This window comes from Halococcus sp. IIIV-5B, assembly GCF_003602035.1.
In the GTDB taxonomy this organism is placed as follows: Archaea; Halobacteriota; Halobacteria; order Halobacteriales; family Halococcaceae; genus Halococcus; species Halococcus salsus.
Window position 1 is genome coordinate 56,787 of record NZ_QZWE01000002.1, and the last position, 57,671, is coordinate 114,457.

The following is a 57,671-nucleotide window of genomic DNA, read 5'->3' on the forward strand; positions in this document are numbered from 1 at the left end:
CGCAGCATCGAAAGTCGGTTCTCATCTGTCCCGAGTGTGGGCGCGAAGCGCCTGCGACAGGTGGCTGGGTAAGGGAGCAAACAGACAGAGAGGATCGAATTACTCTCGTTTGCCCCACCTGTGGGACTCACCTCGCAGTTCGGGGGAGGTGCACCTCGGACACGAACTCCAGCCAAGATGTCTCCACTTCGGCGATGTCGGGAACTACGCTTCCGCAACTTGCAGTCTCTGCTGGTTTACAAGCGACGGCACTGCAACTCGATCTCTGGACTCGACTTTGGACTCGTCCAAATTCTAATCGCGACAGAGGTCGTTCTTAGGCGAAACTGTGTACTTCTCTGTCACTCAGATCTTGAAAAGCTGAAGGGAGCGTGAGGATAGTCTGTAGAGTTGGACGTGATTTCACGTACAGGGCGGTGTTGGGTAATGTCATTCATTCGAGGCGGTCACTTACACCCGTTGTCGGACCGCGATTTTCCTCTCTGTGCCTGCCCACCAGCAGCACCGACGCAGCACTTGACGCGCCACACGGTAGCGATCGGTTGCTTACAGTGTGGTGGGTACGTGGAACGAGTGGTTCATCTGGGATCCTCATTGTGACCTCTCTTGGAAGATAAGACCCCTTAGATACGCTCGCGGACATGGGATTGATCGAAGTCTCCGAAATCAACAAGCGTACCAACGCTTACTCGATCACCCAGCGAGATCATCGCGAGCTTGAGTCCCGTCGTGAGCGGGAACGCCCGCATGTCGATCTAGGCTCTATCTGAGAATTCTGCCTTGATTCTCTTGAGTGATTATCGATCTGCACCGACTACTGTAAGTTTGACCTGATGGACGCCTTTCAGCGGCCGTATCCGGGACAACAACTCTTCAATCCGCTTCCCTGTACCACCGACGGCGATCGACTCTAAGCAGAGGTGCTCATTGAGATGGACGTGATGCACTGCGATGATCGTCTCGGTGAAATCGTGTTGCAAATCGGTCATCTCATCACTCACACCGCTGTGGTCGTGTTCATAGAGGACGACCACCGTTCCGCTGAGGTTCCCGGAGAGGTCGGTTTGCTGATTGAACTCGGTAACGAACGCACGTATCGCGTCTCTCGTCGCCTCAGACCGACTATCGTATTCTCCCGCTTCTACGACAGTATCGAATTCGTCGAGGAGGTCTGGCGGGAGAGTAGCACTCATCCGTTCGATGTCTTGACTCATGGGCTTGCGTTCTTCCAGCAGCCGTTTAACCGTTGATAGCCGCGATACCAACTCGATCCCATAGGGCAGTATTACGATACAGACCAAAAGTATTATCGATGGTCTGAGAGTCAGTGCTGGCACGTATGCATATTCCAGACGGCTTTCTCGACCCCTGGGTGGCGGGCCTCTTCTGGCTCGGCTCTGGTACTGTGATCGGAATCGCACTCAAACGCGCCCGCGGCGATCTCGGTGACGAGCGAACGCCGCTGCTCGGCGTCGTTGCAGCAGGTATTTTCGCTGCACAGATGTTGAACTGGCCCATTCCTGGTGGGACGAGTGCTCACTTCGTTGGTGGAGCGTTTGCTGGCATCCTGCTGGGTCCATATCTAGGCGTCCTCGCGATGACCGCCGTCGTGACGATTCAGGCACTCGTGTTCGGCGATGGTGGCATTATCGCGCTCGGCGCGAATCTGTTCACGATGGCCGTTGTCGACGTCCTCGTCGGATATGTGCTCTTCCGGATGCTAAGGGGCATCCATGAGAACGGAGCGGCGTTCATCGCTGGGTGGCTGGCGATCACGATCTCGGCGCTTGTGGTGGGTGTCGGCATCGGTGTCTCCTCAGCTTTCGCGTATGAATTGAGTGTGACCATTCCAATCATGGTTGTTGGACACGCGTTGCTTGGCCTCATTGAGGGCACGATCACGGCAGCTGTCTACGGCTACGTCACGAGTGCCCGACCGGACCTCGTCCTCGGACGATTCGAAGGCGAGACACTCTCACCAGAGGTGGATCTATGAACTCAGTTTGGACGAACTCGTGGATTCGGCGAGCGTGCCTCGCTATCCTCCTTCTCGTCGTCTTGGCTCCCGTGTTTGGGTGGGCGTCCGGTGCCGTCGGCTATGCTGAACCAGTCGAAAACGCCGCTGAAGCGACAGGGGCCGCTGCTGCAGCCACCACGATTCATTCAGGCATCTTCCCGGATTACTCCGTTCCGGTTCTCAGTACGCCACTCGGCACGCTCACCTCGGCGCTCGTCGGAGCAGCACTCACACTGGCCGTTTCAGTTGGTATTGGCCGTCTCCTAGAGCGGTGACTGGGGTCATTGCGGAGTCAGCCGAAGCTATCTCGAAGGTACTTCGGACCTTCTTTACCGCTGAGGAGGTCGCCACCAGCAACGGTTTCTTACAAGGACGGGACCCTCGTGTGTCTCTCCTCTCGATCTCGGGATTCGCGTTAGCTGTAATGATTACACGAACGCTCGCAGTGACGCTGATATTTGCTGTCGTAACGGTCGTCCTTGCCTGGCTGTCTGCCGTCCCTCTACGCCGACTCCTCGCACGCTCTGTGGTCGTCCCGTTTGCGTCCGCGCTTGTTGTCCTTCCACAAGCCGTGCTGCTTCCAGGTGATGTGCTCGTTCAGGCGGTCGGACTGACCGCCACCGATGCCGGTGTCGAGTACGTCATCCTGTTCACGCTCCGTGTTGGAGTCGGGGTTGCACTCCTGTCGCTGATCGTGATGACGACGCCGTTTTCGAGGGTGGTCGCTGCGATGCGGGAGTTGCGGGTGCCGGTCGCGCTCGTGTGGATCGTCGCTATCACCTACCGCTACCTGTTCCTGTTTTTCGATGAGTTACAGCGCTTGATCCTTGCGCGAAACAGCCGAACCACTGGACGCGCGGGTTCCCATGGTGGCTGGCGTGATGCGAGTCGGATCGCAGGAACATTCCTGTTGCGGACGCTCAACCGTGGCGAACGTGTTGGTCGCGGAATGCGAGCTCGTGGAGGTGCTCAACCCCCATCACCATACGCTCACTCACGAAACCTCGACAGGTACGACTACACACTGGTCGCCACATCCGTCCTTGCTCTCATCTGTTCGGGGGTGGTTCGATGGGGCTTGTAATCGAAGCGCAGAACCTCACACACAACTACCCAGACGGGTCAACGGCGATTCGGGATGTGACGCTCTCCATAGAGGACGGGGAGCAAGTTGCGGTCATCGGCGCGAATGGGTCGGGTAAAAGCACACTGCAACTCGTGCTTGGCGGTCTTATCGCTCCATCGGCTGGTACAGTGAGGTACTTCGAGGAGACGGAAAATGCCGAGGCTGTCAGGGACCGAGTCGGCGTGCTTCTTCAAGACCCGAATGACTACCTGTTCAATACGACGATTCGTGAGGACATCGAATACGGACCAGCACAGCTCGGGATACCACAGCAAGCGGCGACTCAGCGAGTAGAGGAACTTGCAACCGATCTCTGCTTACACGACCTACTGGATCGGCCACCATTTCGACTTTCAGGGGGTGAAAAACAGCGGGCGGCGATCGCGAGCGTCCTTGCATTTGAGCCGGAGGTGCTTTTGCTTGACGAGCCGTTTGGGGCTGTTGACGCCCACTATCGCGAGCGTATCCGAAAGCTGGTGACCAATCATAAGGGAACTGTGGTACTGTTCACACCCTCGCTAGAACACATTCCCGAACTCGCTAAACGGGTAATACTTATTGGAAAAGACGGTTCCACAGTCGCTGATGGCACCGTTCGAGACATCCTGACGAACAAGTCGCTGTTGGCGGAAAACGGGCTCCGGCCACCAGCGATGGTGCAGTTGTTCGAAGGAATTCTCGATCAAGGCGAACTCCCCCTGACTATTGAAGACGCACGACAGTATCTCCTGAATGAGAGGGAGTAATCCACCATTCGGCTGAAGGCAAATGTTTCAACTGGGTCTATTGAATCCAGCGATGGCATCGGGGTAGGGGCCAAAATCGGCGAAATTTCTCTCTGTAATCACAGAGTAGCTGCGAAGATTCTGAGGCTGCCAGCAGAAACAGAGATGTCCCAGCTTGACCCGAAAGCGAGGACGTGGCTCGTCCTCGCTCTCACAATTACTGGCGAAATTGGTTGATAATCATTGCGCATTCCGGCGATTAGTCTGTTTACCATGATTCCTACGGCAATCACTCAATTACCAGCAATAATCGCGGTCTCCTGACTTCCCTCTGCGGATTCAATAGAGCCCTGCTGATCCCTATAACAAGTCGATCATCAAAACCAAAACCATGTAAAAACCTGTCAGTCAATAGCTTATATTCGACAGTCCAGCAAAAAGATTTTACGTATCATCCTCCATTCAAAGTGTGAATTACCTGATGATCTTTCTGCAGATGATCTCCGTTAGAGATCGCGGAGGCCGAAGGAAGTTGCTGACGCAGCGAACCATGATTAGACTCAGTCACAAAGCCAGACATGTTCAGCAGAGACTTAGCGATGCGTATGATACAATCGCGAAATTTATCTATGACCAATACTCTTACTGATAAAATTCGGTAAATTTCGTGACATAAATTGAATAAATCATATTTTTATATACGTACAAGCTAGCTCGTTTTAGACATTAGTGGTGGCTCAAGCAGTTTCTCGCCCAAGTTTCGCCCGAGGATTTTACACAATTCAAAACGGAGATTCATCCGTTCTTAACGCGAGTGATCTACAATATATACGCAACTACTTATTTCTGAAACTGTATTTGGCAAGCTTCTAATCCGGACCTATCTCAATAGAAAGCTCACAAACTAGTTCTGATCGGTTCAACTCACAAACAATCGCCGTTCAGCGCGCTCATGCTTGGCGGATACTATGTCGATAAGAGGTGCATAGGACGTCATATCGTCAAGCGAACGACCAGTGTTCTCCGATATGATCTCTTTCATAACTGGCTGAAGCGCTGTCAACACCCGCTGTATCTCGGTATGACCCAGCGATAGCAGTCGTTGTGCAGCACCGAGCAATCCCGTCACAAAGGTATGGCAGTGAACTAGGCAGGCCCTACGGGGTGGAACCCCTTCACCAGCAGTAACGACCCCGAGAGCAGCAGGGTAGGTTCCAGGAGCATTATCTGGTATCTCTGCAGCATACGTTTTGAGTAGCTTGGCATCATTAATATCTTGCTGGAGACGGAGGAGTCGCTCTCCAGCTCGCGTTGCGCTCTCGCGCATCTCCGCAGGGAGTGTAATAGCATGGAGACGACGGTCAGCTTCACATATACCCTCGAGGTCGTCCTTCTTGGCTGCCTGATGAGCGGTTTGAAGCGCCACAAGATCGCCGGGTCCAACAAGTTGTTTGAGATAGGTGACGAGTAGTGCTTCGAGGTCTTCTCCACTATCGACACGGCCTGAGGCCACGAACTGTTCTAATCCATATGAGACGGTGAATGTCCCGATCGGGAGGAATGAATCACTCAATCGTAACGCCTCAAGCGTGGCTTTATCCTTCATTTTCATTTGCCCTCGTACCGGCCGACTGGTGGTTGTGGGAGTGAGCCCCCTCATGATCGTGGTCGGATTCGTCATGGGTGCTATCGATAGCGTGTGAATGATCAGAGCCATGTCCCTGTTCAGTGTCGAACGTCGTTACAGGAACGCTCTCGTAATCGAGGCTACAAGCCTCTGGCAACAATGGGTGTACGAACTCCTCCATTCTGGTACGGGTCTCTGAGAGTGCTACGTAGACGTGATCGTTCTCAACCGCGATATCCCAATGCCGATTCCCAATGGCGTGACCGAGACCAACGGCTTGCGTTGGTGAGACTTGATTTTCAAACGTGAGAACCATCGCATCAACATCCTCAAGCGAAACGACAATTGGACGATCATCAGCCAAGAGGACATCGCCATCGGAGAGAACTTCAGAGATAACGATACCGAGGTCGGTCCCATCTTCGGTCGTCGTTCGGACGCGAGAGCGACGACGATCGGTATCAGAGAGGGTTACTGACAATGAATCGCGTTCGTCGATCCGGGTTGCTATGTCTTTTTTCTCCTTACTGCCGAGGTATGTATCAGCGACGAGCATCAGTATCGCCTCAAAGCGGGTGCACCGACATTCAAAAGGAAACGGCGAGCGGTGTCCCATGCGTTACGGATCATCGTCTGTGCCTGTTCGCTCCGCTCTGTGAGTAATCGAACCATCACTCCAGCGTCGTTCGGGAGTGCCGTTACTCCCACCTGCCCTGATTCGAGCGCAACGTGTTCGTAGAGCTGGTCGGCGAGCTCGGATATGTTGGAGTGAGACGCAACTACGTATAGTGTCCCATACACGGAGAAATCGGCCCATATGCCAGGTGCAGAGGGATCCACCGTTTCAGGTTGTAGATGCGTCGTATCCTCGAACAGCAGGTCATCGTCAGTTCCAACCTTGAACCGCGAGTAATACTGTTCGAAGTCGAAACATTCGTCGCGAGCTAACCGGCCCGGGATGAGAAGCTCACTCACGATAGCGGTTGCGTTCTCGCTAACTGACAATGTCGTCTCTCGTGAAAACCGGGCATCCTCATGGAGAATCGTCGGCTCTGGCACGTAGTCAAGATGGCTTGACGCATCCGCCGTGAGCTTCGTCGTTTCGCTGGCATAGTTGTGGTCCATCGACTGAACCTTCGTGGCACTCTGGGTCGATACCCTCGCAATTGCTTCAGGTTTCACATGGACCTCGGATCGCAATCGGTCTCCTTGTGCGATACCGCCAGTCGGTGATTGGACACAGACCGTAGCGGCATTGGGGTGAGGATCGTGATCGAGCGTTCCCATGACGTGAAACGGGACGCGAGCGTAGTCGTGGACCAGTCGTGTCTGACCATCGCTATCGGTAGCAAAGCTGAGTTCCAGCTCGCCAGTCTTTCCTGGTGAGCCAGGCGAAGCCTGTGGCACCTCCTCGCCCGCGTAGGTCTCGAAGGCTGGGTGTGGTACGTTCGTAGCCATTACGCGAACAAGACACCCTCGTCAAGGTGAGCCTGAACCTCTTCGATCCCTTCAGTCGCTTTACAGTCCGTGAGAACAGTTGGACCGTCACGGACTGCTTCAGCTTCACGTACCATTGTATCGAGATCTGCTCCGACGTGAGGAGCGAGGTCAGTCTTATTAACGACGAGCAGGTCGCATTCCACTACACCGGGTCCCCGCTTACGTGGGATATCTTCGCCCTCGGCGACACTGATTACGTACATCGAGTAATCGGCAAGTTCGGGATTGAATGTCGCTGCGAGATTGTCACCACCGCTTTCGACCAATACGAGGTCTAACTCTGGATGGTCGACAAGGAACGAATCGATCTGCTGGAGGTTCATCGACGGGTCCTCACGAATCCCAGTATGTGGACAGGCTCCTGTTTCGACGCCAGCCACAAGATCTGATGGAACGATATCTGCGAATCGCTCTCTAAGAGCGTTCGCGTCTTCTTGTGTCAGGATATCGTTGGCGATGACACCGACATTGAGACCTTCCGCTCGAAGTCGCGGGACGAGCTCAGTCAGCAGCGAGGTTTTGCCAGATCCGACCGGGCCACCAATACCCACTGTCGCCACATCGCGGTAGGTCTGTTTCATGATTCCACCTCTGTAGCGTCGTCTTCGCTATCGGCTTGTTCTTCATCACCACTAGTGGGATCGAGTACCTTCTCGGACCGGATTGGATCATGAACCGTTACGAGCTTTGTGCCGTCGGGAAACACTGGTTCAACCTGGATCATCGGAATCATTTCGGGAACACCGTCCATTACATCTTCTGTTGAGAGGAGCTGTGAAGCTTCCGACCGGATCTCTGCAACGCTCTTACCGTCGCGAGCGCGCTCGAGACACCAGTCGGAAATGAACGCGACTGCCTCGGGGTGGTTCAACACGACGCCACGCTCTCTACGCCGTCGTGCGAGCTCTGCTGCCGCAAATACCGTGAGCCGTTCCTGTTCCTTGGGTGTGAGATTCATGGATTAGAGCATGTACCGCTGGGCAAGCGGAAGTTCAGTACTTGGTTCACACGTGATGTGGTCGCCATCGATCTGAACAGCAAACGTCTCGGGATCGACCTCGATGTCATCCGGCGAGTAGTTGTTGCGAATCATATCCGTCTTGTTCAAATCTCGTGTTCCTTCGACAGGAACCGTAGGGGTGTCGAGTCCGTATTCCTCCCCCACGTTCGCCTCGTGAGCAGCCTGGCTAACGAACGAGACCGAAAGGGAGTGCCTTGCTTTGCCAACCGCACCTGCTCGTGGCCGCTGAAGAACGGGTTCGCACGTCATGAGCGACCCATTTGATTCACCCATTGCCGAGTACGTTGGGAATCCACCTTTGAACGTCATCTCGGGCTTCACTCCGAAGAAGGCGGGATCCCACACCACCACATCAGCAAGCTTTCCCGGTTCAAGCGACCCCACATGTTGGTCGATCCCAGCAGTGATCGCAGGATTGATCGTATACTTGGCGAGATACCGTTTGACTCGGTGATTATCGGCATCAGTCTCTTCATCGGCGGGTAGCGAACCGCGCTGGTCGCGCATCTTCCCAGCAGTCTGCCAAGTCCGAACGATGAGTTCGGCCATTCGGCCCATTGCCTGCGAATCGGTAGTCATCATCGAAACTGCTCCCATATCGTGGAGGACATCCTCTGCACCGATCGTTTCCGCGCGAATTCGCGACTCCGCAAACGCGACATCCTCCGGTACGTCGGGATTGAGATGGTGACACACCATCGTCATATCGAGGTGTTCGTCGAACGTGTTCTCAGTGTATGGCATCGTTGGATTCGTCGACGAGGGGAGGGTATTGGTCTCGCCGACCAACTCCATGATATCCGGGGCGTGACCGCCGCCCGCTCCCTCTATATGAAAGAGGTGGATAGTCCGGTCATCGATGGCATTGACGGTGTTCTCGACGAAGCCGGATTCGTTGAGCGTATCGGTGTGAAGACAGACCTGAATATCCATCTCATCAGCAACCGAGAGACAGGTATCGATAGCTGCGGGCGTCGCTCCCCAATCCTCATGGAGTTTGAGGCCACAGGCACCCGCTTCGACCTGTTCGCGCAACGGCTCAGGTTGCGAAGCATTGCCCTTACCATAGAATCCGATATTGACGGGCCACGCCTCGGCAGCTTGGAGGAACCGAGCGATGTTGGTAGGCCCTGGTGTGCATGTCGTCGCACCCCCACCATAGCCGCCGCCGAGCATCGTGGTGACGCCCGAAGCGAGAGCGTGCTCGGCGAGTCCTTCAGAATTGAAATGGACGTGAATATCCAGACCACCTGGCGTGACGATCTTCCCCTCGGCGGGATAGACGTCCGTCGAGGCACCCACTACCATATCGACACCGTTCATCGTATCAGGGTTGCCAGCCTTGCCGATGCCAGCGATCTCTCCGTTCCTAATGCCGATGTCAGCCGCGAGGATTCCAAGCACCGGATCGAGTACAGTGGCGTTAGTGATGACCCAATCTAATGCACCCTCAGCCTGTGTGATGCCCGGATCCATCCCCTGCCCATCACGCAGTGTCTTCCCACCGCCGAAGACCGCCTCGTCGCCGTGGGTTCGCAAGTCTTCTTCGACCTTTACCAGCAGGTTGGTATCACCCAACCGAACCCGGTCGCCGGTCGTCGGGCCATAAAGATCGGTGTACGCCAATCTATCGATTTCGTCGGTCATTCGTCCTCGTTCTTGGTTTCGGGGTTGTTGGTCGTAGCGTCGTAGTCCCTATCAGTACCCGTATCACTGAATCCGGCGTTTCGGGCGCGTTCGAGCGCCTTGTCAGGTGCTTCATTAACATCGCCATCGGTGAGGCTGTTGAACCCGTGGATGTGGCGATTACCACCGAAATCAACCAGTTCGACAGTTTTCTCATCTCCGGGTTCGAACCGCACAGCGGTCCCTGCCAGGATAGCAAGTCGCTTCCCGAATGCTATTCGCCGATCAAACTCCAGTGCGGCATTAGCCTCAAAGAAGTGGAGGTGTGAACCGATCTGTACCGGCCGATCGCCGGTGTTCGCCACCCGAAGTGTTGTGGTTTTGCGGCCCGGGTTAAGCGCAATGCTTCCCTCATCCGGCAGAATCTCGCCAGGCACGAGATCAGTGCTCATGTGACCTTCGTCAGAAAACAGCCATTAATTGCGGATTCTCTGACCATGTCATCATCCATGTCAACAATCATTAAAAGAGATAGGGTAACAATCAAAATTTGCCCACATACAAATCTACATACGACCATAACCGCCTGTGAAGCAACGATATCATGAATCCAACGACGGTCTTTGCATACAAATCGAAGCGACACTCTCATCTCACCGTTCATCGAATAGTGGCGCGTGACGGCTACTTTCGCTAGCGCGCTGATGACCGCGGGCATCTCGTCACTCACGAGTCGGTACTGTGATGCCAATGTTCGCGCTCTCTCTCTGCCAAATCGATAATCGTGTTCAGCGCGACGCTGTTTCCCCATCCCTGGACCAGGGGCAGTCGGTGGTGCGCCCGCCGCTCACGACGTAGTTGTTATTGGACCTCACACGTTTATAACCTGCCGCCGAAAATCGGTCGCTGCGCCATCGATTCACAGAGTTCAGCTATAAACGTGCGACGTCAATCATAAGTGATTTGCTTATGACGAAAGAGGTGGGCCAATAGAATCAACACGAGAGTAAAGCGCGAGTAGCGTCAGACCTTGGGGGATCTACGGACGAATGGCGAAGATCTCCCTGAGGATGTCAACCAGTTGTTTCCGTTCCGAGGATATCAAACTGTGACTCGGACAAAAGGCGAGTGGACCGATAAGATAGAGATGATTTCATGACCTCTTTCAGTGAATCAGTCGACAGAGTATTATGACGCATGTGAGACACTGAACCCGTGACAGATACTAGACGAAAAAACCGGATCCGGGATCTAATCAGCGACCTTGTACGAATCGAGTCCGAGAACCCACCCGGGAATGAGGGGCCCTGTGCAGAATACATCGAAGAGTGGTTCACTGATCGAGACATCGAATCGACGACCGTACGGATCCCTTACGAGAGTCGTCCACAGGTCGTCGGCCGGGTGGGGTCGGGATCACCGCGAGTGGTTCTGAACGGGCACATGGACGTCGTACCCGCGGGGGATCGCGACGAGTGGACCTCCCCACCATTCGATCCGGTCGTCCGGGAGGGACGAATACACGGGCGCGGCACAGTTGATATGAAAGCTGGACTGGCTATTGCGATGATCGCTGCCGCGACGCTGAAGGAACCAATCGACGGTGGGGAGCTTCCGGGATCGCTTCTAGTCCACGCTGCGGTTGGCGAGGAGTCGGCAGATCCGGGTACCAAGACGTTGCTGGAAGAGGGGTACGACGGCGACTACGGGGTGGTCCTCGAACCGACAGGGTTGCGGACGGCGACGAGTGTGAAGGGATGTGCGTACTACGACTTCGAGGTCACGGGTGAACCCGCACACGCCGGACGACCAAACGACGGAGCAAATGCAATCGGTCGTGCGATGGGACTTCTCGAACGGGTCCGGGAGTACGATCAGACGGTGCGCGAACGTACCGATCGGCTCGTCGGGAGCGACTACGCCACACTAACGCTGCTTGACGCGGGCACGAAGAAGAACATTGTTCCGGGACATGCCTCGATATCGATGGATAGGCGGTTTGGTCCGACTGGGAGCATCGATGAGATCGACCGGGAGATCGACCAGCTAGTGAACGAGGTTGAGCGGGAAATCGGAACCCAGAACGCCATCTCGTGGCAGCGGACGAAAACGTACGAATCAGCCAGCGCGCCTGCGCAGGGACTCCTTGTCGACTCGTTCCGACATCACACCACGAAGGTGGCCGACGTCCCAGCCGACGAATACGGGCTCTCGATCGCAACTGACATGCGAAACTTCGTCAACGACGCGGACATGGAGGCAATTACCTGGGGCCCCGGTAATGTGAGTGAGGCACACAGCTACAACGAGTCTATCGACCTCAACGAAACCGTCGCGGGAGCGACGATCCTCGAGCGTGCGGTGAAAAACGTCCTTCGGAACGGCTGATCGTGTGGGATCGCCTTCGTATCGGAATCGCCGGGGATTGGTCGGTCTCGAAAGAGGGGTGATGACAGACTCACCACGGTCGAACCAGAAAGACGAACGAGCGCGGAGCAGTCACCGGGACAGTGGAAGACTCGCTCGTCGCGCAGGGCAATATTTGGTCCCAACCCGGATGAACATGTGTTCGTCCCGCTGACCTGAATTGCCTTATGAGCGACAGAGCCGAGGTCGATCACGCACTTGAGATTAGTCCCAATGACGTACACCGAGACTGGGATCGCAGACGCGAACCAGTGTTGAGTGTCGAATCAGGTGAAGCCGTTCGATTCACGTGCCACGACGCGTTCGTCGGAGAGATTACGAAGGAGACAAAAGCCGACGTACTGGGACGGGAGATGACGACAGGACACCCGCTTACAGGTCCAGTGGCCCTGAAGGGGGCACTCCCCGGTGACGTCCTTGCGGTACATCTCAAGCGTATCGAGCACGATGGCTGGGGCTACACGTTCTTTCGCCCGGGCAGCTGGGGGCTGGGACTGCTGCCCGAGGAGTTCGAGGAGCCGTCACTCCATGTGTGGGATCTGGTCGAGGATCGAGGTCAGTTCGTCGACGGCATCAAGGTCCCACTCGACCCGTTTCCTGGTGTTGTCGGCGTCGCTCCGGATACTAACGATACCCGCTCGACGGTCCCTCCTCGACGCGTCGGAGGCAACCTCGACATCAAGCACTTGACCGAAGGATCCACGGTGTATCTCCCGATCGAGGTGGCGGGCGGCCTGTTCAGTATCGGTGACGGACATGCCGCGCAGGGAGATGGAGAGGTCTGTGTGTCAGCGATCGAGGCACCGCTTTCCATCACTGCAGAACTCACGCTCCACACCGATATGGACATCGAACAGCCGCGGTTCGAGACGGCAGGCCGCTCGCCGACCGACGCAGATATCCCCGTGTACGGTACGACGGGAATTGCTGACGATCTCATGGAAGCGACGAAGACGGCGGTTCGTGAGATGATCAAGTACCTCACGACTGAACGAGGGCTGACCCGCGAAGAGGCCTACATCCTCTGTTCGGTTGTTGTCGACCTGAAGATCAACGAGGTCGTCAACGATCCGAACTACGTGGTCTCCGCCCACGTTCCGACAACGATCTTTCCAAACTGAGATGGAAGTGTGGTGACCATGATGCTGGTATCATTGGTACACGCAGTCCTTCCGGCAATAAGGAAGTTCGTTCAAAGGGACTGCTATTCGATAACGGACATGAGTAATAATGTTCAGAAAGACAACCCAAATATTTATTTCTGTCCCACAAGAATCGTGGGTCGATGGTAAAGCTAGTGCTCCTAAAACGAGCCAAGGAAGGCGTTGACCGATCGGAACTTATCGAGTATCTGACGACCATTCACGGGCCACACAATTCACAGTTGCCGGGGGTGAACTATACGCTCTCGGTCCAGGTTGATCCGACCGAGGAGGGGGAGGCGATTCCTGAGGGAACGACATACTACGACGCCAGCGAGACGATTCCCGTTGAGCCGGAGGAGACGCAATACGACACGCTTGAGATCCATGAGTTCGACACTATGGAGAAACTCATCGAGGCACATTCAACTGAACACGCACAGGAGGCTGAAAAAGGATTGCACGACGTCATCGATTTCGAGGATGAGATTGCTTTCGTCGTCCGCGATCAGGAGCTATCGGTCGCAGCGGGCAACTGAAACCGTGGAGGACAGCGGTCATCGTCCGATTACAGAGAACAATGGGGACCCAAAGAGTGTAGCGGTAGGTAACTGACTGCAGGTCTCTCCAGACAGTCATTGTGGCTCGGTCGAAGGACTGACAGAGCACGGCGAGTTCCTCGGTCCATCTCTTCGGCTCAAACAAGGACTTCGGTAAGCGTGGCATCCATGTGTTTGCGGAGAAATGGAGGATAGCGTGCTTCCAGCCGGCAACGGAGTTACTGGCGGGATGGCTGATCTGCATGAGTGCAGCATCAGTAAGTTCTTGTGCGATCGAGAAAGCTTGTTTGACGAAGTGGAAGGGAATCTTCTCCACAAAGACACCTCTTCCGCTTCATCTCAATCGTTCTGACCACTCATTCGGACGCCGTCGCCGGATTCAATAGAGCCATGTGATGAAGATAGTAGCAGCGTATTTGAGGACCATCCCAGAATTCCAGACGCCAACTCTCTCCCCACGCTTGGTGTCAGTGCGGTACTCGTGAAGTTCCTCACTCGCGTAGTCAGCAAGCTCCTTGCATAGAATGCCTGGGCCATCGGTTCGTAGCCGTAGTGGGCATTCCACTCGGTTTCGGCGACTTCGTAGATTCACCTTCGCTGAGATCAAATATATGGACTACCGTGAAGAGATCCGCACCTTCGTGAATCGATCCCGCTGCTTGGCGCTCGAGTCGCCTGGTCGCTGGCTTGAACGCGGATATCTTCTGTGACATTCACTTGTGGTTATAGATTTGCCGCGGTTCGCCACCCGTTTCATGCATACAAACTGTCGCTCAGAACTCCTGACTATGGCGACATAATCCGTGACTACGGAAGGACACTGGATAGGAGTGGCTACACTATCGCATGCCACACTACTGGATCCATCCGGAGAAAGAATTAATACCATTGGAGAGCGACTATTTTCTGGTATCAATAGCTATGCAAATCAAAGCCATCAATCCGAATACGACCTTGGAGATGACAGAAAACATCGGTAAGGTCGCCGATCAGTACACCGACGCATCGACGGATGTCGTCGCCGTCTCGCCCGAGAATGGACCCATAAGTATCGAGTCGTACTACGACGATTATCTCGCGATACCAGGGCTTCTCAAGGAGATACGGACGGATGAGGAGGAGTTTGACGCGTTCATCAACGCGTGTTGGGGCGACCCAGGTATCAACGCATGTCGCGAAGTCACAGATAAACCGGTAGTCGGCATCGCGGAGGCGTCGATGTACGTTGCGAACATGCTGGGTGCGACGTTCTCGGTCGCGACGGTGCTCCCCCGGGTGAAGGACCTAGTTAAGGAGACAGTTCGGACAACTGGCCTTGAGTCGCAATGTGCGTCGGTTCGCTGCACCGATCTCTCGGTGGTTGAGACGGAAACCGCCCGTGACGCGGCATGTGAGGCACTCCTTGAAGCAAGCCACCAAGCGATCGAGGAAGACGGCGCGGAAGTCATCTGTCTCGGCTGTGCGGGGATGAGCAAACTCGATGTTGAACTGGAGGAGGAACTGCCCGTTCCGGTCATCGACAGCGTGGCTGCCGCCGCGGTACTCGCGGAAGGGCTCGCCAAACTCGGCAAGACGACCAGCAAGGTCATGACGTACAAGTCACCTGAGCCGAAGGAGATCAAGGGATACCCAAATATCTTCCAGTTCGGAGAGGTTTCCGTGACGCCGAGCGACTAACGGTCACACGTTTCTTTTTTCTGTCTTTCTTACCGAGTCAGATAAAACACGTTGAGGATGAAGCAGTCAAAAAGTCGTGTAGTGGTATTCCGACGAGACTCAATGTCCGCATGAACCCGTAGGCTTATACAGACTGCTCCAATCCTGATTTGGAGAGATCGCTGAACTTCTCCAGCATGGCTGGACAGCGTCATCCAACGGATCGTATGCTCGGAATCCGTTCGTGAACACCGGCAGTTTGTCACCCTCGTAGATTCCGCGCCCGTGCGTGGAAATCACGCCAGCGAACCTGTTCCAGCAGGTCCGCTGCGAGCGAGCCCGAACCAAACACATCGAGCGGAATCATTCCTGTCGGGCACCGCTGACGCGGTGCTCTTGGCCTCTTCGACTCCAGAGCACTCGCTTAACTCTATCAACAATCTCCTACACATGAGCGTAATCTCTATATGAGAAAACAAGCGAGTTCGGATATAAGGAGGTGTTCGACCGACTCGATGCGGACATTGAGGTCCTTGGACCGACGGCACCCGAAGTGGGGACTACGGTTCACAGGGAGCATCGAGGATGCTGACTCTTACAACCGACGAGCATGAACTCGCCGGCGAACTCCACATCTTAAGTCGGTCCCAGAGCCAGTTGCCGCGCTCCACGAGCTCACCATACTCAAGCCCGACCTGTTTCAAGAGTCAAACCGGCGAACTCGTAGGCACCCACGTGCCGCGCTTGATTCGAACCCCTCAACGTCGAATGCTGTACGACGGCGCACAGGCCTACTGCATATCGAGTGAGATATGTTTCCAATGTGTTCGTGACTCCGTTCGAGACCAACGCCACACCTACCGACTGAAGTCGACGGTAGTTGGCCCTTCGTCCGGGTAGATGACCGAGGACCGCTCCGAGTGGGCAATCGGCGTGCCGTCGCGCAATACTAAGGGGCGAACCGGCTGGGTCCGGATAGCGTCGAAGGACGTTTGGGCGTCGTAGACGACGAGCGACCCCTCGTTGCCCGCTTCGATGCCGTAACGGTCAAGCCCGAAAACGGTGGCGTTGCCTTCGAGCAGCATGTTCCAAATCACACTAGCGTCGGCCTGGCGGTTCATATGAGCGTAGTGAACCAGCACGAACGCCGCCTTGAGCGGGTCACCGTCGCCGAAACCGTTGAAGTGGTCGACGATGTCGTCTTGGCCGATGCCGACCGGAACGCCTTGCTCGCGGAGAGCTTCGATCCGCGTGTGTCCCCTCCGTCGTGGGAAGTCATCATAGCGACCCTGAAGCACGGCGTTCGCCATCGGGTTGGTCACGACCGAGAGGCCGCTCTCGGCTATGAGCCGAACGAGTTTGTCGGCGTAGGCGTTGGGGTACGAATGTAGCGCCGTCGCATGACTTGCCGTCACACGGTCTCCAAGCCCGCGCTTGATGGTCTCGCTCGCAAGAACGCCTGTATACCGAGACTGCGGGTCGTCCGTCTCGTCGATGTGCAGGTCAGCTTGGCAGTCGTATCGCTCGGCCAGATCCAGAACCGTACGAATGTGTTTGACGCCGTCTTCCCGAACGTGTTCGCGGTGTGGAATGCCACCCACGACGTCGAGGCCCATATCGAGTGCACGTTTCATCCGCTCGATCAGGCTGTCCCCGCCAGTATACAGACAGCCCATGGGGAACGCAACAATCTGCAGATCGACGAATCCCGCGAGTTCGTCGCGCACTTCCAGCATCGCCTCGACGCCTTCGAGGGCCCGTTCGCCAGAGTTCACGTCGACGTGTGTCCGAACGCGTGTAATACCGTTTGCCGCGAACCACTGCGCGACCTTCTTCGCCCGGCGTTTGTAGTCCGTCTTCGTCAGTTCCTCTCTGGTTTCGTTCCAGAGCCGCCACCCCTCTTCGAGCGTCCCCGTCTCGTTCCAGCGCGGGAGGCCCGCAGTCAACGAGGCGTAGAGGTGAGTGTGTGCCTCGACGAGCGGCGGACTAACCAGCCGCCCGTCCGCGTCGAAACGTTGGGACTCATCGAAGACACCTAGATCGCCCTCGCCTGCCGGCACGACTCGCTCGATACAGGAATCTTTAATCTCGATGTCTACCTCCCCGTTTTCGGTGGCTGGTCCAACTGGCCTCGCGTTCGTTACGATGTAATCTGCCACGCTACCCCACGGTACTCACAGCGAGAAAAGTGTACTCCTAGAGGGAGTATATCTAATACCCGGAATATATACAACTGAAGACGCCAATCTTGGACACTGCAAGGGTAAAGTGTGTAGCGACGTGATTCGAACTACGTGGACAGATACAGCACGGACATCCAGAAGCAGGTCCGAAACCTATCCGGAGGCAAGTGTTCGGTCACAGCCCATCGACAGTCGCTTGTGGATCTGATCAAAGAAACGGAGCCTTTGCTACACGCATTCGTTGAGGGAACAGTGCACGAAGACCGGATTGCGTGTCGCTACAAACAGCTTGAAGAGCGGCGGGCTAACACCGGCTTCGAGCCGCTGCTGTATGGGGTGGCAGTGGGAGTGAAAGACCTCCTCCACGTCGACGGGCTCCCGACCCGAGCTGGTTCGTCCCTACCACCCGAAGCGCTTGCCGACGCGGAGTCGGCGGTCGTGACGAAACTCCGGGATGCCGGCGCGGTGATCGTCGGCAAAACGGAAACACCCCCGTTCGGTCACCGCCCGACGCCGCCGACGAGAAACCCACACGACCTCAAACACACGCCTGGCGGGTCGAGCAGCGGTTCGGCGGCAGCGGTTGGAGCCGGTGTCGTCCCGCTCGCCATTGGGACGGAGGCGGTCGGATCGGTCATCAGGCCGGCGGCGTACTGTGGCATCGTCGGGTTCAGACCGAGTCGAGGACGGATCCCAGTCGCGCGCACGATACCGGCGACATCGTCGACCTCACACGTCGGAGTCTTCACACAGCGGTTGGGTGGGATGGAACGTGTCGCATCGGTCGTCTGTCAGAACTGGGTCTCGACGTCAACGGACTCGGCATGTCTCACAGTCGGTGTCCCCACTGGAGCGTATCTCAAGCAGACGTCGGATACAGGCATCGAAGCGTTCGAAGAACACGTGCGTGCCCTCAAGAGAGCGGGGTTCGACGTGCGGCGACAGCAGGTCTTCAATGATATCGCGGCGGTCAACGAAGCCCACTGGACGCTAATTGCGTTCGAGGCGGCCCAGTCACACAGGCCGTGGGTCGATGAGTACGTCGACCGATATCCCCCAGCGGTACTCGAGGTGATTGATCGGGGGCGCGCGGTGAGTATCGAAGCGGCCGAAGTAGCGACGAAGAGCATGAGCGTGACGCGGACGGAAATCGCCGACGCGATGGTAACCGACGAGCTGGACCTCATCGTCGCACCGCCAGCGCCCGGCCCCGCGCCGCCCGGCATTGACGACGATGGCGACCCGATACTGAACCTTCCATGGACGCACGCTGGTGTACCAGCTGTGACCCTCCCTGTGGACTGCACGGACGACGGACTGCCGATCGGAATACAGTGTCTCGGCAGATTCGGCCGTGACGAACAGCTGCTGGCGGACGCACGCACGGTCGCCGACAGCGTATAAATGCACGAATCAGAGGTTCCAGTCGGGAACACTTCTTGGGACCCATTCACCGTACCCGCCCTCAGCGACGAACCCGATCACATCTGCCATGCGAACGTAGCAAAACTCGTCATGCCACCCAGCGTCGCGGCATGACCCCCGTCTAGTAGGTATCGAGCACCCCCGCGACGTGGAGCTGCGGGTTAACGATACCCGGTATCACGAACGATCTCGAGGCGTCCACGACCCGCTCGGCATCAGCGTCCGTCCCGTGGGACACCAGTCCGAGGATACTGTCGCCCTCAACGAGGAGGTTTGTATCGACCGTGCCCTCGGACGTGACAACCATCTCGTCTTTGACCGCCAATGTGTGTCGCTTCGCTGAACGACGCTTCCCGTGTGTTGTTCATGTGCTGACCTAGCCGGAAACAAGAACAGGAGGGAACACCGCACGGCAACAAGAAATCTGATCGGCCGAGAGGGTAGCTCTGGCCTTGAGACCGTGAGCGCTACGTAATGAGTTTTCTGACGCTGGATACCGCGGCAGTGAGCGCGATGAGCGCCGTCGCGACAACTAGGAAAATGACGCTGATAGCGTTGATCGACGGGTCCAACCCATAGGTAATCCGATTCCAGAGGTATACTGGGAGCGTCGTCGTGCCAGTGTTTCTGACGAAGTACGTATAGATGAATTCGTTGAATGAGAAGGTAAACGTCAGCAGCGTCGCCGCGATGATGCCGGTGATCATGTTTGGTATCGTGACAGTTCGGAAGGTAGTGATTTCGTTTGCACCGAGGTCCATCGCGGCCGCCTCGATGCTCTCATCGAAGTTCGAGAACGTCTCTAACATCACCAGCGACGCGAAGGGAAGCGTAGCGATGACGTGGACCAGGACGACAACCCAGTACCCCTGAATGCCGATGGCTTCGGCCGCTTGAAAGACGGCGACCGCGCCGACAACCCCTGGGATCAGGAGTTTCGCGATCACCAGCAACAAAACCAGTGGTTTCCCCCTGAACTCGTATTTCTCGATACCGATAACGGTAAGGGTTGCGACCGTGATCGAGATGGGTGTTGCCACTAGTCCGATCTTCAATGTATTGAATATCGCGTCTTTTGCCCGGTCACTGGTAAAGACGTCTATATACCAGTCCAATGTTAACGACTGTGGTGGAAACGCGAGCAGGCCATCTCCAGACACTGACAGTATCACTAGTGTCGCTATCGGGAACCACATGAGCAACAGGACGGTTAACGTGAATGCGTGGATAACCGATCCACCGTGTCGTTGGATGCCATGCCTCATTCCGAATGTTCTCGTTTTAGGTTTAATCATTGTCAATCATCGGAACACCGTTGACTGCAAAGACAACTCCCAACACGACGACGACGAAGAGACTCGTCGCGGTCCCAACTGCAGATCCAAATGGGACATCGTAGACCTGCATATACTGAAGTTCAATTAGCGAACCAATCATGTTATCGGTTGGTCCCCCTAGCATTGCCGGCGTGACGAACGCACCGAAAGTTGGGATAGCGACTAATAAGGTTCCGACAAAAATCCCTTCTTTGGTTCGGGGTAGCGTAATGTAGAGGAAGGTCTTCACTGGACCCGCACCGAGGTCTTTCGACGCACTGATGAGTGACTTGTCCATTCGTGCGATCGATGCATAGATTGGGAGAACTGCCACAGGTAGGTAACTGTACAAGAGGCCCATCAAAACGGCCGGACGGGTATATAAGATATCTATTGAGATCGGTTCGAGGAAAAACAGGAGTCCGTTCACGATCTGCTCGAACGGACCCTGATTTTGGAAGATCGAAATCAGAGAGAAGTTCCGCACCAGGTAGTTTGTCCAGAATGGAAGGATCACCATCAGCAGTAGTAGCTTTCGCCGTCGGGCGTACATGGCAATGCCATAGGCAAGAGTGTATCCCAGTACCACGACCAGCAGTGATGTCTGTACCGTGAGTACGACCGTATCGAGGATGATATTGACATATGTATCCGTCGATGCGAGCCGCTCGTAGTTCTGGAGAGTGAACTCTGACGGGGGTGTCCCATTCAGAAACGAGATATACACCATGTACAACAGCGGGAGAATTAGAGCCCCCAATACGAGCAGTACTGCTGGTCCGACGAACAATAATAACTGAAGCCGAGAGCGTCTTCTGAGGAATTCCAGTATCTGTCCCGCCCGGTGATCAAGACGGTTCGAATACCATGCGTTGAGACTACTCATCGTCTACTCCGTCGACCTGATAGAAATGCATATCATCGGGCGAACAGTGGAGGAAAACTGTCGCACCCTGCTCTGTGGTTGCCGTCGTCTCAGAGAGGAACTCTCCGAGATCGGTGGTCACCGAAACAACTGTCCGATCACCATTGAACATCGTTCCACTGACTACACCCTCGAGATAACACTTGGATACCTCGCCGTGGTCGTGAGCAAGATTGAAGTCGTACGGTCGGACACCGATGAGCATCTCCGAACGCCTTGTCTCGACCATATCGGGCGGCAACGGGATTGGGTCCGCACCGATAGCGACCGATTGGTTGCCGTCGCCAGCCAACGTGGTAGCGCTGGTGAACATGTTCATATCCCCGACGAAGTTCGCTACAAACTCCGTTTGTGGGTCGTTGTACAGTTCGTCGGGAGTTCCGACTTGTTCGACCCGTCCGTCGTTGAGTACGATGACACGATCGGATGCCGAGAGCGCGACTTGCTGATTGTGGGTCACATACAGGAATGTCGAGCCCGTTTGGTCTTGGATATCGCGCAGTTCGGCGGTCATGTCGCGCCGGAGTTGTCGGTCGAGTGAAGCTAGCGGTTCGTCGAATAGCACCACCTTCGGATTGTTTATCATACAGCGAGCGAGCGCAACGCGCTGTTGTTCGCCGCCGCTCAGTTCGTCGATGGCTCGGTCCCCGTACCCCTCAAGGTGGACCATGGATAGCATCTCCTCGACCATCGACGCTCGCTCTTTTTTTGGGACTCCGTCTTGTCGCGGCCCGTATCCGATGTTTTCACTGACCGTATAGTTGGGAAAGAGCGCCAGATCTTGGAACATCATGTTCGTGTCCCTGTCGAACGGTGGCCGGTCTGTGATCTCTATTCCATCAAGTACGACGCTCCCCTCAGTCGGTTCCTCGAAGCCCGCGATCATCCTGAGGATAGTCGATTTTCCCGAACCACTGGGCCCGATGATGGAGACGAACTCTCCCTCATTGACATCGAAGCTAACGCCCTCAACCGCCCGGACGGTCTCCCCACCATCGTAGACCTTGACCAAATCTCGCGCTTGTAACGCGACCGCGTTGCTTGTCGTCCCGGAAGTGAAACTCCGCTCGCGATTCTCGCTTCGGTTCTGGTCCGAGTCCCCGTCCTGATCATGTGGTTGGCTATGCTCGTCGTCCACCAGCAGGTTCTGTCGCTGGTTCTTAACGTTGTCGAGTTCACTTGTCATTTTAGATTTGTGTGGCTGGTTCGTTGTCTGATATCATGCGCCCAGCACTTCGGTGTAGAGGTCACTGGTCTTTTGTCTGACTTCTTCGGACAACGGCCGCCGTTCGGAGAGATCCCAGTCATTGTTGTATCTGGCGAGTTCAACAAGGTCAGAGTTGTCCTCAACCTCGGCAATGATGTCAAAGGCGTCGACATGGCTTGTAATGACGTACGCCTCGTTCCAAAAGATCTTGGCGCTTTCCGCTGACAGCGAGTAGTCCGCAAACATCGCGCCCGCGACTGGATTCGGAGCACCCTTCGGTACGACCTGCTGGTCGATCGAGTACAGAGTCCCCTCCTTGGGAACGGTATACGAGAGCGAATCGTTCATCGTATCCTTCGCCTGGAGTATGGAGTTCGTCGGCGTGGCAGCCACGACGACGTCCTCGTTGGCGAGCAGCTGCATAGCCGTGTCGTGATTCTGATAATACGTCTGGTTTAGATCTCGCTGCTGGACGAGTACCTCACGGAGTTCGTTCCAATCGTCGGGGTCGTGTGGATCCTGTCCGGTGTACAGCGCCGCGATCTGCATCAGGAGATAATCGCGGTCCCACATCAGGATCTGGCCGGCGAGATCCTCCTCCCAGAAGATATCAAAGGAATCCGGCGGACTGTCGAAATAGTCCTGGTTGTACGCGATGACGGGCATCACGACAATCACGTTCGGCAACGCAAACACGTCCCCATCCGTCGAGTACGTATCCATCGTGACCTGTTTGTACTCGTCTTTGACCATCTCCCAGGCGGGCATCATCTCGACAGGAAGGGGCTCTGCGAGATCGTTGGCCATCATCCGTTGGGTGTACTCGCCGGTCGACCCGATGGAGTCGATAGAGTGGCTCTGCTGGATTTGTGCGTAGAACTGCCCCGGGTTATTGTAAGAGTCGACTGTGTAGTCCTCGATGCCGTCGTACTCCTTGACAAACCGCTCGACTGCCACGTCGCGCCATTGTGTGTACCAGTTCCAGACGTTGATGCTGTCCTCGTACTCTGCGGGTGGCCACTCGGTGATGGCGGTACCAGCAATGCTCTGCTCTGCCGAACCCGAAGTGGCGTTGGCGTTGCTGGAGTTGCTCGGATTCGTATTGTTACCGTTATTACTTCCACCGTCTCCACCGCTTCCACTCGCTGAACAGCCTGCAATGCCAGTTGCCAGTGCTATTCCCCCCGAAGCAAGCAATTGTCTTCGTTTCACGCCTAAACGGTCTAGGCTGGGGTATATATAACTTTGGATTAGCGAAGTTCTACGGATACTAGCCGTATATATAATTACTACGTCCTGGATATGGTAGACGCTTAGCCGACTTTTGTCCGCATTTCGCTACATTGCCGACCAGAGGAGGTAGATGTTCCTGCGGACATCATCCGTCTTCGGTTAAGCTGGAGAACCGCCACACAACTCGGCGTTCTCCTCCTCAGGCAGTGTGAGTCGTGACGGTGCCGGTTGTTTGGCCTCACGGTACAGGATGTCACCGAGATTCGGCGGTGGATAGCCATAACTAGCGGCGATTTCTTGCAGAATGTACTAGACGAGCGACTGGAAGGTCGCCGCCCAGCGTTCCGTCGAGAGCACGCACTCCTCGTCCTGTTCTTCAGCATAATCCACTGATTCCCGAAGGATGGCTCTGCTGACCATCAGTGTCAGCAGAGCCGCCACCATCTGGATCTTCATGGTATAAGCTTTTTGTGTCTCGAACTCACCCAGTGGATACCGTGATTTCAGTTCCCTTGAACAGCAACTCTACCACCCACCGCGCTCGGTACAGCGTGGGATCTCCTCGAGGCCGAACTTCTCACACGGTAGATTCGTGATGTACAACCGATAGCCATCGTCGGCGTCTGCGATGAGGACGGCTATCGACTGGTGTCCCACGACTTCACCCCATCGTGCACTCGTCGCTGGATATGACCTCAACTTCAACGTTGATGTGCTCCCGGCGAAGATCGTCAACCACGTCGTAGATTCGCTTATCCTCAAGCGGAATAGTCCGACCAGACCATTCCTGCAACTCTTCGGCTACTATTGGATTCGAACTCCGCTTGAGACGGCTGACGAAGAAGCCGTCGTTCTCGTCGATCAGCGCAAATCGACGAAACTTGAAGAAACCTCGATCTAGGAAGAAGAGCCGGCCGGACAACCACGAACCGATCTCAAGCAACGTGCTCTCATGAGTGGTTTCGCCGGTGATCTCGTGAATGACCTGCGCAACCTATGAATATGCCCAGAGGCGGCTGTTTACACTAAGGTCCCGCTTGCTTAGTCTCGTGCCTTCACGTGCGAGCTATACCGTCACTAACATTCAAATCGTACGCAAACCACTCTTCGGAGACGTGAACCTGGCCATCGCCGAGAAAGAAACTGACAAAGATGACAACGAGAACCCAATCAAGTACCTCGCTACAAACAAGATCGACGCACCAACTGAACATGTGATTCGCTCGTACGCGATGCGCTGGCGAATTGAGACGTTCTTCGAGGACTTGAAGCGGGATCTCGGCTTGGGAGACTGCGAGATGCAGACCGACGAAGGTGCCAATCGCCACTGCTATCTTCTGATGACCGCCTATATTCTTCTCGTCCTGGTCCTGAGTCAAGTGCCTTGGGACGGTTCGCTCAAAGGCGTCATCGCTTCGAGCGAACCTCAAATATTCCCTGAAAGAGATCGTACTCAACTTTCTCTCGTGAGCCCTGGGCAACGATGATTATGACGTCAATAATCTTACGAGAGCAACTACCTCTTCGTCCACTCAACAACTGAGGCTCGAAGTCACCCCCCTTAGGTAGCGGGCTCTATCTCAACTTCCTTTATAGGCCTCATCAAGAGAGTCGATCTTTAGTGAAGGTCCCCCACTCAACCAAATTCCGTCTTGTTTTTGTGTTTTAGTTGTCGTTTAAGAGGGTTTGATGGAATCCATAGTAATACCTATGCACCCATCACTTTGGTATACAGGTCGGCGGTTCTCTGGCGGACCTCATCAGACAGCGGCTGGCGCTCAGACAGATCCCAGTCGTCTTTGAACCGAGCCAGTTCAGCGAGTTCTGAGTTGTCTTCGATCTCCTCGATGATGTCGAAAGCGTCCTTGTGCGACGAGATTGCATATGACTCGTTCCACAGAATTTCGACACTCTCGCGCGACATTGCAAAGTCAGTGAACATTACACCTGCCACTGGGTGAGGTGACCCAGTCGGAACGACCTGCTGATCGATTGAATATAACGTTCCTTCATTAGGTACCGTATACCGTATTGTTTCATCTACAGTGTCATATCCTTGCAGGGCTGAGTTGTTTACAGCCGCACCGACAGTCGCGTTTTCACTGCCAAGTAACTGCTGGGCCGTATCGTGGTTCTGGTAGTAGGCTTCGTTCAGATCTCTCTGCTGGATGAGGACTTCTTCAAGTTCATTCCAATCATCAGGGTCATGTGGGTCCTGATCGGTGTATAACGCTGCTATCTGCATCAGAATATAGTCTCGGTCTAACATTAGGATATTCCCAGCAAGGCCTTCATCCCAAAGAATATCCCACGATGACGGTGGGCTATCGAAATGGTCGTCACGATAGGCGATAACCGGATTTAAACCGATGACGTTTGGCAACCCGTAGACACCGTCCTCGTCTGCATAGGTCGATTCAGTCACGTCCTTGTATTCTTGTTGAACATTCTCATAGTTTTTCATCGTGTCTATTGGAAGCGGTTCGGCAAGGTCGTTGGCCATCATCCGTTGGGTGTACTCGCCGGTCGACCCGATGGAGTCGATAGAGTGGCTCTGCTGGATTTGTGCGTAGAACTGCCCCGGGTTATTGTAAGAGTCGACTGTGTAGTCCTCGATGCCGTCGTACTCCTTGACAAACCGCTCGACTGCCACGTCACGCCATTCAGTGTACCAGTTCCAGACGTTGATGCTGTCCTCGTACTCTGCGGGTGGCCACTCGGTGATGGTAGTGCCGGCAATGCTCTGTGCTCCCGAACCCGTGCTGGCGTTGGCGGTGCTGGAGTCGTTCGGACTCGCATTGCTACCTTCATTGCTTCCGCTGTCCCCCCCGTTTCCACTCGCCGAACAGCCTGCAATGCCAGTTGCCAGTGCTATTCCCCCCGAAGCAAGCAATTGTCTTCGTTTCACGTTTGATCCGTTTAGGGGAGACCCATATAGTTTTGGAATGAGGGAGAATCAGTAGGCTCTAGGCATATATATGATTACTATATCCTGAATTTGATGGTCGTTTAGGCGATTTCGATCTGTATTTAGCCACACTATCGATCAGAAGAAGTTAGTGACAACGATGGTGGTGACGGCCGCTACCCCGACGAATTCGGTGTCGAGCGCGATACACCGATCCGGTTCGGGCCCTTGGGACGCTCTGCTACCAACGAGTTCGCTACGCCAAATCGTGAACAAGCGGAGAATTACGGGAGATCGCGACTGAAGTCGACCTCCTCGTCGTCGTTGTACGTGACGCTTGCAGTTCGCTCTGTCGTGGCGAGGGGGTTACCGTAGCTGAGGACGAGGTTTCGCGGGGCGATCGTCCGAATCGCGTCGAAGGCCGTGTCGGAGTCATAGACAACGAGCGACCCCTCGTTTCCGACATCGATCCCGTACTCTTCGAGGTCGAGACCGTACACTTCGGCGTTGTTTTCGGTCAGCATCTCCCAGAGGTCCGCGGCGTCGTCCAGCCGGTTTTTGTGTGCGAAGTGCGCGAAGTGATACAGCATCTTCAGGGGATCGCCGTCGCCGTAGGGGTTGGCGGAGTCACTGATGTCGTCTTGACCGACTCCCACGGTCACACCCGCTTCCGAGAGCTCGTCGACGCGGGTGTGGCCGCGCCGTCGGGGATAGTCGTCGTACCGCCCCTGAAGTACGGCATTCGAGAGCGGGTTCGTAATCACGCTGACACCGCTCTTGGCGAGCAGTCGCCGGAGTTTGTCGGCGTAGGCGTTCGGGTACGAGTGCATCGCGGTCGTGTGGCTCGCGGTCACCCGTTCTCCAATGCCGAGATCATTAGCCATTGACGCGAGCACTTCGGTGTATCGCGAGTGGGGGTCATCGGTTTCATCGATGTGAAGGTCAACGGGCCGATCGTACTCCTCAGCGAGTTCGAGCGCCGCTTGGACGTGAGCGATCCCTTTCTCGCGCGTGTCTTCCCGATGAGGCCATCCACCCACCACATCGATGCCCATCTCGAGCATCGTCTCCAATCGATCATACAGCGCCTCGTCACGGGCAAACCCCGGGCTTGGAACTCCAACCAGCTGGAGCTCAACGGTCCCTGCGAACTCCGCTCTGATCTCGAGCATCGCCTCAGCTGAAGTGTAGCGGCTCGCTTCGGCGTCGCTGACGTTCAGGTGGGTTCGGACCCGGGTGATACCATAGGTCGCAAACCAGCTGATGACCCGCCGGGCACGCGCTTTGACCGACTCTTTCGTTCGTCCCTCGCGGTTTAATTCCCCGGTCCGCCACCCCTGTTCGAGCGTCCCCTGTTGATTTTTGTTTGGTCGGCCCTCGCTCAACGAGTTGAAGATGTGCGTGTGGGGTTCGACTAACGGGGGCGTAACCAGCCGTCCCTCCGCGTCGAATCGCTGATCGGCGTCATAAGCACCCCAATTACCCTTCCCTGCCGGTAGAATTCCTTCGATGTAACCATCAGCTATCTCGATATCGACTGAATCGCCCTCCAGGGTCGTACCGTTCGCTACGATATAGTCGGACATCGACCGTTTCGATACCAGTTGTGGTATTAAGACTTCCGCATATTAGCAGAATCATTATTTATGTCCAGAGATCGATCTGATCGACGTTACTATGTGGAATGAGACGCATGGATGGTGAACAAGCCTCGAACGTATTGTTATATCGATTTATCGGATAGAGTCGAGCCGTCGCGTGTCGATGATAGTGGTGGACTTGGGGAACCGTGGTTACTTCATGACGATGGTTCCCGAAGTCTCGCTCGGGGAGGTCATGGACGTACTAAGCGTGATGGCCGGCGACGTGTCTGTCCATGCGAAGATTGACGCAGCGCGCGCTCGGGGGTTTCGGTCGACGGTTACATTCCGCGAGTCCACGGCGAGCCCCTTCACGAGGCCGCCCAGTATTTCGATTCCGACCACGAGAGCATCACGCTTGACAAGGCGCGCTCGAAGGCCGATGCTGGTCTTCGAGTCTACCTCCGAAAAATTTGTCGAACAAAACCTCACCAGTTTCGTCGAAACAGACAACGTCCGAGGGTTGCCGCTCTGTGCCGACAATCACGACGTGATCGACGTCACCGAACGAGGCGGCGTCGAGGCGATTCGGGAGGACGCCGACGCCGCGGGGTTCGGTGCGGTTGAGTACGTAGCGCGATGGACAGGCTCCGACCGCGAGGAGTAGTCATAGCAATGTCGTTCCTTTCACACGGATACCTGAAGTCTGGGTCACGAAGAACAACCTCGTCGATATCACATCGATTGCGTGCTTCGACACCGTTCTCGAATGAGCGAACAAAGGCGGAGTCAAACTGTACTTGGCAGCCGATAGCTATCCGAACCGATATTGGCGAGGCAAACGATTATACACCGTGGGCAATCAACCCCATTGGATGGTCGTGGATACGCTGATCGCCAATGGAACTATCGTAACGGCCAAGGGAACGTTTGGCGGGACGATCGCAGTAGACGAGGGAACGATCGTGGGCGTCGGTGACGAGGACGTCCTCCCAACCGCCTCTCGGACGATCGACGCGTCGGGTCGACTTGTGTTACCTGGGGTGGTCGACCCCCACGTCCACATCGGTGATCATGTCTCGCTCGACACCTACGAGACCGCAACCGAGGCCGGCGCGCTCGGCGGGGTGACGACGCTCATCGACTTCGGGTGGCAGGCCTACGTCGGCGAGGAAAGCCCCTGGGACGAGCCGGGGTCGCTCCAGGACGGGATCGAACGAAAACGCGAAAAGGCCGACACGGCAGCGGTCGACTTCTCGCTCCACGGTGGGGTGCTTCGGGAAAGCCCGGCTGTGTTCGAGGAACTCGACGACCTCATCGAGTCCGGAATCACGTCGTTCAAACTGTATACGACCTACGAGTACGGGCTTTCGAACGGATTCGTCCGGGCAATGTTTGAGCGACTCCAGGAGGTCGGTGCGGTCGCGGTCGTACACAGCGAGGACGATTCGGTCTGTGCCTCGATAACTGAGAAATTCCGGGCAGCGGGACGAGATGACCCGGCATGCCTCCCGGAGGCCCGACCCGACTACGCCGAAGCGATGGCCGCTGACGATGTCGCGCGACTCGCGAGCGAGACCGGCGTGAATTACTACGGTTTCCACACGTCTTCCCGAGCAGCAGCCGATGCGATCGCGCGATACCAACAGGATGGAAGTCGGATTCGCGCCGAGGCGTGTACCCACCACACCACGCTCACCGACGAGTGCTACCAGGAGTGGGGGAACCTCGCGAAGCTCACCCCGCCGCTCCGAACCACCGAAGACACAGATGCGTTGTTTGAAGCCCTCCGGAACGGCTGCCTGAGCGTAGTTTCGACCGACCACGTTGCTCAGACTCGTGAACGGAAAACGACGACTGAGTGGTGGGAGAACCCGTTCGGCACGAACGGGCTTCAACGAAGCCTCCCCGTGTTCTACGACGAAGCCGTGAACGAGCGTGGTCTCTCGGCCTCGTTCGTCGTCCGGGTAATGTGTACAAATCCCGCCGAAACGTTCGGTCTCTCCAAGAAGGGAACGCTTAGACCCGGTACTGACGCCGATATCGTGGTGTTCGACCCGAACGAGACACACACGATCACTGCCACGGACAACGCCTCGGTCGCCGACTACACGCTTTACGAAGGTCGGCAAGTCACCGGTCAGGTCGAAACGACGCTGGTTCGCGGGCGGGTCGTCGCTGACTGCGGTACGGTCGTGGAAACCGGCCACGGTGAGTTCGTCCCACGCGAGTGCCCGGAGTGGAGCGTCTGATGGCTAGGACCGCTCTCGGTTGTTAGTCGGTTTCGCGGATCGTCACGTTTTGCATCCCGTCACGAAGCGTCAGTCGCTCCACCTTGCGGAGTTCGTCGGCCGTCGCGTGCATTGTGGCGAAGTGATTCCCCGCAAGCTCGCCGGCAGGACTCTTGAAACACGTTGGACCACAGGGCACCAGGATCTCCTGTTCGTTCCGGTAGCCAGGATAGAGCAATAGGTCGCCCCGCGAGGGGTAGACCGTGTGGTTCTCACGGGGGATCTCCGGCAGATTGATCTCGTCGATGTTAATCCACGTCGCTATCCCGCTCCATCGCACGTGCATGAGCTGCGAATCGAGCGGGAGGAACTCCCGAACCGCGGCCACCGATTCGGGGGCGCGGTCGGGGTGGAGTTCGGCCGTGAACGTCGTGTCGTTGAGTTCGATGGTTAACATGATGTTCTGGTGTGGTCGGTGTCGTTCGCGAGTCGCACGAGGGATTCCGCGAGCACGCCCGTTGCAATGGTACAGTCGTCCCAGTCAGCACGCTCTCTCGGGGAGTGTGAGTAGCCACCCTCGGAGGCCACGAACAGGAGCGCGGCGTCGGTCGCGCTTGCGATCTGCATCGTGTCGTGGCCCGCGCCGGAGTGGACCGATCGGGTTTCAATATCACTGTCGCGTGCTGCCTCGGCCATGACTTCGAGACATCTCCCGGAAAGTGACGTCGGCGAGATATCATACGGACAGTCGACCGAGGTCGAAACGTCGCGCTCCATTTCGAGGGTCGAGAGTGTGTGCTCGATTGTCGCCAACTGCGTCCGGATCTCGGCGGGTTCGACCGACCGGCAATCCAGCCGGAGCGAGACGGATCCTGGAATTACGTTGACGGCGTTCGGCGTCGCGGTGAGCGAGCCGACAGTGCCGACTGTCGTCCCGCCCCCGGTCGTGGCGGTTTCGACGGCGGTTCGTTCGACCGCGAGTACCAGCTCGCTGGCAGCGGCGAGCGCGTCGCGGCGCTCGGTCATTCCTGTGGTCCCCGCGTGGTCGGTTTCACCCTCGATACTGACGTGACATCGGGTAGTCCCGGCGATATCGGTGACGAGTCCGAGCGGAACGCCCGCGTCTTCGAGCCGGGAGCACTGTTCGATATGGAGTTCGATCCACGCGTCCCATCGACTGGCGTCGAGTCGGCCGGTTCCCTGGAACCCGGCCCCTTCGAGGGCCTCCCGAAGGGTAACGTCGTCGTCGCTCAACGCCAGCGTCTCATCGATGCCACGCTTGCCAGCAGCGACTGTAGAGCCGAGGACGCCGTCGGCGAACCGCGTTCCTTCCTCGCCGGTGAAACAGACGACTTCGATCGGGCGCGCGACTGCGGCCCCGCTCCGCTTGATCGCCCGAACTGCTTCGAGAGCAGCATAGACCCCAAGCGGCCCGTCGAAAATTCCGCCTCGCGGTACCGAGTCGAGATGGCTCCCGGACGCGATGGGCGCGATGTCTGGATCGGTATCGGGAGGCGTCCAGCGACCCGCAATGTTGCCGATGGCGTCGACTCGGACATCGAGATCCGCCGCTTCGAGACGCTCAACGAGGTAGTCGCGCGCTGCGGCGTTGGCTGCGTCGGCCGAAAGCGCCGTCCGGCCGCGGCCAATGTCGGTTTCGATACCACCAAAGGACGCGGTTCGCTTGATATCGGCGCGGAGTGCTTCTCCGTCGACCGCGATACGTAACGACACGCTCACTCACGCTCGTCGTGCCCGGCGGTTCTCGTTCGAATCGAGTCGATAGCCAATCCTGTTGGATTACGGTCTCTCATATACTGGCTACCGAATCCTTCCGCCGACCAACTAAAAAAGCGTTTCGCGGTTCCAAACTCATTGAACGTCCGACTCTGTAGATTCAGTTGTCTGCACGTCCAAGGAATTTGCTGAAAAACGACTGTTCGAGTATTTCAAACGTCGTATCTAAATTTCCGGTGGGAGATGAGATTCAAGTGTCTAGATCGGTCGAATATCAACTTTTCCGGCGCCACCATCACGGTTCAACATAGTATTTCGGCTACTTCGGTTGAAATATCCGAACACTCATATCGTTCGAGCAGTTCGGGTGAGCCATGCCACCGAAAGCCAACGATGGTCCGCGGACGCTGAAAACCGTCTCGATGGCTGCACGCGTCATTAATGCCATCCGTGAGCACGATGGTGTCGGCGTCTCGGAGCTAGCAGCCCACCTCGGGGTCTCGAAGAGCACGGCGTACATCCATCTAAAGACATTGGAGGAGAACGGTCTCGTGGTTCATCGTGGCGAACGCTACGAACTCGCGCTTAAACTGTTTGTGCTAGGGGAGTACGTTCGAGACCGAAACGTGCTCTATCGGTACGGGAAACAGGAGGTCGAGAAATTGGCGGCCGAGACCGACCAGTACACCCACATAGTCACTGAGGAGGACGGCTATGGGATCAACCTTTATCAGGTCAAGGGCGACACCAGTATCGACGGCGAGTACCAATCCTCGAAACTCCAGCGGCGCGACCAGCTCCACTATACCGCCGCCGGAAAGGCGATCCTTGCGTCTCTCCCACGCGAACGCGTCGAAACGATACTCGATCAGCACGGACTACCGGCACGGACGACGAACACCATCACCGACTGCGAGGTGCTGTTCGACGAACTCGAAACGATACGTGCACGGGGCTACGCCTACAATGACGAAGAGGAGATCGATGGCTTCCGAGCGATCGGTGCACCCATCCAGCGGCCAGATGGACAGCTACTCGGCTCAGTGAGCCTTTCTGGCCCGGTGAGTTTCATGACCGACGACCGATTCCATGACCGACTCTCGGAGCGCGTCGCTCAGGCCGCCACCGTCGTCGAGGTTAATATCAACATGAGCGACCTGCCTTGATCAATCCCAGACCAGACGTTCGTAATGATCGAACAGACGAATCAGCTAATGCATTATTCAAGTAACAGGCGTATGGATGTCACGGATATCGCGATTTCTTCAGAATGAGTACTTCTCGTGCTAGTAACTGACTGACTCGGCCGAGTGGCAGCTCCCTCCAGCCTTGTCATCAACCGTGAGTCGGGTCGGGCATACGAAAACGCGCTCTAGGTACCAACGAGGAGCATGGCATTCATCTGATTTACAGTACGAAAGAAGACTGGGAGCCTGGTGTTCCGAGGCTGCTCCAGTGGTCATCCACTGGTACAGCGACCGCTGGGAGAGCGAGAGCGGCTACAAATCGATCAAGCGGTTCATGGCTGCGACCATCTCAAAGGACTTTGTGCTGCGATTCTTCTATTTCGCATTCGCCTGTCTCTTATATTCGATCTGGCGAGCGGTCGATCTCCTCGTTCAGGTGGCTCTGACCGACGGATATGGACGCTCTCCGATCGTGACAGCGCAGAATACGCTCGCGCTGTTGCAGAAGCGGACAGGCGTCGGATAAACCCCTTAATCGAGCCGGAAACCACGGTCTGAGCCACAGCTCTTTCCAGCGTATCGCCAAAACACAGTTCTAGCCAGATCACCGACACGAATCCTCAATGAAGTCTGATTTGGCGGCGACTGGAATCCACTATCCTGCTAAGATCGCGCATTCTGGACTCTCTATACCCGCTGTAGTCTCATCTTCCACTGCATAGCTGATGTTGTGAATCCGGATCCCAATTCGCGGGATTAAGCGACGAGAACTCACCGCGAAACTAACACGGAGCCGGTCTAAGCCGGGCGGCGAGAACAACAATGGTTGCGACGAGTGCCTCGAAACGAGCTGTCTTCCGGACGATTGCTGACACAGATGAGAAACACTGGCCGTACTACCGCTGCCCATCGAAAGACTATACGGCCGACGATCTCGATGCACTCAAACACGACGTCTCGACGCTAGCGCAAGAGTGGTTCCAGCACGATGCCCATGATAATGTTGAGAAATTCATTTCTCTATGTCCACTCGCTTACTTCGAGTTCGCTCCCTACGACACCTTCCCTGACTGGCACACCCAGTCGAAACCAGTCGTTCCGATGCTCCGATCCCTGATGCTGATGCATCTGCACGGATGGGAGCACGAGACGCCACTGGTGACGTATCTCGATGAACACGAGGGTCTCGCGGACGCTCTCGGTTTCGAGGGCGTCCCGAGTCAAACCACCATGTGGCGCGCTCGTCACGAACGATTCAACCAAGAGCTTCGACGAGCAATCAAGCAGTGTGCGGATTTCGTCCGGATCCACGCCACGTGGAACAGGGTCGAGGTTTCGGACACAGTAAATTCGAGAGATGATAGCGGCTCATCCCGGCGAGGTTCCTCGGAGACCTCCGAGGAACCGATCCAGAAAGAGGTTCTCCGTCGTGCTGGTGAGCTGACGGATCTGGCTAAGCGCTTGCTCTTTCCGGCATTCGGTCTTGGCCGCGAGAAAGGCCGGATCCACGAGAATGCATTCTGGGAGCTTCAGACCTACACAGGCCTGCGCGATGGGATGTGCGTCAATGAAGGAGCGCGGAGTTTCCTCCTTGACTCGACCCGTGAGCGGACCCCGTTGGGTCACATTCACCGTCACTACCTGCGGAAGCTCTCGATCACGGAAATCCGCGAGATGTACGGACGGGCGATTCGACGACTTCTCGATGAGGCTGAGCAGACAAGCGCGTTTCACCGGGCGGTGACGGTCGCGATTGACATCACGACCGACACGCCGTTTACGGGTGATCGCGAGGGTTTCGAGGACGACATCATCGGGACGAAGGAGCAGAATGACGAGTACGCCTACCACTGGGCGACGATCCAGATCGTCGGCGAGGACCTCCCGCTGATATTGGATGCTCGGCCGGTTCGAAAGGATGAGAGCCGCAGGTCGATCGTGATCGATCTGCTGGAGACTGCTGAGGAACTGGTCTCGATCGATCTGGTGTTGATGGATCGCGAGTTCGATGGGCAGCAGATTTTAGAGAAAGTGGTCGATCGAGGACTGGATTACCTCGTCCCGAAGCGGAAACGAACGAGTGAGAAAGCGAAGGCCACACAGCTCGAACAGCGCAATATCGAGGAGTATGTCGAAGACCGGAAGTTGTACCTCGGCAGGAACGAGTGGCACGAGACGCGGCTGATCTACCGAGCGAAAGAAGACTGGGACGGTGACTTCAAAGACGGTCATGAACGCTACGCAGTGTTCATGACCTCGTATTTGGACGCTGCTCCGGTAGTGATCGACTGGTACGGCGACCGCTGGGGGATCGAGAGTGGCTACAAGAGTTTGAAGCCGTTCATGGCGGATACGACCTCGAAACATTTCGGACTCCGATTCTTCTATTTCGCGTTTGCGTGCTTGCTCTACTCGCTGTGGCGGCTGGTCGATCTTCTCCTCCAGTTGCAGTTTTCCGGGGAGTACGAGCGCGATCCACTCGTGACGGCGAATGATGTACTCACGCTAGTGAAGAAGCGAACCGGAGTCGGATAGGACTCCGGTTCGCCCCAGATGGCAGCCGTCTCGTGAGCACCGGCTGTATCACCGCCATTTCCGATCTGAACGAACACCAATGTTTGTATGGAATTCTACCACGATACCTATTCTTAAACCGGACAGATTTATAGAAATCGCTCAATTAGGGACGATATTAGACACGGATTCTCAACATCCACCCCATAGAGTTGTGTATCTCGTTATACAGTTTATAAGTATGGTTTCAGGCGCTACAGGGCTTCAGGATGTTGGGATCGCCGGAATCAGGTCTATAGCAGGTTACTCGTGCTTAGTTCAATAAGGACCAGTAAATATAGGGACCACCCCGCCCTCTGCCACAGCCAACACGATGTCAATAGCCAGAACCCTGGTTACGCGGGCTGAGAACCATGCTGGAGTCAGTGAAAGAGGAGGTGTGTAGTGTGGTTCGTATCGATGCAGTTACTGAGGACTTCTTGACAGACAAAGGGAAGGGCCAGGGTGGCAAGAGCGGGAACTATCGGAGCGACGCCGATAGAGAGCTCAACCGATTCGTCGGGTTCCTCGCTCAGCACGAAGACGCCGTGACAACGTTCGAGGAGTTGGAGTCTGGCCATCTCCGCGAATATGCACGGCATCTCACTCGCCAGGGTTGGGCGACGGGCACAGTCCGAACCTACTACGCCTACGTCTCCGCCTTCTGTGGGTGGGCCGTTCGTGAGGGCCATCTCGCTGAGAACGTCGCCCAGCGACGCAATGCCACTGAACCCATCCCTGACGATGGCGGGCACAAGAGCGGCGACCAGCAGGCCTGGTCCGCCGATGACCGCCAACAGCTCACCTCTTACGTCGACGAGCAAGCACACGAAGCTATCGACAACGTCAGTGAGGACCGAGAGGCTGCAATCAAGGCCTGTCGCGACCGCGCTCTCGTCTATCTCCTCTCGTACTCTGGGGTCCGGGGAGCAGAGATCCTCCGCGACAAGAGCGATGACCGACGCCAGGGGCTTCACTGGGAAGACGTCCACCTCGAGGACCGCTACGTGACGGTGTTTGCGAAAAAGCAGCGCCTTGATGACCGGGGCCTTCCTGGGCCTGTGGTCTATCCCCTAGAGGCTTACCAGCGCGTTCTCGACGCTCCTAGTCCAAGTTGGCCAGTCTTTCCCTCCTTCCACCGACCGACGCTCTCCCAACGGATTACCGAGACACTCACCGACCGTGGCTATACTGAGACGGAAGTCGATGAGATCAAGGAAGACCAATCGCTCATCGAGTCCTGTGTCGAAGTCGACGTTGCCCCACCATCTATCACGACCGACGCTGGACGGCATGTTCTCAAACGGCTCTGTGAGCAGGCAGGCATCGAACTTGATGAGGACGAGTATCTGATGCCCCACGGTGCCCGCCGCGGTGCTGGTGAGGTCCTGGTCCGCACCTCTGGTCATGCGGCTGCTGCTCGAGCTCTCGATAACTCTGAGGAAGTCGTTCGCGAGCATTACTCGCATATCGAAGCTGGTGACCTTGCTAAGCAGATGACCGATGCCTTCGAAGAGGCCGACAGCCAATAGTCCTCTAAGACACTCTCTGAGAACTTTGGGTTAGCTTGATAGACAATCAGCGCTGGTTTGCTTCAGAATGTGGAAACCCTGCATTCTCCATGACGAACAATCGCCCTGTCGGTTTACTTCGCAAGCGCTACTGTGTTACCTTTTCCCAGAGGTCCTCAACCGCTGACATCCCATCGTTAATCTTGTTTTTGGCTTCATCTGGATCCTCAACCAGTTTTCTTTGTCGGGAGCTGTGAACGATCTCGTTTCGGTGCTTTCGGATTTTGTCCATGTGACCATGCGTTCCAGTCCCCACGATACCGCTGTGCATCAGAATCTTCTGTCGCTGACTCTGGCTGACCTTGCTTTCATAGTACTTGGCAGACGAGTTTGAGGAACTCACCTCAGTATCAGTCAATTTCTCTGATAACAGAATGATTGATAGCTCCTCTATGACTGCTGCAGTCATTGTGAAAAATGTGAAAAGCTGAACACTCTCATCTGAACTGAGCAGGTATTTCCCCTCTGTTGTTCTTTCGTTGCCGTCTAAGCCCTCTACACACTCTATTGCCTTCTCTTGGAGAGCCTTGACTTCCTGTTCTGGATCAGACTTCAGCTTCCCTCGGTACAATTCTCCGTACCCATCGTAGTTCTCGCGGCTGCCGTTCTCCTCTCCCATTTATGCCTCTTGATATGCCTCGAATGTGTTGGTACCGGTATCATTGTTCTGGATAGACAAACACCACGCGGTCCCATCATTTGAAAGAGAGCCACGAACAGGGCCGACAGAGTACGATTCTTCCCAGATTATGTCTCCTTTCTCGACGAGATACGCCTTTCCTTCCATTGTGGTAATAAGAACTCTATCACCGTTTTGGTCGACTTGCATTGATCTCTCGTCTAATACGATACTATCTATTTCTGACTCCCAACGTACGTCCCCTCCCGTGTTGATGCACCGGAGGGTCCCAAAAATGTGGGAGACGATTGATGTACGGTCGCCAGAGATAGAGATGAATCCACCCTCGTCCTCGGCTTCCCATTGTACGTTCGATGCTGTGAGAGCGCCATCTTTCCTGAAGAGCTTACTGCCGTCGGTACCGTACGTGATAAGCGAACCATCGTCTAATCCAGCGGCAACGCGGTCGTTCTCTGAATCGAAAGCGACCCCAATTACATCTACATCGGTCTCCTCGAACCACTCCTTTTTGCCCCACTCATAGAAATGAACCCCAGGTTCACCGAACCGAGATAGTGGCTCCTCGTTGAGATGATATTGCCCTGCGCCTACAGCTATCTTACCACCTTTTGGCCCGGCCGAGACACTAAGACCAACTGACTCATCTAGCGTCTCGTCCCAGACCTTCTCCCCATCTTCATAGCACACAGCAGTTCCGGGACCCTCAACAGGTTGAGAAACCGCACATACTCGGCGCATATCGTCTGATAAATCGAGGTCCCAGAGCCCCTCGTATGATCGTCCCCAAGAGCCGCTGCCTTGAAAGCCGTAGAGCATACCATCGTCCATGAACCCAATAACGCCTGCAGGGCCATCCTCTGTGATATGAATATGAGAAGCGGACATACGCGCCTGTGTGTCCACACTTCCTGTTCCTCCAGACTCTGTGAAGAGGATGATTCCTCCACGCTCTTTGGAAATTGCGTAGAGCGAGCCAGTTTCGGAAGTTCCGGTAATTAGATCGTAATTTCCACTTTCTTTTGAGATGACCTTCTCGACTTCCATAGCTCGGGTTCTATCATCGTTATTAATCCGAGAAGGATAACGCTTCGTACCATGCAAAAAATCTGGCTTACTTGACGTATTCAGGGTTCGGCCGTTGTACTCCGCTCAGCGACTATCTAATTTCCTTGGAAGATTTGCACTGTAAAGCTGGACGAATACTCACCCGGAGAAATGGTTCACTTCCACGTATGAGATGATGTGCCGGCTTCCTCTTATGACTTCGTCAGCGTGGTCGTAGGCGTGGTCAGCCTCCATACGGTTCAAGAAGCTATTGGCTTCGATTGTTCGCTGACTCGTTTCAATGCCATATTCTGAGGTTGGATAGGAACTTCCATACAACTGATTGACAAATAGTATTCGGGCGATTTGCTCTGTGAAACGCGGCTCGAGCTCGGCCTCCGATGCATTGAGTGAATTTTCTGCGTCACCGCTGTCCATCTCTATGAAGTGCTCTTGTGGCACATTTACCCCCAGTAGTAAAAATAGAGCTTTAGTTGCGTGCTCGATGGCACACTGCGAGTGCGTAAAGAAAGAACCTGGGTAGTAGTTGGCGGCATTTCGTATTTCATCTCGACCGTGACTTCCTTTAGCTGCGTCGTAGGACCTTTCAGCGGATCCCAGTTTCTTTTTCGCCTCGTCAATATTGTCCTGTCGGACCATCTTCTTACTGTCCAGTTGAGAGCTACTCCGCAATTATAGTTCTGTTGAGATTTTATGCATACTACTCTTTATCGTCGGAATGCGCTTTCGAAATACGCGCACGAGTAGCATGATACCACGATCAAGATGGGACGCGACGAACGACGTCGGGATTCGCGACGTCAGAACGCGGATGCGAGGGAGGGCATCGGGCCGAACTGAGACCGCGAGAACATCAATTAGGTGTTAGAAGATGAACTATACCAAAGGGAGGGGGTCCCAAGGGCTTTCGATGTGACTCTTACCAAACAGTGATACGGATCCGTCTGAACGTTTGGTAAGACTACTCGAATGGCTAATTTGACGAATATTAGCAAAACAACTATTAGCACCACAGGGCTCATCATCAGGTTTTGAACCGAAGAATTTTGTCGAGTGGTAGTCACTACTATCTATATGGCTGATGATCTTGAATACGAAGTAGACAATATGTCTGGTTCTCAACTCGAAAAACTTCTTCCTGGATTTCTGCGAGCGCGCGGGTATGAGGTGAGAGAGACAAACCGAACAGGGAAAGATGGAGGTGTGGATGCGTACGTGTCTCTCGGTGATGCGTCCGGCATTGCTCATGCTAGTGTCCGACAAGATTGGCGTAGAAAGCTAAGAGATGATGCTTCAAAAGTCAAGGATTTAGAGGATGATGGTAAGGAAATTACTCTCTTAGTATATTTCACAAACCAATCCATAACCGAACCTAACATACAGGAAATGAATGAAGAGATAATGGATGAATATGATTGGAGGTTGGAAATATTTCATAAACCCTCCATCATCGGAACTCTTGAAAGCGACGCACCAGGTCTGGCTTATCGTTATCTTGATGTTGATCTCAATCGCGACCAAGACCATCTTGATGAGATACAAGAGATTCTTAGCACACGAATCGACACCATACAGTCTCGAGATGACTTCACAGGTGGGCTGCAACCAGGCCCAGTTGCAGTCCTTCATTTAGTACCGAGCGGGATAGCCTCTGGTAGCTCGGTCGAACGGGTTGAAGATCTCCCAAATCCTCCGATATGGGGTCATTTGACTGGAGCCCACTCACCCTACATGAATGGTGATGCGAAATATTGCACAAATGCTCGCTCAGAAACATTCCCCTCGTACACATATCTACGAACAGACGGCCTCTTTGAAGCTGTAACCACCACTCCGTTCGGTAAAAATGAGGGTGACAAATTCATATTCAACAACAATCAGGGCCGCCGTGTTTGGTTGGATCGAGACTTAGCACTGACTGCAAAAGCAGGATTGAATCGTCTCCAGAAAATAGGATTCAATGGCAATATCCACGCAGTAATTACCCTGATTGGTATCGATGGGTTTCGAATGACCGTTGAATCTCGGACATATGAACTGGCAGGAATCGACTATCCACGATTCAAGAGCGAAAAATACCAAACGAGAATGGTTGATACACCCGTTTCAGCTGGTGATTACGACCATGATGGGCACAGGATCGTTGTCGAGTCTCATGACATGATATATGACTGCTTGGAACCCCTAATCACGCAATATTGGCAGCAGGCAGGGCATAAGGATGGATGTCCCTATTTTGATGACGATCGAGATTGGATCGGCCCAGAATATTCGGAAGGAACGTGAACTAATTTCGCAGCGCCGTACAAAGTGGGTTGACGTGCTCACCGGCTCGAAAAGCTTCGATTGACCCATGCCTTGTGTAGTAGCCTCAATCTTACCCCGTGGCAGCGCGACCGAGCTATCGGGACCATGGTCGACCTCGCCCTCACTGCCTTCGGGAGTCAGCGTGCCATCCCGAAGGTCGCCCTCGTCGTGATCCGTCACGTCGTCGACCGCGAACGTGAACATCATCTCGGACTCCACGACGACGAGTGGATCGCCAACCAACCCCGGAAAAGCTGGGCGAACTTTACGACCAGTTCCACTCCATCACCGACGAAGAGCGATTTACGAGCCTCTGTGAGGCGCGGATAACGGGCTGGTGCGCGCTTGATGATGATTCGCTGTTCGATGGCGTATTCGCGCCATCGGGAGGTCTTTGATGGCGCTCTCAGCGAGCGATTCGGATGTTGACTGCTCGTTCCAGCCCAATGACGTGATTCGCTGGTCGGGCGCGAGCTGGCGCGTCGTCGCGGTCGACGGCCGGTTCTTGGATGTTGAACGGTACCGGGATCGCCGCGCGATTTGTGAAACCGGAGACGAGCTGATGATCGACACTGCACTTCTCGATCAAAATCCCACAGCGCGCTTGTTATCTTCGGCGAAGTTGTACTCGCTTTCCAGTATGAAAACACATCAATCAAACATGAAATTGAACGCTTCATGTGGGTCGTTCTGATTTTCTGCTGGGAGGGACGTCAAAGCCTGTTCAATCCGGGCGTCCTCAATGATTGAGAATTCTTCATCATTCTCTACTTTTTCACGAATGATTTCGAGCACAGAATTAGCGGTCAGTGCAAAGAACAGCAAAGCAGTTGTGGCGATGTTCATATCATAGGTAGCATTCACATCTCCATGCATTATCGCATGCCGATGCGCCCAAAAACAGTCCCATTTATATTGCGAAAAGTTCGAAACATCGTCGCTTTCCACACCGAAATAGGCACGGTAATTTCGCTCAAGAGCAGTTTGCTTGTCACTTGTTTTGTATTTTGGAAGCCCCGAATCGTTCGTGCCGTTTTGAGAGATATCCTCGTCTTGAGAGCAAAGACACCAAAGAAGCGAGTCTTGGACAGTGATAAATATATGAATCGCAGCGTATGGACGCTCTGGTTCGTTCCGAAAATCATCAAGACCGTCTTTCATCCGTTCGACAACATTCTCAAAGTACTCATCGTCGGTTTCCTCAAGATCAGTTATGAATTGTTCTGCCCATTGTTCCGCCACAAGCTTCGCAGTAGGGTGGGGATCGACTGACTCGTATCTCGCTGGCATTTCTAACTCGATCTGATCCTCGACTGCCAGCCGAATCTTTTCACGCCACTCGGTCAGGATGTTGTATACCGAAGACAGATTATCGTTGTATGCCTGTAGAATACCGGACACTTGCTGTATGGAATTGACAGCTGGCTGTATCTGTTCCATATACCGATTCACATTCCTTTCCGTGGCCTGCATCGCACGAAGGCTCTCCTGATACTCTAGCGAAAAACGACGCATCTTATTGAGATCTATATTTTTCTCTATGGTCTGCTGTGCTCTTGCCATATTTACTATCGCCTCTCCCATCGAATTACTTTGATTGAGTCGCTGGCGGAAGCCTGCAATAGGATCCAGTGCATCTTGTATCGCTGATATCGCTGATAAAACGCCTCTGCTGCTCGACGGGGTTGGTACACCAGTAGATTCGCTGGTGGAATCAGATCCTTCGTCCACATTTGTGTTTTCTTCAGCCATTTTCGATGTGTCAGATATGTTTTCAAATCTTATGAGTTCTTCTCATCAGCGTCAGTGGATCTGTGCAAGAAATGTTAGAGGCTACCTTAGAACCGACTCTTGAACAACAAGGAAATTGCAGGGATGGCTACTGGTGAGTCGCTACTTCGTAGTGTAACTCAACAGCGTCGGATCGCGCTCGGAGAGCATCTGCTCGCACAGCGCCTGTGAACTGAACAAGCCACTTGCCATCGAGGTGTTCATCACAACTGGTGAGCGCGAGAACGCACTCACCCCGGACGATGACCTCGACGAAACACAACAGGATAATCCAGCGATCTACAAGTCAGGTGCCTACTTCCAATTCAAGGCCCAATTGTATCACGTCGGTCTTCTCACTAGCGGTGGAACGGATAGCGGAGAGCAGGCACTGAGCAACGAGTGGCAACTGGAGCACGCTGTAAGCCTGTGAGTGGGGAATTACAACAAAGTCAAATGGCCATTGTGACGAGAGCTACACCTTTGATTCCACGTCGTTTACTCGCCCACTGCCGAGACATTAGTGGTGCAGTCAGCCGCTATCTACGCCCGTGTCAGTACCCCCGAGCAGCACCTCCAACGGCAACTTGACGAGTGCCGTGAGCACATCATTTCGAACTCCCCAGAGGTCACGAGCATCGATACGTACACGGACGTTATCTCAGGCGTCTCCAAACACGGTGGTGAACAGTACCGCGAACTCACCGAGGCTATCGAAAACCATGACTACGACCTCGTCGTGGTTCACGAGATCTCACGACTCTCGAGGCTCGGTGCTGGTGAAATTCATCGATTTATCCAACGTTGCATGGAACGAGAGACAGTCGTTGAATCGCTCGACCTCGGCCTCTCAATCCACGTTGAGGACCCACCCATCCAGCGAACCATCTACACCATGATCGCTAGCATCATGGGCGATCTCGCGAAGATCGAACACGAGCAGTACCTTCTCCGTATCCAATCAGGGATCCGAGCCGCCCAGCAGGCTGGGAGGTGGACCGGTCGGCCACCGCGTGGCTTCGTGACCGACGAAAACGGGGTTCTCCACGTTGATATCGAGGAATTTCTCAGAACTCGCGAGGCGCTTCTCCGTCTCAAGCATGGTGAGCGGAAGTTGGTCGTCGCCGAAAATTCGGGGATCCCTCGGAGCACGCTCGTTGGACTGTTCAGGGACGAACAACGTCGCGCTATCTATCTCGATGGTGTAGCTACCGACGACCGTCTCAATCGTGCTCTCGCCGAACTTCGTGCCTTCTCGGACTTAGCACCAAACGAATTAAAATCGAGGTTCGACTGATGGTTCCCTCAATTACCTGCTCAAGAGCTCTGTCGGGACGAATACGACCGTGAGAAACGACTATACGAGCTTGGAGAGGAGATTCGAGTGTGAGCGACGAGTTCGTGTACCCCTCCGTCGATCTGATTCTCGATCTCCACGCACAGATCGTTGAGGAGGGGGATCTCACCGAACCAGGTGTGAGGTCAGAGGACGCGGTCGAATCAGCCCTCCAGTACGTTTCTGAGGGGTTTTTCGGCGAGGTACCGGACTCGCTCCATCAGAAAGCAATCCATCTCATGCGACTGCTCGTTGCGGATCATCCGTTCGTCGATGGGAACAAACGAACAGCACTCCGCACAGTGGTTGTCTTCTACATGCTGAACGGGTACACGTTCGAGTACGGCGACGAGATTCGTGCCCTAATGCACCGATTCGCGACTGACGAGACGGACGTCGACACCGAAACAGCGGTCATCTACTTCCGAGCCTGTGCTCGTCGGAACTGATTAGTGGACCCAACAGCTACACTTGGTAGGAAGATGGCATCGAGTGTTGATTCCTCGACGAAGCCCGACGACGATGTCCGCCAGCTGTACGAGCGGTATCAATCGGCGACTACTGAGGAAGAACGCCACGAGATCGCCCTCGAAATGGGACGACTCGACGCAGAGCGTCATGCCGACATTTACGCTGCGCTTGAAACCGAATAGGTCGCGATAGCCGCCTTGTGTCGTTTCTTCCCCTGTGTATAGCGGCGTTCTCGCTACCCGCGAGCACCGCATTAAGCGGATACCTTCCCGCCAGTCTGAGCAACCAATAGTTTCTCACTAGGTATTCGCGCAGCAAGCTGATCCGATGAATTGCTGGCTATCGAGTGTGAGAGGATTCGCCGACGTGATCTCCTGGCCACAACGCGTACAGGTTGGGCTGTTAGTCACGCCAATACCGACAGCGTACGGGTATGAGACCGCTTTCGAAGCGTCTTCCCCCCTCAAGGTGAGCGTGAGATCACCTCGTTCGTAGTAAACTACTGTGGCAGTTGCAGGATGGATACGGATTGTGAGTGAATGTCGGTCGCGTATTGCTTCGTGCTTCTTCGGGAATCCGTTCTCGATTTTCGTGGTGAGGTCAGTCACTTCCGAGCGGAGGTCGGCGACCTTTGACCGTAGCTGCTTTCGCCTTCGGAGCGCGCGTACTCGAGCGCTCTGTTCAGCGGTTGTATCTATGGCTTCATTAACTTCGGTCAGTCGTTCGATGGTTCGGTCGATCTGATCACTCAGCTCATTCCGTTGTTGGCGCACGAGCTGCCGGTACTCGTCGAACTCGGTTTCCGCGGCATGGCTCGCTTGCTCGCGGATCGCCTGTATCGTAGGCCCGATCTCGTTCTCGACGCATTTTCGTGCATGCTCAAGTCCACTCGCTATCGACTGCTCGTCGATGCTTAGACCAGCAGTGATTCGTTCGTGCGTACCGTTCTCGGTGAGATCTAGGTAGCTATCCGCGAGCTGGGGGCGTTCCTCTCGGTCAGCAAGGTCGATAGCCACTGCGCGGAGTTTCTCCGTTTGATACTCGCTCACTGTCTCGATGCCGATGTGGAAGAGCGCACAGAGCGCCTGTCGGTCGTAGTACGGGGTGAACGTCTGGTCGGTGATCTCCAGCGGTCCAGCAGTGATCCAGGACGGTAGCTGGATTTCCCAGTGTTCATTCGTAAGTGTGAGCGTCCCAGTCGGCTGGCGTGCTGCAGCTTCCTCAATGAGTCGGTCAACAAATGGGCTCTCCGGGGCGATGGTGAGCGCATCGTCGCTTGTCTCTTCGAGATCACCAGCGATCTCGACGACCGTTTCGTCGAGTTCGAATTCAGTCTCCGCATCGCTTGGAAGGGAAACCGTCCACTGACGTTCGTTTTTTACTATGTCCGCACCGAGCGAGCGAAGATACGACTCCGCGAATCGTTCGACGGCTCGTTCGGTCACAGCCATTGCGGCGTCAGTCATCGCTCGCTCCCAGATCGAAGCCATCGAACACGCCGTTGTTGAAGTCGTTGAGTTTGTCCGCGAGGTCGCGTTGCTCCTGGAGGTCGATGGCCATCGCATCAAAATCATTCTCCAAATCGAGCGCCGATCCCGCCCCGACCAGCCGTTCGAACACTTCGTCCTCGAAGTTTCGACCGGTCTGTTCTAGTCGGGTGAGTATCTCACTGAGTTCGCCGACGGACTGCTGGAAGAGGTCGATCTTGTGATAGAGACGCTCCAGTACGTACTCCTCGATGGTATCCTCTAGGGCAATGTTGAAGACGTAGACCTCGCGGTCCTGGCCGATCCGATGGATGCGACCGATCCGCTGTTCGACCTTCATCGGATTCCACGGCAAGTCGTAGTTGACCATCACGTTACAGAACTGGAGATTCCGGCCCTCATTCATCGCGTCCGTCGAGACGAGCACCCCGCCCTCGTCTTCGAACCGTTCGACGATATCCTCCTTTTCGTCGCTGGAGTGGCCGCCGTGGAAAGCGTGCGTCGTCCAGCCCTCCCCGGCGAGCGTGTTTAGGATGGCCTGTTGGGTGGCTCGAAACTGCGTGAAGACGATCACTCGCCCTTTCTCGACGCGTTCGCGGGCGTTGTCCGTAATCGCCTGGACTCGTTCCAGTTTAGTGGGACTTGTTACTGCCTCGGCGCTGTCGAGTATCGCTTCGAGTTGTTCAATATGGTCGGCTGGAGTACTCTCGTCCGCCAGTCGCTTCTCGACCGTCCGTTCGAGTGCTGCTGGACTGCTGACGACTTCCTTCTGGAGCGTCATCAACACGAGCTTCTGGCCTTGACTCTCGGCGTAGGCTGTCCGGACGTACTCTGTGACCGCCTGATAGAGGTCACGTTCGGCGGGTGAGGGGGCGAAGGTCCGAGTCGTGACCCGCCGCGGCGTGAAGTCGATATCCGTCTCCTCGCGGAGCGTGCGGATCATCACTTTTCGAAGGCGGGTTTGGAGTTCGTCGCGGTTGACCAGCGTCTCCTGGGACGTGTTGACGAAGTAGTGATGGAACGCCTCGCGGGTCCCAAACAGCCCCGGACGGAGGAGCGAGACTATGTTGTAGAGGTCCGTGACATCGTTCTGGATGGGTGTCGCTGTGAGGAAGAAGGCGTAGTCGTAAGCGAGGTCCCCAAGGAGTTCATAGCGGTCGGTGTCCTCGTTTTTTACGTAATGGGCTTCGTCAAGGACGAGTACGTTCCAGTCACGCGCGAGGACGGTTTCGCGGTGGCGCTCGCTCTTTGCGGTGTCGATGCTGGCGATGATATGGTCGTGAGCATCGAACCCAGCGAAGTCATCGTCGTAGTTACAGGTGAAGTCGAGACCGAACTTCTCGAGGAGTTCTGCCTGCCACTGCTGGGCGAGTTGTGCCGGGGTGAGAACGAGGACGGCGTCGTCGGTGCCACGATAGCGCATTTCTTTGAGGATCATGCCAACCTCGATGGTCTTGCCGAGACCCACCTCGTCGGCGAGGAGCGCCTTGCCGTTCATCTCGAAGAGCGCCCGGTGGGCGGCGTTGACCTGGTGTTCGAGGAGTTTGACGTTCGACTCGTCAAGATGCGAGAGCGAGCGTAATTCGGTATCGGGCTGGCCGGCCTTGAGGCGGTTGGCCCACGCGGTGAGGAGGTGGTCGTCGAGATCGACGTCGGTGGCGAAGCGTTCGGCGAACGCCTCGGTGTCACCATCGCGCCACTCGACATCCAGGAGGTTGTCGGTCATTTTCTGACTGCTACCCTCGATACTACTTGCATGTCTATGATTTTAGACTGTATCTACACTACTAAAATTGTGCATAATCCCAGTTTATCCGCATCTGAGAAAAACCCTATATCACCAGTCAATAGCCACTGCTGGTTCTAACAACACAGGCTATATTCGTCGTCGAGTTTGAAGTGTTCTGTTACCAGAATGAGTCTTGCTACAACGTTACTTTCGGGTGCTGTCGGCGGATTCATCGCTACAATAGGCTCAAAGTGGCTTTGGAAATTCTATTCACGACCAAAGTTAGACTTTGCTCCAGGAGTACTCAAGCAAGGCGAGTCACAATTCGAAGAGCAAATGACTTGGGGCCAGTATCATGTTGAAATATCCAACAAAGGTCGATCTTTAGCGTCCAATTGTAAACCGAAAGTTCGGTTTGTTGGGCATCAAGACACAACAGAGCAGAGACCCAGGCTCGGTCCAGACGGGATTGAATCTCGTGATGTTTCCGTCTACAAGAGATACATCATTGACATCACCCCAAGCTGGAATGAATCAACATCACCTACAAGAGTCGACTTGAATCGAGGGGAGACTGCACAGTTCGATTTGTTCGCAGTTCACTCTGAGCCAGCACCTCCGGACGGCATTGATAGCAGGATTCAATTTGGCGAGCAAAAAACTATAGACGAAATAAGAGAGTCCGGGGAAGTATGGGAAACCAATCCTGTCCGAATAGAAACATATGAGGAGGAGGAGAGCTCCCATCCATTGGTAGATACGGCACCAAAACTGAGTAAGGATGATTTAGACAACATCGAGTGGAGCGAACAGAAGATTCAGGTCACATCGGCTGATGCGAGCAGGCTTGAAGGGATATTAGACATTACATGGAATGGGTCGACCCCGGAAGTCGAGGTTCAGTAGTCGCTGAGGCGCGATTCGAGAATGTTTCGGTAAGTATTGTCGCCGGTGGCGTCGGCGAGGCCCTCACAGAGTTCCCGGAGGTCGTCAGTAACGTCCCACTCACTCAAGTAGCCCGAGACGGACTTGCCGTGTTCCCAACGATAGCGGAGGAACTGGGCCTTGTCGAGGTCAGTGAGTTCCTCGTCGTTCTCGACGCGATTCTGGATGTATGCGATGCGACGTTCGTCGTCCCATGTTCCGAGCGCGAAGCCATCGTCCATCCGGTAGAGACGCATATCCTCCATGCGCTCGGGCGTGGCGTTGGTCCCGCGACAGAGCTTGTTGAGGTCGTTGTAGCCGGGGTCCGTATCCTCTAGGAGGTCGAGAAACACATCGATCTCGCCGATGTCGCTGCCGTCTTGGATGACGCCATAGATCTCATCCACGACTTCTTTGGCACTCATCATCTCGCCGGCGCGTTCGACCTCACCGTGGTGTTTCGAGTACTCGTGGAAACACCGGCCCATCTCGACCACGCCGATGTCGCCCCGCGAGAGGTCACGGTTTTCTTCGAGTCGCTTTCGAGTTTTCTTGGCCGTGCGATAGATGTTCCGCCGGAGGCTGTTCCACGAAATCGGGTCGCGCTCGTCCGCCGGTCGGGCGATGATGATTATGTCGAACTCGACCGCCTCGCCCGAGATGAATTTGTTAATGTCTGCAGAGATCGGATACGTTGCCGTCACCTCGAAGCCAACGTCACACAGCGATTCAAGTAACTCACCCCACGAATCGGAATCGCTGTGGTGGTAGGTGAATGCAAGCACGCCGTCGTCTTTCAATGCACGATGAACAACCGAAAACGACTCGTGGAGTTCCGACTCGAAATCCTCGGAGGTCTTGCCTAAGAATGGGTTGGTGACGATGCTCTCGGCGCGTGGCGTTTTCTCCTGATCGAATCCCTCGTACTCGCCTTCGAGAAGGATTTTTTGCCAGACGTAGAAGTAGTCGGCTACCTCAGAGTAGATGATGTTATCGTAGTACGGCGGGTCGGTGATGACCGCATCGTACTCATCTTCAGCGTCAATGCGACGCATATCGCCTCGATGGATGGTTGCGTTCTCGCCGATTGGCTGAGAGAATGGCGGCGTTTCGGCGTTATTGTCATCCTCAACGTAACGCTCGGTAGGTGAGTGAGCGTACCTTACCCCATCTAATATCATCTCAAACATCGCACTAAATGTGCCACTTCCCCAGACACTTCCCCAAACATTGTTTTCGACTGGATACATTGGAGGGGCAAAAGAATTGTTCCGGAAAAAGTCACCAATCTTGTTATGAGATGTATTGTAGGAAACCATGCTGTTGGTGTATCTCAGCGACTCTGAAGCGGCCAGAATGAGGAACTCCTGAGCGTTCTTGTTTTTGATATTCCCAATAGATCTGAGTAGTTTTGCAAGCGCGAGGAGTTGACGTATAGTGAACATATCCGACCATTTCTCGTAGCCGTGGTCGAAAACCGGATTTCGCTCGGAGACCATATGTCCCGGTGGAATTGCCTCATTCGGGACGTACTCGTGGAGCTCCGGAGACGACTCCCATTCTTCGCGGGCCTGCTCGAACAGTTCGATATCGGCGTTCTCGGCGCGTTTGTAGCCCTTCACGGCGCTCTTTTCGCGTCCGTGGTCGTCACAGGTCGGACAGTAGTACTCGAGCGCGTAGAGTCGGAGGTCGAACCCACCCTGTTCGCCGATGGCGTCCGTAATGGCGTACTTCGCGCCGCAGTCCGGGCATGCGTACTTCGATCCGTTCACGTTGCCCTCCTTCGGGACGAACTCATGGGCGCACTCGCTACACGTCGATTCCGACTGCCAGTCGTCCACGCGAACCACCGACTCACAGTCCGGGCAGAGGACGTTGTACTGCTCGCTGTGCTCGTAGCGCCCCTTCGCCACGCGGTAGTCCTTGAATAGCGGTACTGTGTGCCCGCAGTCCACGCAGTCAAGTTCCTTCACCCAGAAGTTGTACATCACGTCCGCGTCGTGACCCCCATTTGGGCATGGCGTTTTGTAGTAGTCAAGGATCTCCTCGGCCACGTCCTCTTTGACCTGCTCAAACGCGGCTTCGAGTTCGGCGACGTTGGTCTGGCCGGCTTCGAGTTCTTTCTTCGTAACGAACCATGCCACCGGGTTGAGGTCGTATCCCACTGATTCGACCCCGAACCGCGAGGCCTCCACCAGCGAGGTACCGCCACCCATGAACGGGTCAAGGATCTTCTTGTCCTCAATCCGGACGTCTTTGGGGTAGAGTTCCCAGAGCGCGTCGGGATCGGCGATATCGACGGTGTCGAGGAGTTCCTGAATATCGTTCGCACCCGCCCCGAAGTCCGATAGCGAGCCGTTCTCGCCGGGTTCGTGGACAGTGACTTTTTCTGGGTTGTCAAGAAGCGCGTAGAGACAAATCGTTCGAAAGACACAGCCGAGACGGCGCGCCCACCACTTATGCATTGTGTAGATTGGACGATAGTGCATCTTCGCCCGGCCCTCCTTCGCCGCGATCTCGTTCACGCGCTCAATAGGAAACCCCTTCTCGATAGGGAGGGTCGTGCGCTCGTCTTTGTTCGGGCGGTGGATTTCCTCTGACATCGGTCTTGTCGAAGCCTCACGGCGTATCTCCCTATAGTTTTTCATCCTCACAGACTACTGAGATAACAACCACCCGTCTCCGCCAGAGATGGTGGAAAGCTCGTCGCCAGCTACACCGGACTGCCAGCCGATTCGAACCCTGTTCGAGAGCGACTCACCACAGTTTTTATGCTGTTATCGTTCCATCACGGAATTAATTGATGGCGAGCACACAACCGCTCTCCCGAACGATCGCCGATACGATCACGGTAAGCCGGGAACTCCGTGAGGAAGGCGAGATCGACGGCCAGGTCAAACTCTACAACGTCGGCGACGAGGACGAGTTCGAGGCTGAAGCGTCCACCTTCTTCGATCGGACGTTGATGACCCAGGGACTTAGGGAGGCGTTCGTCGATCTCCGTGACGCCCTCCGTGGCGACAGCAACTACGGCACCCAAATTCTCTATGGCTCGTACGGCAGCGGGAAGTCCCACCAGATGGTGGCGCTCTACCACTGTTTCGCCTCCCCAGATGCGGCCGGGACGTTCGGCGACCGGCATGTTGACGGCATTGGTGAGTCCCTCCCCAACGAGACGGATGCCGAAGCGATCACTGTCTCGCTCCAGGACTACCAGCCCGAGTATCTCTGGGAACCGTTCTTCGACGCCCTCGACTATGACCCTGGAACCTTTGAGAGCGGGGGCTATCCCGACCGACAAACCGTCCTCGAAGCGATCGGAGATAAAACAGTCGCGTTCCTCGTCGACGAGCTCGAAGACTGGTTCGACACGCTCTCGGGCCAGCGGAAGACAGCCAATCGCGGCTTCCTCCAGTCGTATCTCGAAGCCACCGACGCGGACGACGCCGACGCGTTCGCCATCGTCTCAGTCCTCCGTCGGGGCTCGGAGGTACACGACATCCTCGAACGCGAGAACGCCTCCGAGGTCAACATGAATAGTAAGGTGAGCAAACGCGACGTACTCCGCCACCGCCTCATCGACGATATCGACGAAGACGCGGTCGAATCGATCACCAACGACTACGTCGACGCCTACGCCGACAACGACCATGTACCGGATGGCGACCTCCCGAGCGACCTCACACGCGAGATGCGGGAGGCGTATCCATTCCATCCGGTACTCCTCGATGCCCTCGAAACCCGATACTACGCCGACGAAGGTAATCAGAACACCCGCGGGATGATCTATCTCTTCTCGAAGATTCTAACGACAACGGCGGATCCAGAAGCTGACCCCAACAACGAAGACAGTCCACGACTCATCGAACAGACCGATTTCGTCACCCATGGAGATATCGACGCCGTCCTCTTTGAGGACGAACTTTCGCGGATCAACTTCGACCGCCCAAACGTCTGCATCGAGGACATCCGAAATAGGGTTGATCCCGAAGCGATCCCGTTTGGGCGGCGGATCCTGAACACGATCCTCCTCTATAGTTTGACGCCCGACGAAGGCGAGGGCGCTGGCACGGCGGAGATCGTGATGGGCGCGTACCGAACGGGGGACCTCGTCTCGGATGTCGTCCTCAACCTCGAACAGCTCTACGGCGTCGCGTGGTATCTCCACAAGCTGAATGGGAAGTACGCTATCCGAGACCGCCAGAACCCCAACGCACTCATTCAGAATGAGGCGAACGAAGTCGACGAGGATGATGCGCTCGAAGAGATCGCCGGGACGGTTGCGGACGTATTCGGTGTGAACGCCTATCCGGTAGGGTTCATTGATGGTGACCTCAAAGAGGTTCCCGACAGCCGAGAGATCAAAATTGTCGTCAAGGCTAACAAGTGGACACCAGAAGACGTCCAGACAGTCATCAAGCACGCCGGCGGCAGTCCTGGCCGTGAGTGGCGTAACACCCTCGTATTCGTCCAACCCAGTGATGACAAGGTGATCGAATCGGGGACGGGCTTCATCGAGAAGGCGCGGTATATCCATGGGGCCGAAGAAGTACTCAAAGACGAGTCACTCGACGACGAGATACGCTCGTCCGTCGAACGCCAGCGAGAGGATGAACGGCGAGAGCTCCGTGATCGGGTGGAACTCGCGTATGGTGAGATCCTTGACGGCGATGACCTCCTCAACGAGTTCGACATGGCGGCCGAGATGGATCTCGACGTTTTCGTTTCTGGTGACGAACCACTTCACGCGGGGGATATCGCCAACAGTGTCGCCGCCGAGGGAATCGATCTGCGAACACACGTCTGGCCGATCGTCGAGGACTTGCTCGACCGCCGAGGTGAAGCCAGTCTCGAAGATATCTACCACCAGTTCCTCCGACAGCCAACGTATCCTATACCGGGGGATCCAAGCGCGGTGGTGGATGCCGCAGTTCAGGCGCTTGCCGACAAGCCTGTGGTTAGCCACGGACCGAAAGGGTTCTCGGAATCGTTGGACGGGAGTTCCCTCGACACGATGTTGCTCAACGAGAGCGACGTCGCGCGATGGACAACCGAGGATGTTGAACGGGAACTTCGACAGCGCTTCGGCAGTGGAACGAAGTCCATCGATATCGGGAACTTCGAACTCGAACTCCTCGACGGGAGGGACGTCTGGCTCGAAGGTGATAGCCACGATACCGTCATGACGGCCGTTGGACGCCTCTCGCAGGACGACAAGTACGTTCTCTACAGCGGCGCGAACGTCGTCTCGAAAGCCCAATCCGATGCGACGATTCGGGACGTTTCGGATGCCAACCCGATCGGGAGCGGCGAGGTACGAGAGCGGGTCGATGACGCGTTGGAATCGGACGGTCGGGCCGACACTCGGCGTGTTCTCGAGGCGATCCGGCGCGACGAGTCAATTTATCTCCCGGGGGACGAGACTGACCAGATATTTCGAGAGGTAGTGAGTGATGCGCTCGTCGAGAACTATCGCATTGATATCGATCGCGAGTACGTTGCATCACTCGGAGACCGTGACCCGACAAACGTGAGATTAGTTCCCATCGTGTCTGACGACGTTGGCGACGAGATCATCGCCTACTTGAGCGATTTGGAAGGAGGTGACGAGTTTACTGTCGGCAGCGTGGCGGGCCGGTTTGATTCAGGTGTGACGAAAGCGGCCGTCCAGACGTTCCTGTTGGATCATCTTGGACGCGACTCGGAACCGGAGTACGTCATCGCTTCGGACGGATCGGGCGACCCGACACGGTGGTCACCGGGATACGAGTTCCGTATCCCAAGTGGGGGCTGGCGCTTCCAGTTCAACGGAGACGACGTAGCGGAACTACGTCGGAAGTGGCGAAATGAAGAGGACTCTGGGGAAGTTACGTATGGGGAAGTTCGGTTCAAGTTGACCGACCGGATGGGGATTCCCGGACCACTCCAAGGGACGGCGAGGATCCAAGAGACGATGACGAAACTCACGATTGAACCCGATGAGGACTACACACAGGTCCGTGACCTATTCGAACGAATGCCGGACGAGGCGACGAACATCTCCGTCGAGATAAACTTCGAGTAAAGATGCCGGAACCAGGCAAACTCTCAGGCGAGTACAATATCGTCGTCAGAGGCGAGTGTGACCTCTTCGACCACCAAGTACCGGTCGAAGAGTTCGAACGGATGCTTCGAGACGACGACGTTCCCGGTACGGTCTGTGTAGTCAATCTCGGCGACGCGCTCAAAAACGACGAGGCGGCGGCCGAATTGTCGAAGCTGATGGACCGTCAGGCAAACACCTTCGAGACGAGGTCGTCGCTACCCACGATCCAGTTCGTCGTCGAGGACTCGTTTCAGCGTCGACACCGAGACTTCGAACTTCAGGTAGATGGGAGCCTGTACCGTCTGAGCCGTGTCTTCGGGCCACAGATAAAGCGACGAAGCAGCGGATGGCTCACTGCGCCATTCTAAAGGACAGTAGGGGCTGATTCGCTCAGAAGTGAAATCACTCAGAGCAGGCGAAAACCACTCTCGACGACGACGTCTTTTGGACTCCCATCGTCCTCACGAACGACGAAGTAGAGGTCGATGCGCTCTTTTCCATTCTCGTCCCTGAATACAGGGACGCACGTCGTCGTCTCGGGATCGTGTTCCCGACAATGTGTTTTGATCTGTCGTCGAGTCCACTTGCCTTCCTGTTCGAGGTCGGAGCGTGAGTGATGCTGTGATGATAGCGTGTCTGCTGCTGCGTTGATCACCCGGAGCGAGAACTCGTTGACGTTGCTGAAGTCGAACGGGCCATTGGACTCGGTGAATCGATGCAAATTGGTTGCATCGTACTGATCCAGGCAGAGAGCGTGTTCCTCGACAGCTTTGTAGACGGCAAGTGCAGGATACCGATCTGTGAGTACCCCATGTAAGTATCTACGAATACTCGCGTGATATGCGGTGAGGGAGAATCCGCTATCCTCGGGCGAGACGATACGCAGTTCCGCTCCAGTCTGTGCAACGGTGCGGGTTCGTGGTTCGGCGAGCGGCGTCAGGAATCCCATGTATTCGGTATCGAGGAGGTAGGCGTAGCTGAAGAGGCGGGAGCGAGAGCCTCCATTCTTCACAGGGTCCTTTCCTTCGGCGTAGTACTTCGAGTCAAGGACGGCGAGCGTCGTATCACCCTCCTCGACGGCGTGATCTGGCTGGTGATACACCTGTTCGTTATCGAACGGCTTCAGCGTCGGTGAGCGGACCGACGAAACGTTCTCCGTCTGGTCGAGACGGTCGTACTCTCGTATAGCACGGAGTTCGTCCTCAATAGCGACCTGCGAATACTGCTCGAAGAGCGACTCCATATTTAGAACGTAGTCTACGACCAGCTCGCGGTCCCCTTCCATCGTTGGTGTTCCAAGCGAAGACGCAACGACAGCTTTCGAGACCTCGATAGCTTGCCGGTAGTAGTGTCGTTGCTTGGGGAGGTCACGTAGCGAAAAGCGGCGGTACTCCGGGATACGTCGGTACCCGCTGCTTACGTCTAGCCTCTCCAAGTGGCGTATCTCTTGGTGGATCTGAGAGAAGATATGGTAGTACGCTTGGTGATTGTATTTGCTCTCATACTGCCGAAACAGGCGAAGCAGGTGCGTCCCGGCGTAGTGAAGCAGCGAGTTTGCGGACTCGTCGTAGTTGACCTCCTTCAATAGGCAGTGTTGCTGTGGCCGGCCCTCGGCCTGGTTGACGAGTGATTGTTCGACGTCGATGACGCCTCGGGGTTGCTCGAGGTCGGCCCGTCGTGTCTCCAATCGACGAACGAAACCGTTTCGATGGATGTCCTCGAGTCCGTTCAGGTAGTTGATCGCCAATATCAAGAAGACATCTTCGAGATCAATGTCCTCAGTTCGAAACTCGGAGAGGGGAATTCCGTGGTACTCGACAGAGCGACGACGACCGTGTACCGCCAGCAGCATATCGAAGATAGAGTCCCAGTCGATCTTCGGTTCGATCCGTAGCTTTGAGCGCGGAGTAAGACTGATGATACCAACGTTGTCACGGGCTGAGACATGCATGACCGGTCCGTCGAGCCGCACCCGGACAACCCGATATTCTTTGTCCTGATCGTCGAGCGACTCCTGAGTTTTGACGAAAGTGGTGTCCGTTTCTCGCTCGAATGATGCTCGTTGAAGCTGTTCGCCAATGGACGGTGGACACCCCTCAATCCGGATTTCACCCCGCTCAGGGATACGGAACGTTCCGGGGCTGTAGGTGTACGACTCGTCGGGCGCAGCGCTACTCATTATTGGTACGAACCCATTCGGCGCTGCTCGGCCTCGAGCTCTCGCCCAGCGAGTTCAGCGGCGGGATCGAGGTCGAACGATCCGAAGGAGTCGTTGAGCGCTCGGTAGTGCTCCTCAATCTGTTCTATCTGCGGGAACGCTGCAGAGTTCAGGAGGCGGGGAACGATGAACGTACGGAAGGCCTGTCCAACTGCT

Annotated in this window: 51 protein-coding genes and 4 pseudogenes (1 of these 55 only partly in view); 25 read left to right on the plus strand and 30 right to left on the minus strand. The window is 55.4% G+C overall.

Translation table 11 applies throughout. The annotated features are described in order from the left end of the window. Positions 1-797: 797 nt before the first annotated feature. Entirely contained in the window at positions 798-1,214 is a 417-nt protein-coding gene (nikR, locus tag D3261_RS02265) for a nickel-responsive transcriptional regulator NikR (protein WP_120068387.1), read from the minus strand. Positions 1,215-1,339: 125 nt separating this feature from the next. Here nikR and D3261_RS02270 point away from each other — a divergent pair, with 125 nt between their 5' ends. The 4 genes from D3261_RS02270 to D3261_RS02285 are packed head-to-tail and all read left to right on the plus strand — an operon-like array spanning position 1,340 to position 3,889. Continuing rightward, positions 1,340-1,996, plus strand: a complete 657-nt coding sequence (locus tag D3261_RS02270; protein ID WP_120068389.1) for an energy-coupling factor ABC transporter permease — start codon at positions 1,340-1,342, stop codon at positions 1,994-1,996. Beyond that, positions 1,993-2,292, plus strand: coding sequence for a PDGLE domain-containing protein (locus D3261_RS02275; RefSeq protein ID WP_120068392.1), 300 nt, complete (start codon positions 1,993-1,995; stop codon positions 2,290-2,292). The genes D3261_RS02270 and D3261_RS02275 overlap by 4 nt, the downstream gene beginning before the upstream one ends. Beyond that, positions 2,289-3,101 (plus strand): cobalt ECF transporter T component CbiQ, encoded by an 813-nt coding sequence (gene cbiQ, locus D3261_RS02280; RefSeq protein ID WP_120068394.1) that lies wholly within the window; start codon positions 2,289-2,291, stop codon positions 3,099-3,101. Before D3261_RS02275 ends, cbiQ begins: the two co-directional genes overlap by 4 nt. Continuing rightward, positions 3,089-3,889, plus strand: coding sequence for an energy-coupling factor ABC transporter ATP-binding protein (locus D3261_RS02285; protein ID WP_120068397.1), 801 nt, complete (start codon positions 3,089-3,091; stop codon positions 3,887-3,889). Before cbiQ ends, D3261_RS02285 begins: the two co-directional genes overlap by 13 nt. A gap of 898 nt (positions 3,890-4,787) precedes the next feature. Here D3261_RS02285 and D3261_RS02290 read toward each other — a convergent pair. The 7 genes from D3261_RS02290 to D3261_RS02320 are packed head-to-tail and all read right to left on the minus strand — an operon-like array spanning position 4,788 to position 10,094. Next, positions 4,788-5,474: an urease accessory protein UreF gene (locus D3261_RS02290; protein ID WP_120068398.1), complete on the minus strand. Its 687-nt coding sequence runs from the start codon at positions 5,472-5,474 to the stop codon at positions 4,788-4,790. Then, positions 5,464-6,051, minus strand: coding sequence for an urease accessory protein UreE (locus tag D3261_RS02295; protein ID WP_120068401.1), 588 nt, complete (start codon positions 6,049-6,051; stop codon positions 5,464-5,466). Before D3261_RS02295 ends, D3261_RS02290 begins: the two co-directional genes overlap by 11 nt. Further along, positions 6,051-6,953 (minus strand): urease accessory protein UreD, encoded by a 903-nt coding sequence (locus tag D3261_RS02300; RefSeq protein ID WP_120068403.1) that lies wholly within the window; start codon positions 6,951-6,953, stop codon positions 6,051-6,053. Before D3261_RS02300 ends, D3261_RS02295 begins: the two co-directional genes overlap by 1 nt. Next, positions 6,953-7,576 carry an urease accessory protein UreG gene (gene ureG, locus D3261_RS02305; RefSeq protein ID WP_120068405.1) on the minus strand — a complete coding sequence of 208 codons (624 nt, stop codon included), beginning with the start codon at positions 7,574-7,576 and terminating at the stop codon, positions 6,953-6,955. Before ureG ends, D3261_RS02300 begins: the two co-directional genes overlap by 1 nt. After that, a complete protein-coding gene (locus tag D3261_RS02310) occupies positions 7,573-7,953 on the minus strand; it encodes an urease subunit gamma (RefSeq protein ID WP_120068408.1) in 381 nt (126 codons plus the stop codon). The genes ureG and D3261_RS02310 overlap by 4 nt, the downstream gene beginning before the upstream one ends. Positions 7,954-7,956: 3 nt before the next feature. After that, a complete protein-coding gene (gene ureC / locus D3261_RS02315; RefSeq protein WP_120068410.1) occupies positions 7,957-9,663 on the minus strand; it encodes an urease subunit alpha in 1,707 nt (568 codons plus the stop codon). After that, on the minus strand, positions 9,660-10,094 hold the full coding sequence (locus D3261_RS02320) for an urease subunit beta (RefSeq protein WP_120068413.1): 435 nt from the start codon (positions 10,092-10,094) through the stop codon (positions 9,660-9,662). The genes ureC and D3261_RS02320 overlap by 4 nt, the downstream gene beginning before the upstream one ends. A 763-nt stretch (positions 10,095-10,857) precedes the next feature. On the opposite strand from D3261_RS02320, the gene D3261_RS02325 reads away from it, so the two are divergent. The 3 genes from D3261_RS02325 to D3261_RS02335 all read left to right on the plus strand — a co-directional run bounded on the left by D3261_RS02325 (position 10,858) and on the right by D3261_RS02335 (position 13,750). Further along, complete coding sequence (locus D3261_RS02325) at positions 10,858-12,030, plus strand: M20 family metallopeptidase (RefSeq protein WP_120068415.1); 1,173 nt, start codon at positions 10,858-10,860, stop codon at positions 12,028-12,030. Positions 12,031-12,236: 206 nt separating this feature from the next. Then, complete coding sequence (locus D3261_RS02330; protein WP_120068418.1) at positions 12,237-13,190, plus strand: acetamidase/formamidase family protein; 954 nt, start codon at positions 12,237-12,239, stop codon at positions 13,188-13,190. Between the two features lie 164 nt (positions 13,191-13,354). Beyond that, positions 13,355-13,750, plus strand: a complete 396-nt coding sequence (locus D3261_RS02335; RefSeq protein ID WP_120068421.1) for a hypothetical protein — start codon at positions 13,355-13,357, stop codon at positions 13,748-13,750. Between the two features lie 79 nt (positions 13,751-13,829). On the opposite strand, the pseudogene D3261_RS02340 reads toward D3261_RS02335, so the two are convergent. Beyond that, a pseudogene (locus D3261_RS02340) lies at positions 13,830-14,087 on the minus strand (IS5/IS1182 family transposase); the annotation flags it as partial. A gap of 605 nt (positions 14,088-14,692) precedes the next feature. On the opposite strand from D3261_RS02340, the gene D3261_RS02345 reads away from it, so the two are divergent. Next, entirely contained in the window at positions 14,693-15,448 is a 756-nt protein-coding gene (locus tag D3261_RS02345) for an aspartate/glutamate racemase family protein (protein ID WP_120068764.1), read from the plus strand. 836 nt (positions 15,449-16,284) lie between these two features. Here the strand turns inward: D3261_RS02345 and D3261_RS02350 are convergent. Next, complete coding sequence (locus D3261_RS02350) at positions 16,285-17,586, minus strand: amidohydrolase family protein (protein WP_233553830.1); 1,302 nt, start codon at positions 17,584-17,586, stop codon at positions 16,285-16,287. 135 nt (positions 17,587-17,721) lie between these two features. Here D3261_RS02350 and D3261_RS02355 point away from each other — a divergent pair, with 135 nt between their 5' ends. Further along, entirely contained in the window at positions 17,722-19,014 is a 1,293-nt protein-coding gene (locus D3261_RS02355) for an amidase (RefSeq protein ID WP_120068424.1), read from the plus strand. A gap of 142 nt (positions 19,015-19,156) precedes the next feature. Here the strand turns inward: D3261_RS02355 and D3261_RS02360 are convergent, their stop codons facing one another. The 6 genes from D3261_RS02360 to D3261_RS20575 all read right to left on the minus strand — a co-directional run bounded on the left by D3261_RS02360 (position 19,157) and on the right by D3261_RS20575 (position 24,638). Beyond that, positions 19,157-19,360, minus strand: coding sequence for a hypothetical protein (locus tag D3261_RS02360; protein ID WP_147464876.1), 204 nt, complete (start codon positions 19,358-19,360; stop codon positions 19,157-19,159). Between the two features lie 142 nt (positions 19,361-19,502). Continuing rightward, positions 19,503-20,300 carry an ABC transporter permease gene (locus D3261_RS02365; RefSeq protein ID WP_158589324.1) on the minus strand — a complete coding sequence of 266 codons (798 nt, stop codon included), beginning with the start codon at positions 20,298-20,300 and terminating at the stop codon, positions 19,503-19,505. Between the two features lie 22 nt (positions 20,301-20,322). Beyond that, entirely contained in the window at positions 20,323-21,237 is a 915-nt protein-coding gene (locus tag D3261_RS02370; RefSeq protein ID WP_120068431.1) for an ABC transporter permease, read from the minus strand. Then, on the minus strand, positions 21,230-22,462 hold the full coding sequence (locus D3261_RS02375) for an ABC transporter ATP-binding protein (RefSeq protein WP_120068433.1): 1,233 nt from the start codon (positions 22,460-22,462) through the stop codon (positions 21,230-21,232). The genes D3261_RS02370 and D3261_RS02375 overlap by 8 nt, the downstream gene beginning before the upstream one ends. Positions 22,463-22,495: 33 nt before the next feature. Beyond that, positions 22,496-23,695 carry a PotD/PotF family extracellular solute-binding protein gene (locus D3261_RS02380; RefSeq protein WP_158589325.1) on the minus strand — a complete coding sequence of 400 codons (1,200 nt, stop codon included), beginning with the start codon at positions 23,693-23,695 and terminating at the stop codon, positions 22,496-22,498. 682 nt (positions 23,696-24,377) lie between these two features. Continuing rightward, positions 24,378-24,638: a hypothetical protein gene (locus D3261_RS20575; protein ID WP_233553831.1), complete on the minus strand. Its 261-nt coding sequence runs from the start codon at positions 24,636-24,638 to the stop codon at positions 24,378-24,380. A 187-nt stretch (positions 24,639-24,825) separates the two neighbouring features. Between D3261_RS20575 and D3261_RS02390 the strand changes: the two are divergent. Continuing rightward, positions 24,826-25,281: pseudogene (locus tag D3261_RS02390) on the plus strand (transposase); the annotation flags it as partial. Positions 25,282-25,424: 143 nt separating this feature from the next. Here the strand turns inward: D3261_RS02390 and D3261_RS02395 are convergent. Beyond that, positions 25,425-26,624, minus strand: coding sequence for a PotD/PotF family extracellular solute-binding protein (locus D3261_RS02395; RefSeq protein WP_158589326.1), 1,200 nt, complete (start codon positions 26,622-26,624; stop codon positions 25,425-25,427). A 284-nt stretch (positions 26,625-26,908) separates the two neighbouring features. Next, complete coding sequence (locus tag D3261_RS02400; RefSeq protein WP_120068442.1) at positions 26,909-28,210, minus strand: amidohydrolase family protein; 1,302 nt, start codon at positions 28,208-28,210, stop codon at positions 26,909-26,911. Positions 28,211-28,388: 178 nt separating this feature from the next. Here D3261_RS02400 and D3261_RS02405 point away from each other — a divergent pair, with 178 nt between their 5' ends. Then, on the plus strand, positions 28,389-28,871 hold the full coding sequence (locus tag D3261_RS02405; RefSeq protein WP_120068444.1) for a hypothetical protein: 483 nt from the start codon (positions 28,389-28,391) through the stop codon (positions 28,869-28,871). 208 nt (positions 28,872-29,079) lie between these two features. After that, positions 29,080-30,456, plus strand: coding sequence for a dihydroorotase family protein (locus D3261_RS02410; protein WP_120068447.1), 1,377 nt, complete (start codon positions 29,080-29,082; stop codon positions 30,454-30,456). A gap of 22 nt (positions 30,457-30,478) precedes the next feature. On the opposite strand, the gene D3261_RS02415 is transcribed toward D3261_RS02410, so the two are convergent. After that, positions 30,479-30,892 carry a DUF3830 family protein gene (locus D3261_RS02415; protein WP_120068450.1) on the minus strand — a complete coding sequence of 138 codons (414 nt, stop codon included), beginning with the start codon at positions 30,890-30,892 and terminating at the stop codon, positions 30,479-30,481. Then, positions 30,886-32,169, minus strand: coding sequence for a hydantoinase/carbamoylase family amidase (locus D3261_RS02420; protein ID WP_233553832.1), 1,284 nt, complete (start codon positions 32,167-32,169; stop codon positions 30,886-30,888). Before D3261_RS02420 ends, D3261_RS02415 begins: the two co-directional genes overlap by 7 nt. Positions 32,170-32,546: 377 nt before the next feature. Here D3261_RS02420 and D3261_RS02425 point away from each other — a divergent pair, with 377 nt between their 5' ends. The 4 genes and pseudogenes from D3261_RS02425 to xerC all read left to right on the plus strand — a co-directional run bounded on the left by D3261_RS02425 (position 32,547) and on the right by xerC (position 37,444). Further along, positions 32,547-33,338 carry an IclR family transcriptional regulator gene (locus tag D3261_RS02425; protein ID WP_120068453.1) on the plus strand — a complete coding sequence of 264 codons (792 nt, stop codon included), beginning with the start codon at positions 32,547-32,549 and terminating at the stop codon, positions 33,336-33,338. Between the two features lie 304 nt (positions 33,339-33,642). Further along, positions 33,643-33,885: pseudogene (locus tag D3261_RS02430) on the plus strand (transposase); the annotation flags it as partial. Positions 33,886-34,181: 296 nt separating this feature from the next. After that, positions 34,182-35,894, plus strand: a complete 1,713-nt coding sequence (locus D3261_RS02435) for a transposase (RefSeq protein WP_120068455.1) — start codon at positions 34,182-34,184, stop codon at positions 35,892-35,894. A 392-nt stretch (positions 35,895-36,286) separates the two neighbouring features. Beyond that, the gene (gene xerC / locus D3261_RS02440) at positions 36,287-37,444 is read left to right on the plus strand and encodes a tyrosine recombinase XerC (protein WP_233553833.1); all 1,158 of its coding nucleotides are present in this window, start codon (positions 36,287-36,289) and stop codon (positions 37,442-37,444) included. Between the two features lie 127 nt (positions 37,445-37,571). On the opposite strand, the gene D3261_RS02445 is transcribed toward xerC, so the two are convergent. The 3 genes from D3261_RS02445 to D3261_RS02455 all read right to left on the minus strand — a co-directional run bounded on the left by D3261_RS02445 (position 37,572) and on the right by D3261_RS02455 (position 39,827). Then, on the minus strand, positions 37,572-38,102 hold the full coding sequence (locus D3261_RS02445) for a hypothetical protein (RefSeq protein ID WP_120068457.1): 531 nt from the start codon (positions 38,100-38,102) through the stop codon (positions 37,572-37,574). After that, positions 38,103-39,167, minus strand: a complete 1,065-nt coding sequence (locus D3261_RS02450) for a hypothetical protein (RefSeq protein ID WP_120068460.1) — start codon at positions 39,165-39,167, stop codon at positions 38,103-38,105. It abuts the gene before it with no gap. A gap of 159 nt (positions 39,168-39,326) precedes the next feature. Continuing rightward, positions 39,327-39,827, minus strand: coding sequence for a HEPN domain-containing protein (locus D3261_RS02455; protein ID WP_120068462.1), 501 nt, complete (start codon positions 39,825-39,827; stop codon positions 39,327-39,329). A 435-nt stretch (positions 39,828-40,262) separates the two neighbouring features. Between D3261_RS02455 and D3261_RS02460 the strand changes: the two genes are divergently transcribed. The 3 genes and pseudogenes from D3261_RS02460 (at position 40,263) to D3261_RS19535 (ending at position 42,189) form a co-directional block, all read left to right on the plus strand. Then, positions 40,263-41,474, plus strand: a complete 1,212-nt coding sequence (locus D3261_RS02460) for a restriction endonuclease (protein WP_120068465.1) — start codon at positions 40,263-40,265, stop codon at positions 41,472-41,474. A gap of 33 nt (positions 41,475-41,507) precedes the next feature. After that, positions 41,508-41,893: pseudogene (locus tag D3261_RS02465) on the plus strand (DNA-directed RNA polymerase subunit epsilon); the annotation flags it as partial. Next, complete coding sequence (locus D3261_RS19535) at positions 41,893-42,189, plus strand: hypothetical protein (protein WP_147464877.1); 297 nt, start codon at positions 41,893-41,895, stop codon at positions 42,187-42,189. The pseudogene D3261_RS02465 and the gene D3261_RS19535, both read left to right, overlap by 1 nt. Here the strand turns inward: D3261_RS19535 and D3261_RS02470 are convergent. Beyond that, a complete protein-coding gene (locus tag D3261_RS02470; protein ID WP_147464878.1) occupies positions 42,147-43,247 on the minus strand; it encodes a hypothetical protein in 1,101 nt (366 codons plus the stop codon). The two genes, D3261_RS19535 and D3261_RS02470, sit on opposite strands and share 43 nt — an antisense overlap. 541 nt (positions 43,248-43,788) lie before the next feature. Here D3261_RS02470 and D3261_RS02480 point away from each other — a divergent pair. The 3 genes from D3261_RS02480 to D3261_RS20250 all read left to right on the plus strand — a co-directional run bounded on the left by D3261_RS02480 (position 43,789) and on the right by D3261_RS20250 (position 45,254). Then, positions 43,789-44,562: a recombinase family protein gene (locus tag D3261_RS02480; protein WP_233553834.1), complete on the plus strand. Its 774-nt coding sequence runs from the start codon at positions 43,789-43,791 to the stop codon at positions 44,560-44,562. Between the two features lie 89 nt (positions 44,563-44,651). Then, positions 44,652-45,050, plus strand: coding sequence for a type II toxin-antitoxin system death-on-curing family toxin (locus tag D3261_RS02485; protein ID WP_120068473.1), 399 nt, complete (start codon positions 44,652-44,654; stop codon positions 45,048-45,050). Between the two features lie 33 nt (positions 45,051-45,083). Beyond that, positions 45,084-45,254: a hypothetical protein gene (locus tag D3261_RS20250; protein WP_199693884.1), complete on the plus strand. Its 171-nt coding sequence runs from the start codon at positions 45,084-45,086 to the stop codon at positions 45,252-45,254. A 117-nt stretch (positions 45,255-45,371) separates the two neighbouring features. Here D3261_RS20250 and D3261_RS02490 read toward each other — a convergent pair whose 3' ends face one another. Further along, positions 45,372-46,538 carry a hypothetical protein gene (locus D3261_RS02490; RefSeq protein WP_147464879.1) on the minus strand — a complete coding sequence of 389 codons (1,167 nt, stop codon included), beginning with the start codon at positions 46,536-46,538 and terminating at the stop codon, positions 45,372-45,374. Next, positions 46,531-48,285 (minus strand): DEAD/DEAH box helicase, encoded by a 1,755-nt coding sequence (locus tag D3261_RS02495; protein WP_120068478.1) that lies wholly within the window; start codon positions 48,283-48,285, stop codon positions 46,531-46,533. Before D3261_RS02495 ends, D3261_RS02490 begins: the two co-directional genes overlap by 8 nt. Positions 48,286-48,624: 339 nt before the next feature. Between D3261_RS02495 and D3261_RS19540 the strand changes: the two genes are divergently transcribed. Beyond that, entirely contained in the window at positions 48,625-49,194 is a 570-nt protein-coding gene (locus D3261_RS19540) for a hypothetical protein (protein ID WP_147464880.1), read from the plus strand. Here D3261_RS19540 and D3261_RS02500 read toward each other — a convergent pair. Continuing rightward, positions 49,188-51,815 carry a DUF1156 domain-containing protein gene (locus D3261_RS02500; RefSeq protein WP_120068480.1) on the minus strand — a complete coding sequence of 876 codons (2,628 nt, stop codon included), beginning with the start codon at positions 51,813-51,815 and terminating at the stop codon, positions 49,188-49,190. The genes D3261_RS19540 and D3261_RS02500 overlap by 7 nt on opposite strands. A 185-nt stretch (positions 51,816-52,000) precedes the next feature. Next, entirely contained in the window at positions 52,001-52,513 is a 513-nt protein-coding gene (locus tag D3261_RS20580) for a hypothetical protein (RefSeq protein WP_233553835.1), read from the minus strand. Between the two features lie 231 nt (positions 52,514-52,744). Between D3261_RS20580 and D3261_RS02505 the strand changes: the two genes are divergently transcribed. After that, positions 52,745-55,276 carry a DUF499 domain-containing protein gene (locus D3261_RS02505; RefSeq protein WP_233553836.1) on the plus strand — a complete coding sequence of 844 codons (2,532 nt, stop codon included), beginning with the start codon at positions 52,745-52,747 and terminating at the stop codon, positions 55,274-55,276. 2 nt (positions 55,277-55,278) lie between these two features. Next, positions 55,279-55,665 carry a hypothetical protein gene (locus D3261_RS02510; protein ID WP_120068485.1) on the plus strand — a complete coding sequence of 129 codons (387 nt, stop codon included), beginning with the start codon at positions 55,279-55,281 and terminating at the stop codon, positions 55,663-55,665. Between the two features lie 38 nt (positions 55,666-55,703). Here the strand turns inward: D3261_RS02510 and D3261_RS02515 are convergent, their stop codons facing one another. Then, positions 55,704-57,476, minus strand: a complete 1,773-nt coding sequence (locus tag D3261_RS02515; protein WP_120068488.1) for an McrC family protein — start codon at positions 57,474-57,476, stop codon at positions 55,704-55,706. Beyond that, positions 57,476-57,671, minus strand: partial view of an AAA family ATPase gene (locus D3261_RS02520; RefSeq protein WP_120068491.1) — the end only. It continues 1,046 nt past the right edge of the window; only the last 196 of its 1,242 coding nucleotides appear in the window; its start codon lies off the right edge, out of view — the gene reads right to left on this strand; its stop codon occupies positions 57,476-57,478. Before D3261_RS02520 ends, D3261_RS02515 begins: the two co-directional genes overlap by 1 nt.

Coding starts and splice junctions, on each gene's coding strand:
- D3261_RS02275 (WP_120068392.1), top strand. CDS start 1,993: ATGAACTCAGTTTGGACGAACTCGTGGATTCGGCGAGCGTGCCTCGCT.
- D3261_RS02335 (WP_120068421.1), top strand. CDS start 13,355: ATGGTAAAGCTAGTGCTCCTAAAACGAGCCAAGGAAGGCGTTGACCGA.
- D3261_RS02455 (WP_120068462.1), bottom strand. CDS start 39,827: ATGGTCCGACAGGACAATATTGACGAGGCGAAAAAGAAACTGGGATCC.
- D3261_RS02345 (WP_120068764.1), top strand. CDS start 14,693: ATGCAAATCAAAGCCATCAATCCGAATACGACCTTGGAGATGACAGAA.
- D3261_RS02470 (WP_147464878.1), bottom strand. CDS start 43,247: ATGGCTGAAGAAAACACAAATGTGGACGAAGGATCTGATTCCACCAGC.
- D3261_RS02435 (WP_120068455.1), top strand. CDS start 34,182: ATGGTTGCGACGAGTGCCTCGAAACGAGCTGTCTTCCGGACGATTGCT.
- D3261_RS02515 (WP_120068488.1), bottom strand. CDS start 57,476: ATGAGTAGCGCTGCGCCCGACGAGTCGTACACCTACAGCCCCGGAACG.
- D3261_RS02285 (WP_120068397.1), top strand. CDS start 3,089: ATGGGGCTTGTAATCGAAGCGCAGAACCTCACACACAACTACCCAGAC.
- D3261_RS02450 (WP_120068460.1), bottom strand. CDS start 39,167: ATGGAAGTCGAGAAGGTCATCTCAAAAGAAAGTGGAAATTACGATCTA.
- D3261_RS02505 (WP_233553836.1), top strand. CDS start 52,745: ATGAATAGTAAGGTGAGCAAACGCGACGTACTCCGCCACCGCCTCATC.
- D3261_RS02500 (WP_120068480.1), bottom strand. CDS start 51,815: ATGTCAGAGGAAATCCACCGCCCGAACAAAGACGAGCGCACGACCCTC.
- D3261_RS02490 (WP_147464879.1), bottom strand. CDS start 46,538: ATGACTGACGCCGCAATGGCTGTGACCGAACGAGCCGTCGAACGATTC.
- D3261_RS02410 (WP_120068447.1), top strand. CDS start 29,080: ATGGTCGTGGATACGCTGATCGCCAATGGAACTATCGTAACGGCCAAG.
- D3261_RS02425 (WP_120068453.1), top strand. CDS start 32,547: ATGCCACCGAAAGCCAACGATGGTCCGCGGACGCTGAAAACCGTCTCG.
- D3261_RS20250 (WP_199693884.1), top strand. CDS start 45,084: ATGGCATCGAGTGTTGATTCCTCGACGAAGCCCGACGACGATGTCCGC.
- D3261_RS02300 (WP_120068403.1), bottom strand. CDS start 6,953: ATGGCTACGAACGTACCACACCCAGCCTTCGAGACCTACGCGGGCGAG.
- D3261_RS02320 (WP_120068413.1), bottom strand. CDS start 10,094: ATGAGCACTGATCTCGTGCCTGGCGAGATTCTGCCGGATGAGGGAAGC.
- D3261_RS02290 (WP_120068398.1), bottom strand. CDS start 5,474: ATGAAGGATAAAGCCACGCTTGAGGCGTTACGATTGAGTGATTCATTC.
- D3261_RS02415 (WP_120068450.1), bottom strand. CDS start 30,892: ATGTTAACCATCGAACTCAACGACACGACGTTCACGGCCGAACTCCAC.
- D3261_RS19540 (WP_147464880.1), top strand. CDS start 48,625: ATGACTTGGGGCCAGTATCATGTTGAAATATCCAACAAAGGTCGATCT.
- D3261_RS02400 (WP_120068442.1), bottom strand. CDS start 28,210: ATGTCCGACTATATCGTAGCGAACGGTACGACCCTGGAGGGCGATTCA.
- D3261_RS02370 (WP_120068431.1), bottom strand. CDS start 21,237: ATGAGTAGTCTCAACGCATGGTATTCGAACCGTCTTGATCACCGGGCG.
- D3261_RS02460 (WP_120068465.1), top strand. CDS start 40,263: ATGGCTGATGATCTTGAATACGAAGTAGACAATATGTCTGGTTCTCAA.
- D3261_RS02310 (WP_120068408.1), bottom strand. CDS start 7,953: ATGAATCTCACACCCAAGGAACAGGAACGGCTCACGGTATTTGCGGCA.
- xerC (WP_233553833.1), top strand. CDS start 36,287: ATGCTGGAGTCAGTGAAAGAGGAGGTGTGTAGTGTGGTTCGTATCGAT.
- D3261_RS19535 (WP_147464877.1), top strand. CDS start 41,893: ATGGCGCTCTCAGCGAGCGATTCGGATGTTGACTGCTCGTTCCAGCCC.
- nikR (WP_120068387.1), bottom strand. CDS start 1,214: ATGAGTCAAGACATCGAACGGATGAGTGCTACTCTCCCGCCAGACCTC.
- D3261_RS02405 (WP_120068444.1), top strand. CDS start 28,389: ATGATAGTGGTGGACTTGGGGAACCGTGGTTACTTCATGACGATGGTT.
- D3261_RS02510 (WP_120068485.1), top strand. CDS start 55,279: ATGCCGGAACCAGGCAAACTCTCAGGCGAGTACAATATCGTCGTCAGA.
- ureG (WP_120068405.1), bottom strand. CDS start 7,576: ATGAAACAGACCTACCGCGATGTGGCGACAGTGGGTATTGGTGGCCCG.
- ureC (WP_120068410.1), bottom strand. CDS start 9,663: ATGACCGACGAAATCGATAGATTGGCGTACACCGATCTTTATGGCCCG.
- D3261_RS02365 (WP_158589324.1), bottom strand. CDS start 20,300: ATGAGGCATGGCATCCAACGACACGGTGGATCGGTTATCCACGCATTC.
- D3261_RS02445 (WP_120068457.1), bottom strand. CDS start 38,102: ATGGGAGAGGAGAACGGCAGCCGCGAGAACTACGATGGGTACGGAGAA.
- D3261_RS02330 (WP_120068418.1), top strand. CDS start 12,237: ATGAGCGACAGAGCCGAGGTCGATCACGCACTTGAGATTAGTCCCAAT.
- D3261_RS02495 (WP_120068478.1), bottom strand. CDS start 48,285: ATGACCGACAACCTCCTGGATGTCGAGTGGCGCGATGGTGACACCGAG.
- D3261_RS02375 (WP_120068433.1), bottom strand. CDS start 22,462: ATGACAAGTGAACTCGACAACGTTAAGAACCAGCGACAGAACCTGCTG.
- D3261_RS02295 (WP_120068401.1), bottom strand. CDS start 6,051: ATGCTCGTCGCTGATACATACCTCGGCAGTAAGGAGAAAAAAGACATA.
- D3261_RS02270 (WP_120068389.1), top strand. CDS start 1,340: ATGCATATTCCAGACGGCTTTCTCGACCCCTGGGTGGCGGGCCTCTTC.